The sequence below is a fragment of the Spirochaetota bacterium genome (assembly GCA_026415295.1).
In the GTDB taxonomy this organism is placed as follows: Bacteria; Spirochaetota; JAAYUW01; order JAAYUW01; family JAOAHJ01; genus JAOAHJ01.
The window spans coordinates 1-55,241 of record JAOAHJ010000006.1; the positions used below are offsets into that span (position 1 = coordinate 1).

Annotated in this window: 51 protein-coding genes, 2 tRNA genes and 1 riboswitch; of the genes, 25 read left to right on the plus strand and 28 right to left on the minus strand. The window is 22.7% G+C overall.

The window, feature by feature from the left end:
- The 4 genes from N3A58_01615 to deoC all read left to right on the plus strand — a co-directional run.
- Nucleotides 1-372 (plus strand): hypothetical protein (locus tag N3A58_01615; GenBank protein MCX8058096.1); only part of this gene is annotated, 372 nt, incomplete at its 5' end.
- Nucleotides 373-462: 90 nt separating this feature from the next.
- A complete protein-coding gene (locus tag N3A58_01620; GenBank protein ID MCX8058097.1) occupies nt 463-990 on the plus strand; it encodes a hypothetical protein in 528 nt (175 codons plus the stop codon).
- Between the two features lie 23 nt (nt 991-1,013).
- The gene (gene zapA, locus N3A58_01625; protein MCX8058098.1) at nt 1,014-1,310 is read left to right on the plus strand and encodes a cell division protein ZapA; all 297 of its coding nucleotides are present in this window, start codon (nt 1,014-1,016) and stop codon (nt 1,308-1,310) included.
- A complete protein-coding gene (deoC, locus tag N3A58_01630; GenBank protein MCX8058099.1) occupies nt 1,288-2,073 on the plus strand; it encodes a deoxyribose-phosphate aldolase in 786 nt (261 codons plus the stop codon). The genes zapA and deoC overlap by 23 nt, the downstream gene beginning before the upstream one ends.
- 110 nt (nt 2,074-2,183) lie before the next feature.
- Here deoC and lon read toward each other — a convergent pair whose 3' ends face one another.
- Nucleotides 2,184-4,517 (minus strand): endopeptidase La, encoded by a 2,334-nt coding sequence (gene lon / locus N3A58_01635; protein MCX8058100.1) that lies wholly within the window; start codon nt 4,515-4,517, stop codon nt 2,184-2,186.
- Nucleotides 4,518-4,707: 190 nt separating this feature from the next.
- On the opposite strand from lon, the gene cdd reads away from it, so the two are divergent.
- Nucleotides 4,708-5,142, plus strand: coding sequence for a cytidine deaminase (gene cdd / locus N3A58_01640; protein MCX8058101.1), 435 nt, complete (start codon nt 4,708-4,710; stop codon nt 5,140-5,142).
- Nucleotides 5,143-5,264: 122 nt separating this feature from the next.
- On the opposite strand, the gene N3A58_01645 is transcribed toward cdd, so the two are convergent.
- Nucleotides 5,265-6,197: a M23 family metallopeptidase gene (locus tag N3A58_01645; GenBank protein ID MCX8058102.1), complete on the minus strand. Its 933-nt coding sequence runs from the start codon at nt 6,195-6,197 to the stop codon at nt 5,265-5,267.
- A 357-nt stretch (nt 6,198-6,554) separates the two neighbouring features.
- Here N3A58_01645 and trpS point away from each other — a divergent pair, with 357 nt between their 5' ends.
- A complete protein-coding gene (gene trpS, locus N3A58_01650; protein MCX8058103.1) occupies nt 6,555-7,559 on the plus strand; it encodes a tryptophan--tRNA ligase in 1,005 nt (334 codons plus the stop codon).
- A 213-nt stretch (nt 7,560-7,772) separates the two neighbouring features.
- Here the strand turns inward: trpS and N3A58_01655 are convergent, their stop codons facing one another.
- From N3A58_01655 to N3A58_01670, 4 genes are all read right to left on the minus strand, one after another.
- Nucleotides 7,773-8,873 carry a serine hydrolase gene (locus N3A58_01655; protein MCX8058104.1) on the minus strand — a complete coding sequence of 367 codons (1,101 nt, stop codon included), beginning with the start codon at nt 8,871-8,873 and terminating at the stop codon, nt 7,773-7,775.
- Nucleotides 8,874-9,070: 197 nt separating this feature from the next.
- Nucleotides 9,071-10,324, minus strand: coding sequence for a bifunctional hydroxymethylpyrimidine kinase/phosphomethylpyrimidine kinase (locus N3A58_01660; protein ID MCX8058105.1), 1,254 nt, complete (start codon nt 10,322-10,324; stop codon nt 9,071-9,073).
- Between the two features lie 220 nt (nt 10,325-10,544).
- Nucleotides 10,545-11,849 carry a phosphomethylpyrimidine synthase ThiC gene (thiC, locus tag N3A58_01665; protein MCX8058106.1) on the minus strand — a complete coding sequence of 435 codons (1,305 nt, stop codon included), beginning with the start codon at nt 11,847-11,849 and terminating at the stop codon, nt 10,545-10,547.
- A 146-nt stretch (nt 11,850-11,995) separates the two neighbouring features.
- A complete protein-coding gene (locus N3A58_01670; protein MCX8058107.1) occupies nt 11,996-12,757 on the minus strand; it encodes a sulfide-dependent adenosine diphosphate thiazole synthase in 762 nt (253 codons plus the stop codon).
- Nucleotides 12,758-12,930: 173 nt separating this feature from the next.
- Nucleotides 12,931-13,042: riboswitch (TPP riboswitch) on the minus strand.
- A gap of 182 nt (nt 13,043-13,224) precedes the next feature.
- Between N3A58_01670 and N3A58_01675 the strand changes: the two genes are divergently transcribed.
- The gene (locus N3A58_01675) at nt 13,225-13,677 is read left to right on the plus strand and encodes a hypothetical protein (protein ID MCX8058108.1); all 453 of its coding nucleotides are present in this window, start codon (nt 13,225-13,227) and stop codon (nt 13,675-13,677) included.
- 168 nt (nt 13,678-13,845) lie between these two features.
- Here the strand turns inward: N3A58_01675 and N3A58_01680 are convergent, their stop codons facing one another.
- The 8 genes from N3A58_01680 to N3A58_01715 form a co-directional block, all read right to left on the minus strand.
- Complete coding sequence (locus N3A58_01680) at nt 13,846-14,154, minus strand: MGMT family protein (protein MCX8058109.1); 309 nt, start codon at nt 14,152-14,154, stop codon at nt 13,846-13,848.
- Nucleotides 14,155-14,193: 39 nt separating this feature from the next.
- The gene (locus tag N3A58_01685) at nt 14,194-15,366 is read right to left on the minus strand and encodes a cysteine desulfurase (protein MCX8058110.1); all 1,173 of its coding nucleotides are present in this window, start codon (nt 15,364-15,366) and stop codon (nt 14,194-14,196) included.
- 116 nt (nt 15,367-15,482) lie between these two features.
- Nucleotides 15,483-16,109: an iron-sulfur cluster assembly scaffold protein gene (locus N3A58_01690; protein ID MCX8058111.1), complete on the minus strand. Its 627-nt coding sequence runs from the start codon at nt 16,107-16,109 to the stop codon at nt 15,483-15,485.
- A gap of 32 nt (nt 16,110-16,141) precedes the next feature.
- A complete protein-coding gene (locus N3A58_01695; protein ID MCX8058112.1) occupies nt 16,142-16,546 on the minus strand; it encodes an Rrf2 family transcriptional regulator in 405 nt (134 codons plus the stop codon).
- 107 nt (nt 16,547-16,653) lie between these two features.
- Nucleotides 16,654-18,339: a glycoside hydrolase family 5 protein gene (locus tag N3A58_01700; GenBank protein ID MCX8058113.1), complete on the minus strand. Its 1,686-nt coding sequence runs from the start codon at nt 18,337-18,339 to the stop codon at nt 16,654-16,656.
- A 32-nt stretch (nt 18,340-18,371) separates the two neighbouring features.
- Nucleotides 18,372-19,559: an iron-containing alcohol dehydrogenase gene (locus N3A58_01705; protein MCX8058114.1), complete on the minus strand. Its 1,188-nt coding sequence runs from the start codon at nt 19,557-19,559 to the stop codon at nt 18,372-18,374.
- A gap of 252 nt (nt 19,560-19,811) precedes the next feature.
- Complete coding sequence (locus tag N3A58_01710) at nt 19,812-20,804, minus strand: hypothetical protein (protein ID MCX8058115.1); 993 nt, start codon at nt 20,802-20,804, stop codon at nt 19,812-19,814.
- A 226-nt stretch (nt 20,805-21,030) separates the two neighbouring features.
- On the minus strand, nt 21,031-22,056 hold the full coding sequence (locus N3A58_01715; GenBank protein ID MCX8058116.1) for a hypothetical protein: 1,026 nt from the start codon (nt 22,054-22,056) through the stop codon (nt 21,031-21,033).
- A gap of 136 nt (nt 22,057-22,192) precedes the next feature.
- On the opposite strand from N3A58_01715, the gene N3A58_01720 reads away from it, so the two are divergent.
- The 12 genes from N3A58_01720 to N3A58_01775 all read left to right on the plus strand — a co-directional run bounded on the left by N3A58_01720 (nt 22,193) and on the right by N3A58_01775 (nt 37,369).
- Nucleotides 22,193-24,430 (plus strand): DNA translocase FtsK, encoded by a 2,238-nt coding sequence (locus tag N3A58_01720; protein ID MCX8058117.1) that lies wholly within the window; start codon nt 22,193-22,195, stop codon nt 24,428-24,430.
- 136 nt (nt 24,431-24,566) lie between these two features.
- Entirely contained in the window at nt 24,567-25,274 is a 708-nt protein-coding gene (locus N3A58_01725) for an outer-membrane lipoprotein carrier protein LolA (protein ID MCX8058118.1), read from the plus strand.
- Nucleotides 25,275-25,366: 92 nt separating this feature from the next.
- Nucleotides 25,367-26,515: a helix-turn-helix domain-containing protein gene (locus tag N3A58_01730; protein MCX8058119.1), complete on the plus strand. Its 1,149-nt coding sequence runs from the start codon at nt 25,367-25,369 to the stop codon at nt 26,513-26,515.
- On the plus strand, nt 26,499-27,785 hold the full coding sequence (locus tag N3A58_01735) for a MiaB/RimO family radical SAM methylthiotransferase (protein ID MCX8058120.1): 1,287 nt from the start codon (nt 26,499-26,501) through the stop codon (nt 27,783-27,785). Before N3A58_01730 ends, N3A58_01735 begins: the two co-directional genes overlap by 17 nt.
- Nucleotides 27,786-27,845: 60 nt before the next feature.
- Nucleotides 27,846-29,117 (plus strand): phosphatidylglycerophosphatase A, encoded by a 1,272-nt coding sequence (locus N3A58_01740; protein MCX8058121.1) that lies wholly within the window; start codon nt 27,846-27,848, stop codon nt 29,115-29,117.
- A gap of 77 nt (nt 29,118-29,194) precedes the next feature.
- A complete protein-coding gene (locus N3A58_01745) occupies nt 29,195-29,851 on the plus strand; it encodes a sigma-70 family RNA polymerase sigma factor (GenBank protein MCX8058122.1) in 657 nt (218 codons plus the stop codon).
- 12 nt (nt 29,852-29,863) lie between these two features.
- The gene (locus N3A58_01750; GenBank protein MCX8058123.1) at nt 29,864-32,083 is read left to right on the plus strand and encodes an ATP-dependent helicase; all 2,220 of its coding nucleotides are present in this window, start codon (nt 29,864-29,866) and stop codon (nt 32,081-32,083) included.
- Between the two features lie 58 nt (nt 32,084-32,141).
- On the plus strand, nt 32,142-32,435 hold the full coding sequence (ortA, locus tag N3A58_01755; protein MCX8058124.1) for a 2-amino-4-oxopentanoate thiolase subunit OrtA: 294 nt from the start codon (nt 32,142-32,144) through the stop codon (nt 32,433-32,435).
- 94 nt (nt 32,436-32,529) lie between these two features.
- Complete coding sequence (gene ortB / locus N3A58_01760; GenBank protein MCX8058125.1) at nt 32,530-33,999, plus strand: 2-amino-4-oxopentanoate thiolase subunit OrtB; 1,470 nt, start codon at nt 32,530-32,532, stop codon at nt 33,997-33,999.
- Nucleotides 34,000-34,013: 14 nt separating this feature from the next.
- A complete protein-coding gene (locus N3A58_01765; protein ID MCX8058126.1) occupies nt 34,014-34,370 on the plus strand; it encodes an ornithine aminomutase subunit alpha in 357 nt (118 codons plus the stop codon).
- Nucleotides 34,371-34,486: 116 nt separating this feature from the next.
- Nucleotides 34,487-36,679 (plus strand): D-ornithine 4,5-aminomutase subunit OraE, encoded by a 2,193-nt coding sequence (gene oraE / locus N3A58_01770; protein MCX8058127.1) that lies wholly within the window; start codon nt 34,487-34,489, stop codon nt 36,677-36,679.
- Between the two features lie 96 nt (nt 36,680-36,775).
- Nucleotides 36,776-37,369 carry a hypothetical protein gene (locus tag N3A58_01775; protein ID MCX8058128.1) on the plus strand — a complete coding sequence of 198 codons (594 nt, stop codon included), beginning with the start codon at nt 36,776-36,778 and terminating at the stop codon, nt 37,367-37,369.
- Between the two features lie 158 nt (nt 37,370-37,527).
- Here N3A58_01775 and N3A58_01780 read toward each other — a convergent pair whose 3' ends face one another.
- A complete protein-coding gene (locus N3A58_01780; protein ID MCX8058129.1) occupies nt 37,528-38,586 on the minus strand; it encodes a M23 family metallopeptidase in 1,059 nt (352 codons plus the stop codon).
- Nucleotides 38,587-38,885: 299 nt separating this feature from the next.
- On the opposite strand from N3A58_01780, the gene N3A58_01785 reads away from it, so the two are divergent.
- Entirely contained in the window at nt 38,886-40,094 is a 1,209-nt protein-coding gene (locus N3A58_01785) for an RtcB family protein (protein ID MCX8058130.1), read from the plus strand.
- Nucleotides 40,095-40,102: 8 nt separating this feature from the next.
- Here the strand turns inward: N3A58_01785 and N3A58_01790 are convergent.
- Nucleotides 40,103-40,174: transfer RNA gene (locus N3A58_01790), tRNA-Glu, on the minus strand.
- Nucleotides 40,175-40,388: 214 nt separating this feature from the next.
- Between N3A58_01790 and N3A58_01795 the strand changes: the two genes are divergently transcribed.
- Nucleotides 40,389-41,765, plus strand: coding sequence for an SBBP repeat-containing protein (locus tag N3A58_01795; protein MCX8058131.1), 1,377 nt, complete (start codon nt 40,389-40,391; stop codon nt 41,763-41,765).
- Nucleotides 41,766-41,769: 4 nt separating this feature from the next.
- On the opposite strand, the gene N3A58_01800 is transcribed toward N3A58_01795, so the two are convergent.
- From N3A58_01800 to N3A58_01810, 3 genes are all read right to left on the minus strand, one after another.
- Nucleotides 41,770-41,840, minus strand: a tRNA-Gln gene (locus tag N3A58_01800).
- A 156-nt stretch (nt 41,841-41,996) separates the two neighbouring features.
- Nucleotides 41,997-42,119 (minus strand): hypothetical protein, encoded by a 123-nt coding sequence (locus tag N3A58_01805; protein MCX8058132.1) that lies wholly within the window; start codon nt 42,117-42,119, stop codon nt 41,997-41,999.
- Between the two features lie 54 nt (nt 42,120-42,173).
- Complete coding sequence (locus N3A58_01810; GenBank protein ID MCX8058133.1) at nt 42,174-42,644, minus strand: hypothetical protein; 471 nt, start codon at nt 42,642-42,644, stop codon at nt 42,174-42,176.
- 167 nt (nt 42,645-42,811) lie between these two features.
- Here N3A58_01810 and N3A58_01815 point away from each other — a divergent pair, with 167 nt between their 5' ends.
- The 3 genes from N3A58_01815 to N3A58_01825 all read left to right on the plus strand — a co-directional run bounded on the left by N3A58_01815 (nt 42,812) and on the right by N3A58_01825 (nt 44,798).
- A complete protein-coding gene (locus N3A58_01815) occupies nt 42,812-43,102 on the plus strand; it encodes a hypothetical protein (GenBank protein MCX8058134.1) in 291 nt (96 codons plus the stop codon).
- Between the two features lie 24 nt (nt 43,103-43,126).
- Nucleotides 43,127-44,170, plus strand: coding sequence for an N-acetylneuraminate synthase family protein (locus N3A58_01820; protein MCX8058135.1), 1,044 nt, complete (start codon nt 43,127-43,129; stop codon nt 44,168-44,170).
- A 145-nt stretch (nt 44,171-44,315) separates the two neighbouring features.
- The gene (locus N3A58_01825; GenBank protein ID MCX8058136.1) at nt 44,316-44,798 is read left to right on the plus strand and encodes a hypothetical protein; all 483 of its coding nucleotides are present in this window, start codon (nt 44,316-44,318) and stop codon (nt 44,796-44,798) included.
- A gap of 135 nt (nt 44,799-44,933) precedes the next feature.
- Here N3A58_01825 and N3A58_01830 read toward each other — a convergent pair whose 3' ends face one another.
- The 5 genes from N3A58_01830 to N3A58_01850 all read right to left on the minus strand — a co-directional run bounded on the left by N3A58_01830 (nt 44,934) and on the right by N3A58_01850 (nt 49,049).
- Complete coding sequence (locus tag N3A58_01830) at nt 44,934-45,650, minus strand: HEAT repeat domain-containing protein (protein ID MCX8058137.1); 717 nt, start codon at nt 45,648-45,650, stop codon at nt 44,934-44,936.
- Nucleotides 45,651-45,677: 27 nt separating this feature from the next.
- Nucleotides 45,678-46,268, minus strand: a complete 591-nt coding sequence (locus N3A58_01835; protein MCX8058138.1) for a hypothetical protein — start codon at nt 46,266-46,268, stop codon at nt 45,678-45,680.
- A gap of 158 nt (nt 46,269-46,426) precedes the next feature.
- Entirely contained in the window at nt 46,427-47,317 is an 891-nt protein-coding gene (locus N3A58_01840) for a bifunctional enoyl-CoA hydratase/phosphate acetyltransferase (protein MCX8058139.1), read from the minus strand.
- Nucleotides 47,318-47,361: 44 nt separating this feature from the next.
- Nucleotides 47,362-48,351, minus strand: a complete 990-nt coding sequence (locus N3A58_01845; GenBank protein ID MCX8058140.1) for a Gfo/Idh/MocA family oxidoreductase — start codon at nt 48,349-48,351, stop codon at nt 47,362-47,364.
- Nucleotides 48,351-49,049 (minus strand): hypothetical protein, encoded by a 699-nt coding sequence (locus N3A58_01850; protein MCX8058141.1) that lies wholly within the window; start codon nt 49,047-49,049, stop codon nt 48,351-48,353. Before N3A58_01850 ends, N3A58_01845 begins: the two co-directional genes overlap by 1 nt.
- A gap of 287 nt (nt 49,050-49,336) precedes the next feature.
- On the opposite strand from N3A58_01850, the gene N3A58_01855 reads away from it, so the two are divergent.
- A complete protein-coding gene (locus N3A58_01855; protein ID MCX8058142.1) occupies nt 49,337-49,861 on the plus strand; it encodes a hypothetical protein in 525 nt (174 codons plus the stop codon).
- 117 nt (nt 49,862-49,978) lie between these two features.
- Here the strand turns inward: N3A58_01855 and N3A58_01860 are convergent, their stop codons facing one another.
- The 4 genes from N3A58_01860 to priA all read right to left on the minus strand — a co-directional run bounded on the left by N3A58_01860 (nt 49,979) and on the right by priA (nt 55,093).
- Nucleotides 49,979-50,458 carry a YfcE family phosphodiesterase gene (locus N3A58_01860; protein ID MCX8058143.1) on the minus strand — a complete coding sequence of 160 codons (480 nt, stop codon included), beginning with the start codon at nt 50,456-50,458 and terminating at the stop codon, nt 49,979-49,981.
- A 59-nt stretch (nt 50,459-50,517) separates the two neighbouring features.
- Nucleotides 50,518-51,279 carry an SPOR domain-containing protein gene (locus N3A58_01865; GenBank protein MCX8058144.1) on the minus strand — a complete coding sequence of 254 codons (762 nt, stop codon included), beginning with the start codon at nt 51,277-51,279 and terminating at the stop codon, nt 50,518-50,520.
- A 437-nt stretch (nt 51,280-51,716) separates the two neighbouring features.
- On the minus strand, nt 51,717-53,009 hold the full coding sequence (locus N3A58_01870) for a hypothetical protein (protein MCX8058145.1): 1,293 nt from the start codon (nt 53,007-53,009) through the stop codon (nt 51,717-51,719).
- Nucleotides 53,006-55,093 (minus strand): primosomal protein N', encoded by a 2,088-nt coding sequence (gene priA, locus N3A58_01875; protein ID MCX8058146.1) that lies wholly within the window; start codon nt 55,091-55,093, stop codon nt 53,006-53,008. Before priA ends, N3A58_01870 begins: the two co-directional genes overlap by 4 nt.
- Between the last annotated feature and the right edge of the window lie 148 nt (nt 55,094-55,241).

A 55,241-nucleotide genomic window follows, 5' to 3' on the forward strand; every position in this document is an offset into this window, starting at 1 on the left:
TTTACAAATAATTTTTTTGAATTTAATATAGATTCTTTATATGAAATAATAAACGATGAAAAAAATATTATTAGTAAAGTTAAAAAAGATTTGAATATATTTGAAAATTTACAAATAGACAAAATATTAAAACTAAAAAAATTTAATTTTTTTGAAAAAGATGATTGTAAAAAATCTATAAGCTTTATTGTATTTAATGAATATAATTTTAACAATGAAAGTATACATTTTGAATCTAAAAATTATATAATTAGATTTATAACAGCAAATCCATATCATGAATTTGATAACTATAATAGATTTATTTTATTTCTAAAAAATAGAAATATTATACTAGAGCAAGATTGGGACAAATTATTTTTTTACATTTAATTTGAATTTATTATTTTATATATTAAAATACTTTATATAAAAAAATATTTTTGTATTAATAAATTATTTAGATCTTTTGTGAGGGGAGTTATGAGTTCAAATATGAAGTGGAAAGATAAATTTAATAAAATTGATGAGCTTATAGATATTGTTTATAAAAAATATTATAAACTTAAAGAAGAAAACAATGAATTAAAAAAAAAGCCATCAATACTTGAAGAAGAAAATTTTCACTTAAAGGATAGAATTGAACAATTAACTGAAGAAAATATTTCTTTAAGAACTCAAATTAAAATATTAGAAGAAGAAAACAAAGTTATAAAGAATGACTTTAATTTGCTTAAAGAAAAAACTTTAGAATTAATAGATAAACTTGAAAAATTTGATGAAATAGTTAAAGAAGAATCGGAATTTGAAACTTTTGAAAATGATCATCAAAAAATTCCAGAATCAGAAAATATTAATGAATATAATAATATATCTAATGATAATCAAATATCCAACTCTAAAAACGAAAAAGAACTATCCAATGGAAATAATAGTATTATAAATGAAGATTTAAAAATTTCTAAAAAAGATATTAAACTAGAAATTGATATGGATGACTCAGCATTATAACATAAAAAACAGAAGGAAATAATATGGCAAAGATTAATTTTGAACTATTCAGTAGAAACTTTGAAATATCTTCTGAAATAGAAACTGAGGAATATTTAAAAAATTTAATTCAACTTTTTAAAGAAAAAATTGAAAAACTTGAAAATTTAACAAAAATGGAAGATAAAATAAAACTTTTAGTTTATTTCGCAATAAATCTTCTCGATGAGAATATCAAAATTAAAGAACTTTCTTTAGAATATAACTTAAATCTTATCAATATAGAAAATATGATAAAAAAACTCGAAAGGATAGCAAATGATTCAACAAATTCAGAGTAATATAATTGAAAAAATAAATTATTGCTTTGAAATTTTAGAAAAAGATAAAATTAAAATAAATTTTGATCAAAAAGAAAAAATAAAAAAAAATATTGAAAATTATTCTATAGATAAATATTTTGACTATATAAAAAATGGAATAAATCCAATTATTGATCACACATATTTAAAAGTAGATATAAATTATGAATTAGTTGAGAAACTTATAAAAGAGGCAAACGAATATGGATTTGCTGCTGTTTGTATTCCTCCTTGCTTTGTACCATATGCAAGATCAATAGATAAAAATATAAAAATTGCAACAGTTATTGGGTTTCCACTCGGATATAATTTAGATAATATAAAATTCTTTGAAACTGAAGAAGCTATTAAAAATGGGGCAGATGAAATAGATATGGTGATTAATATTCCTTTTCTTAAAGAAAAAAGATTTTATTATACTTTTAATGAGATAAAAGAGATTAAAAAAATTTGTATAAACAAAGTTCTTAAAGTAATTATAGAAACATGCTATTTGACATTTGAAGAAAAAATAGTAGCTTCTATAATTTCTTATTTAGCTGGAGCAGAATTTATTAAAACTTCAACAGGTTTTGGAACAGCTGGTGCTACTCTTGAAGATATTGTACTAATGAAAATGATTTATGAAGATAGGGGGGTTAAAGCTTCAGGAGGTATAAAAACAAAAGAGTTTGCCTATGAACTTGCTAAACATGGAGCATCACGAATAGGAACATCTTCATCTATAAACATTATAAAATAATAAACATTATAAATTAATTACAATTTAATATATCTTTTATTAAACCACCACTAATTCAATAAAATAATTTCAAACAATAAAAATCTTGTAAAAATTTAAACTAAATACAATTAAAAAACTTTTTCAAAAACTTCTTCTACATGATCTACAAGATGAAACTTAATACCCTTTTTTAAATATTCAGGAATTTCCTCAAGATCAACATCATTACCTTTAGGTATTATTATCTCTTTAATTTTAGCTCTTCTTGCTGCAACTATTTTTTCTTTTAATCCACCAATAGGTAAAACTTGGCCCGTTAAAGTTAATTCACCAGTCATAGCAATATAAGGTCTAATTTTTATATTTCTCGCAAGAGATAGTAAAGAAGTCGCCATTGTAATTCCTGCTGATGGTCCATCTTTTGGTGTTGCCCCTTCTGGTACATGAAGGTGAATTTCTGAATCATCAAAAAATTTAGGATCTATATTGTATTTTTCACATACAGATCTTACATAAGAGTATGCAATATTTGCTGATTCTTTCATTACATCTCCAAGTTGACCAGTTAACTTAAATCCTTTCCCTCCTTTGATATTAATAGATTCTATAATTAAAGTTGCACCCCCCATTTGAGTCCAAGCAAGTCCAACTGCAACTCCTGGTTTTTTAACTTGAATTAAATCCTCTTCTCTTATTTTTGGAGGTCCCAAAAGTTCCCTGATATCTTTTGTCTTAAGATCTTTATTATACTTTTCTTTCATTACTTTTTTTGTCGCTATCTTTCTTGCAATTTTTTCTATCTCTTTTTCAAGGTCTCTTACTCCAGCTTGTCTAGCATAATTATTAATTAAATACATAAACACAGATTTTGACAATTTAATATCATCTTCTTTTAAACCATGTTTTTTTAACTGTTTTGGAAGTAAATATTTTCTACCAATTTCATATTTTTCTTCATCAATATAACCAGAAAGCCTTATAACTTCCATTCTATCAAGAAGTGGTCTTGGAATTGTATCTAAAGAATTTGCAGTTGTAATAAAAAATACATGAGATAAATCAAATGGAACCTCAAGGTAATTATCCCTAAATTCATAATTTTGTTCTGGATCTAAAACTTCAAGTAAAGCAGAAGCTGGGTCTCCTTGAAAAGAAACTCCAAGTTTATCAATCTCATCAAGCATTATAACTGGATTTTTAGTTTTAGTTATTTTAAGTGCAGATATAATTCTTCCAGGCATAGCCCCAACATATGTTTTTCTATGACCTTTTATTTCAGCTTCATCTCTCATGCCACCCAGAGAAAATCTAAAAAACTTTCTATTCATAGCTTCAGCAATAGATTTTCCTAAAGAAGTTTTTCCACATCCAGGAGGTCCTACAAGGCAGAGAATAGAACCTTTTATATCTTTATTAAGTTTTCTAACTGCTAAAAATTCTAAAATTCTCTCTTTTACATCCTTTAATCCATAATGATCTCTTTCTAAAATTTCTTTTGCTTTTTTAATATCAATTTTTTCTTCAGAAAAAGTATTCCATGGAAGAGTTAATACCAAATCAAGCCAGTTTCTTAAAACAGCATATTCAGAAGTATGAGGTTCCATAGAGCTAAATTTTTCAAGTTCTGATTCAACTTTTTCTTTTACCTCACCTTCAAGTTTAAGTTTAGATAGTAAATCTTTATATTTTTCAACTTCGATACTTTTTTCATCTGTTTCTATACCAAGCTCTTTTTTAATCGCTTTAAGCTGCTCTCTTAAAAAGAATTCCCTCTGTTGCTTTGATATTTTTTCATTTATCTGATTATAAATTCTTTTTTGAATTTCAGCAATCTGCATTTGCTTTTGTAAATATTCAACAACCTTTCTCATTCTAAGCTTTAAATCAAATGTTTCAAGAACAACCTGTTGTTCTTCTCGAGTTAAATCAAGCAAATATGCAGTAAAATCGGTAATTTTGGAAGGAGTATCTGCATTAAAAACAGTAGCTTTTACCCTTTCCATAAAGAATCTATTCTGTTCAGCAAGTGATTTAACTTCATCAATTATAGAAGCTTGATATGCACGAATCTCTGGGTCATCTGCATTATAGTTCTCTTCATAATACTCCACATCTGCAAAGATTATCTCTTTTTTCTTATAAAATTTTTTAACTTTGAATCTTTTAACTGAATAAATAAGTAAAGAAATTATTTCTTCAGAAATATTTATCTTTTTAGCAACCTTAATAACTGTTCCTACCTCATAATAATTATCAATCTGATTTAAATCTTTATTAGGATCTTTAACTAAAATTGCAGCAAGATAATTATTTGGTTCTAATTGTTTATTAAGCTCTTCAGGAATAAGATCAATATCAAGATCGATTGGCATTACAATCCCGGGAAATATAGGTTTTGGAAGAACTGGGAATACACATAAGGATTCAGGTAAAACTTTATCAACTTCAACTAAATTAGCCATATTTTCAATCCTTCTTATTAAATAATAATAAATTATAAATAATAATTGTTTTTCATAAAAAATATAATATATTTAACCTAAGAAGTCAATAAACTTGAACAAACAATTAGTTTTCTTTTATTTTAATTATCAATAAATTTATAAAATATATATATTAATATAAAATAATTGAAATAAGTCAGGATTATTTATGAATAAAGAAAATGGATTTAATGATTCCTATTTAAATAAAGATAAAATAAAAGAGATTGGAAATGAACTAAAAGAATTAGCAAAAAAAGCTTATTGTCCTTATTCAAAATTTCCAGTTTCAGCTATTCTAATTACACAAAATAATAAATATTATGGTATAAATATTGAAAATCGTTCATATGGTTTAACTATTTGTGCAGAAAGAGTAGCTATATCAAATGCTATACTAAATGGTGATTATAATTTAAAATATTTATTTATTTATGGTGAAAATGCTGAGTATCCTTTACCTCCTTGTGGAGCTTGTAGACAAGTTATATCTGAATTTGGTAATAAAGATTTAAAAATTGTAATTTTTTCAAAAAATTTAAATTATAAAATATTAACTTTAGAAGAAATATACCCTTTTGACTCATTACATGAATTAAAATAAAGATTAAAAAATAGATTGAAATATTAAATAATTTAATATAAGAATATAAATTCTATACTGATTTTAATTCAAATAAATTATTCAAATCAAATTAATTTATAAAAAAGAATAATTTATTTTTTTTATTTTTTATTCAAAATAAACATTAAAGTTAATGGATTTAACCTTTCTCCATTATATCTAATCTCAAAATGAAGATGAGGCCCGGTTGATTTTCCTGTTGAACCAGTATATCCTATTATATCATTAAAACCTACTTTGTTTCCTGTTTTAACATTTATTTTACTAAGATGCCCATAATATGTTTCATAACCTAAATCATGCACCAAAACAACAAGTAAACCATAATCGCCTTTTTCTCCAGCAAATAAAACTTTTCCCGGATAAGCTGGATAAACTTCCTTATTCTCAGGGCAAGCTAAATCTATACCTCCATGAAAGGCAAGATGACCATGAACTGGATCTATTCTTTTCCCAAAAAGTGATGAAATAGATCCCTCACCTCTTAATGGATCAAGAAAAATAGATCCTAAGAAAAACTGCTTTTGCAATTTTGTAAGTTTAAGTTTTGGAATAAATATTATATCTCCCTCATTTATACTATCTATTTTATTTATTTTTAATAAAATCTCTTTTTTTATTCCATATTCACTTTCTATTCTATTAGGATCTTTAACTTGAATAAAGCCTCCATCCATATTAGGAATAATTAATTTTTTTAACCCCTCAAAAAGAAACCTTGAATATAAATTATTAACAAAAACAATAGTATCTAAAGTTAAATTAAAATAGTAAGCAATAGAATATACATCATCATATCTTTTGTTAATATTGTAATAAGCAAGTTTTAATTCTGGAATATTTTCTAAATCTATGAAAGTTGCTGGATCATTCATTTTCTTTATATCATTTAAAAACTCTTTATAAACAGGATCTTTTTGCAATGGTTCTGTAAAAGTATATATCTCTACTTCCTGACTATTAATATTTGAATTAAAAAAAGGTAAAAATATAAAAGCAATTGACAAAAAAATATAAAAAATCTTTTTTCTCATAAAAACTCTTATGCTTTTTAAAAATAATGAAGTAAATTAAAATATATAAATATAATTAACTTTTTTAGATAATTTTTTAAATTTCAAATCTTAAAAATTCAATGTATTTTATTTAATTTTTTTAAACTCAATTTAATTTTTCAACTTAATATCTAATTCTTGAATTTATTTAATATTTAATCCATACTTTCTATTTTTTCACATTTTATTTTCGGAGTCATACTAAAAAGTTGACTAAAACAAAACTTCTTATAAATTTAGATAAAAAATAGGTTAAGTTAACTCAATTTATAAAATCAAAGAACAAATTTTTATTAATAAAATTTTTTAACTATTTCTATAAAAATTGGAGTTGATATGAAAAGAATATTAACAGGTGACAGACCAACAGGACCACTTCACATAGGCCATTATTTTGGATCATTAAAACAGAGAGTTGAACTTCAAGAAGAATATGATACATTTATTTTAATAGCAGATGTTCAGGCTTTAACTGATAATTTTGAGACACCAGAAAAAGTTAGAGATAATATTTTAGAAGTTACTCTTGACTATCTTGCTGCTGGTATTGACCCTCAAAAATCAAATATAGTTATTCAGTCCAAAATACCTGCAATTGCTGAATTAACTGTCTTTTTTTCAAACCTTGTAACGATCTCTAGACTTTCAAGAAATCCAACACTTAAAGAAGAGATAAAACAAAAACAAAATCTTTTTGGAAATGATAGATTAACATTTGGTTTTTTTGGCTATCCTGTATCACAAGCAGCAGATATATTATCCTTTAATGCAAATCTTGTTCCAGTCGGAGAAGATCAACTTCCAATGATAGAATTAACAAGAGAAATAGCTAGAAAATTTAATACAATTTATAAAGAAGTATTTGTTGAACCAGAACCAAAACTTGGAACTACTGGAAGGATTAAGGGGCTTGATGGAAACTCAAAAATGAGTAAATCACTTGGTAATGCTATATATCTGAAAGATGATAAAGATGAACTAAAGAAAAAAATTTTTAATGCATATACTGATCCTCTAAAAGCAAGAAAAAATGATCCAGGGCATCCTGAAGGTTGCATGGTTTATTATTATCACAAACTTTTCACAAAAAGCTTTGAAAATATTTATAATGAGTGTATAAAAGGAGAAAGGGGTTGTGTTCAATGCAAAGGTGAACTACTTGAAAATATCAATAATTTTCTTGAACCAATAAGAGAAAAAAGAAAATATTATGAATCTAATATAAATAAGGTTAAAGAAATATTATATCAAGGAACAAATAATGCTATTAAACTTACAAATGATATTTTGTTAAAAGCAAAAGAAGCTATGAAAATAGACTATAAAGAAATTTTTTATTAATTTTATTTCTTAATAAATAATAGTAAATCTATCAAAATTAAATTAAATTAAATTGAATTAGAATCAAAAAAATAAAATAGAAATATACTTTGGTTTTTTTAAATACAATAATTATATTTTCTTGATAATACTAATTATCAATTTAATATTTTATATTTAATTTTATACCAAATTTTATATTAATTTTTTAGACTTAATAAATTTCAAATTAGTCTACTTTTTTCCTGTTAATAAGATTTTTAAAAAAGTTATATCTGAAAATTTTGATCTATATTTGCCTTCAAGTGATTCTTTTATCTTTGATGCTTGTCTTACAATCACAATATTTAAAGAAGGAATTATATAGAGTCTTTGTTTTCCAGCTCCTGCTACCATGATAAGGTCTTTAGGTATTTCTTTAATATTGTAAAAATATTCAAGACCATTTTCATTTTTTTTAAGGATATCAAAATTTTCTGATGTTAATTCTCCATTTAACCAAAAAGTAATACCATAGAGTGGATTCACTTTTGTTCCTTTAAAACATTTTTCAAGAATTTCTCTTTTAATTATAACTTCACCATTAATATTTTCATTCCCTTTCAAAATATCGATTATAAACTTCCCAAATTTTGCCCAATTTCTTGCTGTTAAATAAGCTCCAGAAGGTAATTGAGGATTTCCATCTTTATCATATCTCCAGAAACTATATTTTAAATTTATCTTATCAAATAATTTTTCCTTAAGATAGATCAATGGATCTTTACCTTTTAATTTCCTTTTTACAAATTCCCCAAAAACTTGAAAAGGAACTGGTCCATATAGAAAATCTTCACCTTTTTCTTTTATTATTGGATAATTAATAGCTTCAAGATATGTAGGAACATTTCCTTTTTCACCCGGATCAATTCCTGATGTAAGTGTAAGCAGCTCATATACTGAAATATTTTTTTTTCTAGTATCATTTTCCCATTCATTAATTGTATCTGATATTTTTTCATCAAAAGAAGCCATTAAGCCATCCATAATTAATAAACATGCAAGAATACCAGAAAAACTTTTTGTACCTGAAGCAAGCTCATTTGGAGTTTCTGGTCCCCTTCCTGATAAATATTCCTCATATAAAATAGAATTATTATAGAAAACTAAAAAAGAGACTCCATCGTTTTCAAGACTATATTTAGAAGCTAACTTACAATTTTCTATACTGATATTTATGCTATCCCCAAATAAATAAAAATTATTTATAATAGTTTGGAAATAAAAACAAAAAAATTGAAAAATTAAAAAAAATAAAAAAAATATAAATTTAAAAACTAATAATTTTCTTTTCATAATTTTACTTTAATTATAAATAAAAAAAATAAGTAAAAAATTGAAATAAAATTATGCTAAAATGAACAAATAAAAAATAAATAATATAAGTAAATAAAACAATTAAATTAAAAATTAACTATAAATAAATATATATTAAAAAAGTTAAATAATTAAATTAAAATTTTAAATTTTGTTAATTTATATTTTTCTAATTCTTAATTAAATTTTATTATTCTTCTTTCTTTATTTATAACTTCTTCAAGGTTTTTGCCAAAAATCCTTATCATCGGTTCTTTACCAATACAACCATTATCATAAATAATATCGGGGGCTTCTTTTAATTCTTTGCAAACTAAATCTATAATCCACTTCAAAGACATTCCTTCCTGTTCTCTAATTTCCTCTGGTTCTTTTTCTCTGTCAACAAAATAAACTTTTAATCCAGAATTAATAGCATTTTCTATATATTTTTTATCATATTTAGTATTAGTACAACAATTAATGCTTGGAAAATACCTCTTTATTTCTAAAATCATCCTTCCTGTATGTGAAGTTCCATAAAATGATGGTTCCTCATATATTTTTACTTTATCATTTACAAGTCTTATTCTTCCAGGAAATTTACAGATATCATTTTCATTTGAAGCAAATGGTAATGAATATGAATAATTTTTACCAACCTCTGGAATTGTGTAAATACCACTATCAATTATATAATTTTGTATTTCTTTCATTTCTTCTATAATAGAGTATCTATACCAATCTTTTAATAAATTTACAGGAGATGTTATAAAAACATTGCTATGCTTTAGAATTTTATTCATCAATGAAACTGCTGTATCAATAGCATCATATATATTATATTTCATAGATAAAAAAATTAGAACAAGCATTGAAAAAGAGCAACCAGTTCCCCTAAAATCATCTACCTTACTTTTTATATAAACTTTCTCTTTTACTAATTTATAATCTTTATATATAACTTCAACTTTTTCATCAGATGATGTAATAACTATTTTATCTTTAAAATCAAAATTAATAAAAGAATGATTTTGATCAATTAATTTACATAATTTGGCTTCTTCCCTATTTAATATTACAAGATCACAAAAATTAATATTTTTTTTTATTTCCTTTTCATCTAAAAACTTTAACCCAGTAGATGAATAGATTACTGGATTCCATAAAATAAAAGCTTCTTTAAAAATATCTCTTATATATTTTAACAAATCTGGCTCACATAATCCTATTTTGATAAATTTTATATTGTCTTTAAATTTAATTATTTCATCAATAATATCTTCTTTTCTTCTAAACTTAAATCCAAAAGCTTTATCAAATGTTTGAATTGTAAAAGTAGAAATTGTTGATAAAGGTGTTATGCCCATCAAACTACAAATTTGAATATCTTTTATAAAACCAGCACAACCAGATGGATCAAGTCCTGATATTACTAAAATATTACACATAAATAATCACTCTAAAAAATTTTTTATATTTTAAAATCATTAATTAAATTTTAATTTTTAATTAATATCATTGATTATCTTTATTACTTAATATTTAATATTTATAATTTATTTTATTATCTATTATTTATTATTTATTATTTTTTATTTTTTTTAATTTTAATAATTTCATTTAATTCATTTTTTTAATTTACACTTTATTTTTTAACATTTTTTATATTTATTTATATTTTTCATTTTCACTATTTTTATTTTCCAAAAATCTTTGAAAAATTTTAATAGCACAAAATGGTCCACACATAGAACAACCTTCATCTTTTTCTATTTTGGATCTTTTAACATAACTTTCAAATTTATCTTTATCAATAACATAATTTTTCATAGATTCAAAATCCATATTTAATCTTAAATCATTAAATATTTTATTTTTTTCCTTATATTTACCTTTCATTATATCTACAGAAATAGCAGCAATTTTAGCTGCCAAAACTCCCATTTTAACATCATCTTCATCTGGAATTGAAACATGCTCAGATGGAGTTACATAACATATAAAATCTGCCCCATAATATCCTGCAAATGCTGCTCCAATTGAAGATAAAATATGATCATATGGAACTCCAAAATCAAATGGTAAAGGACCTAATAGGTAAATAGGTGAATTTTTTCCATACTTTTTCATAAGCTTAACTGTTGTTTCAATTTGGTCCAAAGGTACATGTCCTGGACCTTCCAAAATTACCTGTACATTTTTCCTTCTTGCTTTTTCAACTAATTCTTCAAATATAAACCATTCTTCAAGTTGTAGACTATCAAGAGAATCATAAATATTACCAGGTCTTAAAGAATCTCCAAGACTCAAAGTTACATCATATTCATTTGCTATATCTAGTATTTCATCAAAATATTTATAAAAAGGATTTTCTTTTTTATTTTTTATAATCCATCCACCTATAATTGAGCCACCTCTTGATACTATTTTCATCAATCTTTGACTTTTTTTTAACTTTTCAACCATATCTTTAGTAATGGAAACATGTAATGTCATAAAATCAACACCTTCTTTTGCATGTTCAAGGAATAGTTCTATAAATTCTTCTTCTTTAAAATCTACAACATTATTTTTTTCTAAATATGCTTTATGAGCTAAATCATAAATCGGAACAGTACCAAATGGAATTTCAAAATTATTAATAAAATACTCTCTCTGCTTTTTTAAATCACCCCAAGTTGATAAAAGCATTATGGTATCAGCTCCATTCTCGACAGCTTTAATAAATTTTCTTTTTTCAAATTCAAAATCATTCAAATTTTTAGAAGTCCCAATATTTGCATTTATCTTTATATGGGTACCTTCACCAATTGCTTTTGGAATCTTTATATTATGATTTTTATTTTTTGGTATAACAATTTTTCCCTCTTTTATTTTATCAATTAAAACATTGAGTTCTAAATTTTCATAGAATGCAATATCTTTAAAATACTCTGGCACTCTATTATTTTTTAATTCCTCTATTATTGTCATAATTATTCCTTAAAAATTTTTATTTAACTTTAATTTTTATTATCATAATGATAAATTTTTTACCCTTAATATAAAACCTATGTTTCTTATTATTTTTTTTAGTTAATTAGTTCTATTAGTTTAATATTATTATCAGTTTTTTATTATTATTTTTTTAATCTCATTAATATCTCATTTGCTGTTTTAATTCCTGATTTTATCATTCCTCCAAAAATTGGACCCATCCTAAATGAATTACTTGATGATGTAGCGGCCATACCCATTACAAATAAACCAGGGTAAATTTCTTTTGAATTTTCTACTACCATTTTTTCTCCATTTTCAGCATTCATTGGATACTCCTTTATTTTTAAATCTATCATGCCTCTATCTACAAGATAGTTTACAATATGAGCAGGATGACCTGTAGCATCTATACAATAATTTGCTTTAATTGAGATGGGATCAATATGTAACTTTAATTTACTAACAGAATTAAAATTAATAACAAATCCACACACTTTTCTTTCTACATTATCAAATAGTATATCTTCAACATTTATATTATTAAATATTTTAGCTCCTGCTTTTGTAGAATTATAGATTAAAGCCCCAGCAAAATGAACTGCATCAATAATTAGAAATTCACCATTTTCAGTATAGTTTATTCTATTTTCTTCAAGAAAATTTTTAATATCATTCTCAACAATAATCTCATTAAAAAACATACCCCCACCCCATATACCACCACCAGGCTCATTTTTAGCTTCGAATATACCAACATTAATTCCATTTTTAGCAAGAATGTAAGAACATGCTAATGCACTTGGTCCACAACCTGCTATTGCCACATCAAGCTCTATTGCTGAGCTAAACTTTTTAAAAAAAGAATCAACAATAAACCTTGTTATTTGTATATCTTTATTCATACAAAACTCCTTATTTTTTATCTATTTTTAATTTTTTATTTATTAAAAAATTTTTAATTTTAATTCTTTTTAATTAAATAAATTTATTTAATTAAAATTATTTAATAAACTTATTAAAAAATTTTAAAAATAAAAAATCCCTCTTAAAGCAGAGGGATTAAATTAAAATAAATTATTATTTTATATATGATCCCTCCGCTGGTATTAACCAGATCAGGTTCAAAGGGTCGAAAGCTTCCACTTTCCTCTCAGCCCCGGAACTCAGGAGCTCCCCCAAATTTAATTACATATAATCATATAAATAAATAATTTCAACTATTTTAGATAATAAAATTACTTTTCGACTTGTTGAAATTTTAATAAAATGAATTAATTATAATAATAGAATTAAATTGTTCTCCTAAATATTTTTTATTTTTTATTATAGTATCTATTTTTTTTATTAAAAAATTAAGGAGGAGGAATTTATGAAAAAAAAGATTTTTTTAATTTTTGTTTTAATTTCTTTTCTTTTTATTTCTACTTCATGTGGTTTATTTAATAAACTATTTTATCCTTATCTTGGAGAATGGGAAAACAGTGGTACAGGAAGCGATGGAAAACTTTACCTAATAAAATTAATAACATCTAATGACTTTTTCGAATATTATACATACAAAGACGGGCTACTCATCCATGCTATAAAAGCAAGAGTTAAATTTACAGCATCTGGAAAGGACACATGGTTATTTAATGGAAATGAAGAACAAAAATATGAAAATGGCAGTTGGCAAGCCTCTTCCAATTCATTTATCGGGAAACTTTACTTTACTGGAGAAGATAAAAATAAAATTTATATTGAAGTTATTATAAATGCTGCTTATCAAAATGTAGTATCTAATGGTTCTATGAATGCTTTTAACTATTTAAAAAGAAAATAAACAAATTGTAAAATTCATAATTACTATATTGTTTTTAGTTATCATTATTTCAGCAAAAGAGGCTATCTTGAATTTAATTATATGATAGCCTCTTTTTGTTTTTTGAACCTGTTGTTCATTTTTATATAAAATTATTTTATTTAATCATTAAAATGAATAATTAAGTTACTATTTATTTATTAAACCATATTTTTTTAAATCAATTTTTCCATCTTGATCTATTTCTATCCCCTCCTGTTGTAAAAGAATTTTTTGAAGAGCATTTCCATAAGGATTTTTAATAACTATAAAACCATCTTTACTAATTACTCTATGCCAAGGAAGATTTAGCTTTTCTGAGTATATATGAAGTATTCTTACAACCTGCCTTGCTCCATTTTTTAATCCAGCTAATTCAGCAACTTGTCCATAACTTATGACTTTTCCATATGGTACAGATTTTAAAATATCAATAATTCTCTGAGTAATTTTTTGCATAAATTTTTACTTAAGCTTTTGAAAATAATTAAAAATTTTTTAACTTTTTAGGGGACTTATTTTTCTTAATTCTGACACTATATTCTTTAATTTATCAATAGTATAATAAACATCATCCTCTACATTTTCTCTTCCAAAGGAAAACCTAATAGTTCCATGTGCCATTTCAGGGTTTTTGTGCATTGCAAGTAAAACATGAGAAGGCTCAAGACTACCACTTGAACATGCACTTCCTGTAGAAACAGATATTCCTTCCATATCAAGTCTCAAAAGTATTGCTTCCCCTTCTATAAATTTAAAATTAATATTTGAAGTCCCTGGTAACCTTAAAACATTTTTTGAATTTATATATATATCAGAGATCTCTTTTACAACTAACTCCTCAAATAAATCCCTTAAATTTTTAACTTTAATTATTTCTTCATCTATTTCTTTTTTCATAACTTCGCAAGCTTTTCCAAAAGCAATAATTCCTATAGTATTTTCTGTAGAAGCACGAAGCCCTTTTTCTTGATGTCCCCCATGGATTAAAGGAAATATTTTAAATTTTTTCTTATTAACGAAAGGATCTTTTAAATATATTATCCCTATACCTTTTGGTGCATATATTTTATGTGCTGAAAATGAAGCAGCATCTAATTTTATATCATTTAGTTTAAATTTTATTTTACCAGCAGCTTGAACCATATCAGAATGAAAAAATATTCCTCTTTCATTGCAAATTTTAGCTATTTCTTCAATAGGTTCAATAACTCCTACTTCATTATTTGCAAACATTATAGAAACAAGTTTTGTCTCCTCTCTTATTAAAGATTTAAATTCATCAACAGAAATTAAACCATTTTCATCAACAGATAAAAAAGAAACATCTACGCCATGATTTGATAAAAATTTTGCAGTATTTAAGACAGAAGGATGTTCTATTGAAGTTGTTATAAAATGAGGTTTAAATTTATAATCTTGAAAAAGAATCGATTTTAAAATAAGATTATTCGATTCTGAACCACCAGATGTAAAAAAAATATTATCAGTTTCAACTTCTAAAAAATCTGCTATTTTTTTTCTGGACTCCTCAACAAGTTCTCTTACAATTCTACCATCATAATGAACTGAACTTGGATTACCGTAATATTCTATAAAATTTAATATCTCCTGTTTTACTTCTGGATGAAGTGGAGTCGTAGCATTATTATCAAGATAAACTCTTCTCACTTTTTTATCCTTAATTTATAAATATTTTTTACTTTTATCTCTTTTTTTAATTTTATTATTTTATTTATATATTTAAGTTTAATTTTTTTTATAAACATAATAATAAAAAAACAATACTACTCCGGTTTATATATTTCTTCATTATAATATTTTTTAACATAAAAAGAAACTCTCTCTTTTGCTTTAGCTACACACTTGCCACAATTAGTTCCAATTTTTGTTCTTTCTTGCAATATCTCAAAAGTTTTTGCACCTTCCAAAACTTCCATTCTTATATCTTCATCAGTTATATTAAAACATTCACATACAACTTCAGATTTATTCTCAATAAAAGGATTTTCAAGACCATTTTTCTTGTAGTAATCATTAATAGCCGCTTTTAAAGCTTTGTCTCCTAAAACAGAGCAATGTATTTTATGAGAAGGTAGACCACCAAGATATTTTATGATATCTTCAGGGGTTATTTTATAAGCATCTTCAAGTCTCATACCTCCATTTTGAGTAACCATAATAGATAAAGCAGATGTTGAAGCTATAGCAGATGCACAACCAAAAGTTTTCCATTTAAAATCTATAATTTTGTCATCCTTTACTTTTATATAAACAGCCATCATATCTCCACATGCTGGAGACCCTACAATGCCAACCCCATCTGCTTTATACTCATCTTCCGGAATCTCTAAAATATTTTTTGGATTTGTAAAATGTTCTTTTACTTTTTCACTATATATCCATCTATCCAAAAGTTTCTCCTTTAAATTATTATTAAATATAATTAAATTTTATTTTTAATAAGATCATCAAAAGTCATATTTTTTAAAAATTCATTTATATGTTTATCAAGAGCTATCCATAGCTTCCTTGCTTTACAAAAATTAACTTTTTCACACTTTTTTCTATCTAATATACAATCAACAATAGATTTATTTTCAGCTAAAATAACATATAGATCATAAATGTTAATATCTTTAGGATCTTTAGCTAGAAAAAAACCTCCTTTTTTGCCTTTTTTACTTTTAATTATACCTTCTTTTGAAAGTTTATAAAATATATTTTCAAGATATCTTGCAGAAAGTTTTTCATTTTTTGAAATTTCTGAAATGGTTGCCATTTTATCTTCTTTTTCAAACAAATAAATTAAAGCTCTTAGTGCATACCTTAATTTAGTATTTATATTCATTATATCACCTTTTTAATAATATTAAGAATTTTATTTAAAAAAGTCAATCAAATATTTTAACTTTTATTTAAATTTAAACTTATGGTAATAATAAATTATCAATAAATTTATTTTTTAATAATTATTTTAATTTCATCAATTAAAATCTCATCTTTAATATCTCCAAATTCGGCAATAAAAGCCAAATACTCTATTTTACTAAAATCAAATTTACCATTTTGTGGTTCTATCCATATTCCTTTATTATTAATCCATGCCCCAGTTTCAAACATTTTATTTATTGGTATTAATACTTCTTCCCATTTCCCTATATTTTTATAATCATAATAATAGGATATCCTCCATGGAATAGAATCTTCACTTTCTTTATTAATGAATCTAACATCTATGCTAAATTTCTTTTTTGAAAATATAAAAAATTTCAAATAACAATTTTGTGGATTTTCTATAATTAAACTTTTCAAAAATTTAATAAATAGTCCTGAATACCGATTTATATTGTTTATTTTAATTGAAAAATTACCTTTATATTTTTCCTTATCATAATAAAGATTTAAATTATTTTTTTCTAACCAACTTTCATTTGCCAAATTATTACCAAAATAATCAGAATATATACTAAATTCTTCATTATTTAAACCTATAGAAAATTTATTTTTAATATCAACTTCATTACTATAATTAAGTCCAAGTGCTTTTATCAAATCTTTATCTAAGTTATTATTAAAATCAACGAATTGATAAGAATCATTAGGATTATTAAATATTCCCATTCCTCCTATATATTCCCACAAAATCCATGATATACTATATTTATCAAATAGTCCTCTAATATATTTATGCCAAAAAATTCTATCGCTTTTCAAACAATTATTCATATAGACACCAAACTCACCACAAAATATTTTTAATCCTCTTCTTTTTGATACCTCTTTAATATTTTTTATTTTTTCTTCAAGAAGGAACAAATCGGAATCTCTTTTATAATTCGAAAAAAGATCTTCAACCCAAGAACCTATTAAATTCTTTGGTACTTCTGGCATATTTATTTCATTATATGGGAAAGGTATCTTTCTAATTTCTTCCATTGATGGTTTTACCCAATCAGCCCCTTGATGTGTAAACAGAAAAGGTTCATAAAAATGAAAATCATATATGACATTTTTACCATAATTAGTTATATCTGATAATTCTTCAAAACCATTATAATTAGCAGGACTTGCAATTATGACTCTATCTGAATCTATTTTCTTTATCTCTTCAATAACTTCTTTTTGAATTTTTTCCCAAGTTTTTGAATTAATATTAAATGGTTCATTTAATATCTCAAAAAATAGCATATTTTCATACTTATTTTTGTAGTAAAAACTTATTTCTCTCCACCACTTTATAAGTTTATTTCTTATCCCTGGATCAGTTTTATTTTCATGATAAAAATGGTTATCTAGTATTATTTTAAGATCAAGATCAAAACACCATTTCAAAATAATATCAAAAAAGTAAAAAAATCTTTTATCTAAATTAAAATCATCTTTCCCATAATATAAAGTTATATTTTCAAAATCAACAGGAAACCTTATTAAGTTGAAACCTATTTTTTTTAAATTATAAAAATCTTCATAGGAAATTGAATTAAATGAAAAAGTATTTAAATTAAAAAACTGAAAATATCCAGCAATATTTATTCCCCTACAATTATCAAGGTTGATATCTTGTAAATTACTAGAAGAAATTAAAAAAATATTTACTAAAACTAATAATAAAAATATTAATAATTTGTTTTTATTTTTCATAAAATATTATTTATAAAATAATAAAAAAAATATTAATAAGAATTTTTATAAATATTTTTTATATCATTTTCAAAAAGAACCTTATAATTTCCAATAGATTTTCTTCTTGTAACTAAATTTTTTGTCCATATATCTATAAAATTTTCTGGAATATTTAAATCTCTTATTTTAGAAGGAAGTCCAATATTTTTAAAAAACTCAGATGTCTTTTCTATAGCTAAATTTGCTTTTTTAACATCATCTCCCTCTTTAATATTCCAAACATTTTCTGCATAATCTACAAATCTCCAAATTGTTTCTTCATTAAGAACATATTTCATCCATGAAGGGAATAAAATAGCAAGTCCCGCACCATGTGTAACATCATGAGTTGCAGAAATTTCATGTTCCATAGCATGGCATGCCCAATCAGTAACCCTCCCAGAAGATAACAAACCATTTAAAGCTAAAGTAGAACTATATAGAATTTGAGCCCTTGCTTCATAATTTTCAGGGTCTTTTAGAACTACCTCTGTGTACTTTATAACTGTTCTTAATATTCCTTCAGCAATTCTATCAATCAAATAAGTATCTTTAGTTGGAGAAAAATATTGTTCAAAAACATGTGCCATTATATCTGCAGAACCAGCAGCAGTATGGTACTTATTTACTGTAAAAGTATATTGAGGGTCAAGTATTGCAAATTTAGGTCTTATACAATCATTATGAATTGCAAGTTTTTGTTTTGTTTCTCTATTTGATATAACGGAATTTCCATTTGTTTCAGAACCAGTTGCAGCAAGTGTAAGTATTGCACCAATAGGCAAAGCTTTTTTAACTTTTTTTTCATCTAGAAAAAGATCCCATGGATCAACTTCTTTACCCTCTTTTTCATTTTCTGTTACATAATAATAAGAAGTTGCTATAGCTTTTGAAGCATCAATAACACTTCCTCCTCCAAATCCAATAATTAAATCTATTTTATTTTTCTTACAAATATTAACTCCTTCCCTAACTTTTTCTATGTCTGGATTTGGTTGAACTCCTTGCAATTCATAAATACTCACATTGCAATTTTTTATTTCATCAAATACCTTATAATAAAGGCCAGATTTGATCAAACTTCCTCCTCCAGATACTAAAAGAATTTTATTATAATTTGATAATTCTTTTCCTATCTTTTTTATAGCATCTTTACCAAAATAAATTTTAGTAGGCATTGTAAGTTGAAAATTTATCATAATAATCCCCCCACAAAAAATTTTTTATTTTAATATTAATATCCTTAACTTTAATAAAATATAAAACTATAATTTTTTTATTTATTTTTTATAATTTTAATATTTTAATATTCAATATATTTTATTTTTTGATTTTCCTAATTTAATAATTTTAATTATATTAATTTTTTAAATTATTACTTTTTATTTTTTCAAAATTATTAAAATTTAACTATACAGAAATTTCTCTTAAATATTAAATCAATTTTACTTTCATAATTTTTTTGTTCCAAAAACTACTCTTTTAACTCCGGAATAATCTTCTTTATAAAAAGAATTATAATTATATTTTCTAAATATATTTTCAACCCTCTCAGCCTGTTTATCATCTCCTACCTCAAAAAAAATATATCCATCATTTTTAAGTATTAGTTTCTTTTCAATATTATATATATAATTCTCATAATAGAAATCACCATCAACTTTTCCATAAAGTGCATTTTTTGGTTCAAAACATTTTATTTTTTTATCAAGATTATTATAATCTAATTTAGAAATATATGGAGGGTTAGCAAAAATAATATCAAAATTATTAATATTAATTTTATTAAATTCAAATTTCAATTTTAAAAAGTCTATTTTTTTTATTTGAAATTTAAATTTAATTAAAAAAATTTTATCAATATTTTCTTCATAATTTTTATTATTACTATTAATTTTATAAACTTCTATTAAATAACTTAATTTATCCTCTTTTTTTAAAGAAAGTATTATTCCTTTATTCCTAAATTCATTTTTATATTTTTCAAAAATATTTAAAAAATTTATATTAGTTATTTTAATTGGTTTTTCATATTTATCTATGCCAATAAAAGAAAAGATTAAATTTTTTAGAAATAAAAAGTTCAAATTTTTAGAAAAATAAATACTTTCAACACAGAAATTTAATATATCAAAAATCAATGAAATAATTAATGCCCCCGAACCAACCCCTACTTCTAAAATTTTATATTCTTCAATATCCAACTTATTATGACTTTTATCTGAATTTATAATTCTTTCATTAAAATTATTCATTTTACTATCATAATTAATTCCTATTTTATCTTTTAAACAATCACTTACTGAACTAACCAAAATTTCACTTTCATGTCTTGGAATCAATACTCCTTTTTCAATATAAAATGAATCTTTGTAAAATTCTCTACTTTTGATAATATAAGAGATAGGTTCTGAAAGATAAAGCCTAATGAAATAGAATATCAATCTTAAAAATTTTAATAAGCCTAATTCAAAAATATAATTATATAATATAATTTTTTCTTTTGAATAACCAGTTAAGTATGAAAAAATTAAAATAAGATTAGAAAAATTTTCTCTTTGATCTTTAAATTTTTTATCTAATTTATTTAATAAATAAAAAAAAAATCTTTTTTTAGTTTAATTAATATTTTATTTCTAAAAATTATTTGAATCATACATACAGAAATTTTTAATATTTATCTCTTGTAAATTCTTGCAAATAAGAAATACCTAAGCCTTTTAATGTGCCAGTTTTATCAAGAATAAAAACAAGAGACTCAAACCAATCTGATAGAAACCCTTCATTTATATTATTTTCAATAAAAGGGGATATTATAAATGGAATATTGTCAATATTGAAATCCCAATTGATCCCATATTTTCTATTTTTATTAGTTAAAACTTTCTCATAACTATAACTTATATTTATTTTTTCAATTTTGTCTGATATTTTATAGCTTTTCAGATATGGTTTTTTAGGTATATTTATCACATAGTAAAAGTGATTATCTATTTTAAAAAAGAAAAATTCAAATTTATCCATAAAAGTAAAATAAAAATTTCTATATAAAACAGAATAACCTTTAACCTCATATTTTTCTTTTACTTTCTTTTTATTTACTAATTTTGAAATTTCAATTTGACCTTCTGTTTCTAAATTTTTTGAAAAAAAAGATTTATTTTTAATATTTTCAGCATTTTCCTCTGTAAAGAAGTTATTTTCTGCTAAAAGTTTGAATTTTAACTTAAATAAAATATCATTTTTATTATAATTTATTTCTATAAATTTTGTGCTTTGATTCCATAAAATATAATTTTTCCCTAAAGAAATCTTATCCTTTTCAATAGAAAAAACATAAAACGGATGTATGGAACTATCCTCAAAAAAATAATTTTTTTTATTTTCATAATCATATAAACAAAAATCTAGAATATAAAAAATTTGTTTCTCAATTACAATTTTATTTAACTTAAAAGAATAACTAAAGATTCTATTTTTTTTATCAAAAACAAAACCTGTAAATAACCAGAATTCATAATCTTCATTAACATGAGGATAGAAATTTGAAAAAAATTCATTATCAGTCTTCTCTTTTATATCTAGAATATTATAATTATAGGTAGATTGACATGAAAGTAAAGCAAAAAAAATAAAACTTATTAATATTAGTGTTTTTATTTTAAGAAATATCAAAAATTTATTAATTTTAATCATAATACAACCTCAAGTAAATTTTAATCAAAATATACTTTTTTTAAACTAAATTTTGAAATTAATTATAACAAAAACAAACTAAAAGCTTGAGGATAAAATATCTTGACTAATAAAAATATTTATTTACAATAATTTTGTGAAATTATATTTAAAAGAAATATTTTTAACTATATTAGTTGTATTTTGTTCTTATATCATATACCTTCTATTTTTTACAGAATATTTAAATTTTTTAGTTTATATTTTTGGTATATCTTTTAAACTTCTCCCATTCTTTTTAATAATAAATTCAATAATAAATCTATTATATATCAAAAAAAAATATAAGCAATTTTTAAATATAATATTTTTTTCTCTTTTATTATTGCCTATTTTTATTAAATCAAATATTAAATACAATTTTTCAAATTATTCATTATTTGAAAACTTTCTTAAAAATAACTCAGTAGCTTTAATATTTTTCAATATATCATTCATTTTTAATTTTATTTATATGTCCATAATCTTAATAGATTTAATAGATTATATTAATGCATCAATATTAGAAAAAAAACTATTTCAAGAAAAAGATATAAAAAATGAAAAAGATTCAATTAACACAGAAAATAAAAATTATAATAAAGAGATACATAAATCTGAAATTATAAAAAATGAAATAAAAGAGGTAATATCTGATAATGAATCTTTAATAGATGAAGAATATAATGAAAATAATTTTAAGGAAGAGAAAATTAAAGATGAAAATTTATCAAAATTTCTAAAAAAAGAATCAATAGAAAATAATAAAGAAAATTTTAAAAATTACAGTAATAATATGGTAGATAAAGAAGAAATTTTTATTACAGAAAATGATATAGAAAAAGATCATTATTTTGAAAATGTTGTAGAAGAAAGGCTTAAAGAAAAAGAAAATGAATTAAATGAAAATATTGTAGAATTAAGTTTAGATAGTTTTGAAACAAATTTAGAAAAAGAAAATAAAAAGAATAGTATTATTGAACTATTAGAACAAAATAAAAATTTTGTTACTAAAATAAATGAAAATAAAGGTTCACTCAATAAAACAGGAGAAATTATAGTAAAAACTTTATCAGATTTTAACATAGAAGCAAAAATAATAAATTATATAAAAGGGCCTACTGTAACAAGGTTTGAACTTGAAATTAATGAGAAGGTAAATCTTGTAAAAGTTGAAAAATTAAAAAAAAATATAGCTTACAATTTATCAGCTAGCAAAATTAGAATTCTAGCTCCAATACCTGGGAAAAAGGCTGTTGGAATAGAAGTACCTAATGAGGAAAAAGAAACAGTTTATTTTGACGATATATTTCTAAGAAATTATGATAGACTTTTAAAAGAATACGAACTTCCTATTATTTTAGGAAAAGATATAGATGGAAAAGATTGGATAATAGATTTAACTGAAACTCCTCATTTATTAATTGCAGGAAGAACAGGTTCTGGAAAATCAGTCTGTATTAATTCTATAATTTGTTCTTTAATTGGACTAAAAACACCTTATGAATTAAATTTAATATTAATTGACCCAAAAAGAGTTGAATTATCTTTATATGAAAATCTACCACATAATTTATGTGAAGTTATTATAAATCCAGACTTAGCTTCAAAAGCATTAAAATGGCTTATAATTGAAATGGAAAAAAGATATGAACTATTAAAAAATAATAAATGCAGAGACATTAAATCATACAATAAAATAGCGGAAAATAAAATTCCTTATCTTGTTTTAATTATAGATGAGTTTTATTCTCTTATGCAAGTAGCACAAAAAAATATTGAAGAATCAATCATAAGATTATCATCTATGTCTAGAGCCGTAGGAATACATCTTATATTTGCAACTCAAAGACCCTCAACAGATGTTGTTACAGGAATTATTAAATCCAATCTGCCATCAAGAATTGCTTTTCAAACAACTTCAAAAATTGATTCTAGAATAATTCTTGATGAAAATGGAGCTGAAGAACTTCTAGGAAATGGAGATATGCTTTTTTCATTTACAGGTTATCCTCCTATTAGAATTCAAGGAGCTTTAATAAAAACTGAAGAAGTTAAAAATATAGTCGAAAAAGTTGCTAACGATTATATAAATTATAAAAATAAAAATATTATTGATGAGATAAATTCTATTGAGAAAAAATTTGATGAGGAGGATTATGATATTAATACAAGTGATCCTTTATTTGATGAAGCACTTGAAATAATTAAAAATGAAAAAAAAGTATCAGCCTCATATTTGCAAAGAAGATTAAAAATTGGTTTTAATAGAGCTGCTAGGCTTATTGAATTAATGGAAGAAAAAGGTTATATAAGCAAATTAAAAGGAGATAAAACCAGAGATATATATATTTGATAAAAATATAATAACTATTTTTATGTTCTTAAACATATTTTGTAATTCTTATATTTTTCAAATTAAAATTATATTTTTTTATTGATTTTTATTCGAGATTTTATATTTTAAAAAAAAGAAAATTAAAAGGTAAAAAATGAATAAAAATTTTAAAAATAGATTTAATATATTAATTTTAGTTATATTTATTATTTTTTTATTTGAACAAAACTTTTATATTCTGAATGCTACCCAAGTTTTTAATATTAATGAACTTATTGAAATAATGAAACAAAAATATTCATCTATTGAAGACTATGAAGGAACAATTGTTTATTTTTCTAAAACAAAATCAGATTCTATAGCTAATGAGAATGAAGGTAAAATATACTATAAATTTCCAAATAAATTAAGGGTATCTTTTGAGAAACCTTATCAATGGGAAATAGTTACAAATGGTAAATTTCTTTGGGTTTACATTTCATCAATTTTTGCTGTTATAAAACAGGATTTATCAAAAATTGGAACTCTTGATTTTGAAAACTCAAAAAAATCATTATCTTACTTACTTAATAATTATTCTTTTAAATTCTTGACTGATGGAAATTTATCTCAATTCAATCAATTTAAAGTATATAAAATTATTGGATATCCTATATCACCAAATGCTGGTTTTGCTAAACTTGAACTTTATGTAAGAGATGATGGATTTATTGTCTATCAAGCAGGGACAACTAAAAGTGGAAAAGTTGTAGTTTATTATTTTAAAAATGTATCTTTTAATGTTTCTCTTGCAGATAATTTTTTTGAATATGAAAATTTTATCCCTTCTAATGTTCAGATAATTGATGAATCAATGAATTAAAAAACATTTTATTTAATATTTAAATAATAAATTTAATAAATATTAAATTAATTATAGAAAAATACTTTGATTCTAAATTTAAAGGATTAAAAATGAATTCTGTTGGAAAAATACTCAAAAATAAAAGAGAGGAACTTCAAAAAACTTTAACCGAACTTGCTAATGAAACAAAAATTTCAAAAAGGTATCTTGAAGCTATTGAAAATGATAATTATGAAGAATTTCCAGGTGAAGCTTACTATCTTGGATTTTTAAAAACTTATTCTAAATCATTAGGTTTAAATCCTGATGAATTGATAGAGCTTTACAAAAGGCTTAAGCTTATTGAAGAGCCAATTCCAATGGAAGAACTCACAAAACCTCTAACAAACAATAAATTGCTAAACATAAAATATATTTCAATAATTGCTGGTATTCTAATAGTAATATTATTTTTTTCTCTTTTTATTTTTATTAACAATAAAACAAAAAAAATTGCATCAAATACAAACGAAGAAAAGATTTCAAAAACAGTCTCAAAAAAACCAACAAATCAAGAAGATGAGAAATTTAAAAACTTTTTTAAGTTTTCAGACAAAAAGATAATAAAAGAATTACTGCCACAAGAAGGAATAAGCATAATATATCCAAACCTTGTAAGTTTACATTTTTTATACAAAGATATTAATATAAATGAAAGAAAAATAACATTATATTTTTATGAAACAAATACAGAATACATAATTAGTGAAGGAGAAGAAATATATTTTAGTTTTTCAAACAATAATGATTCTAATGATCTTCTTATAAAACTTGAATCATTTTCAAGAAATAATCCACAAATTATTTATTTAACTATAGAAAAAATATCTGATAATTTACCAGATTTAAACAATATAGTAGCAAATCAAGTAACCTCTTCAAAAAACGAACAAAATTCATCAGAACAAAATCAATCTATCTTACCAAAATCTTCAGATACTAATATTAATGTTGAAATCAAATCAAGAAAATCTTGCTACATAAAATATATAGTTGATAATAATGAAACTAAGGAACAAATATTAACTCCAAATAATCCTTTAAGAATTTTTGGTAAAAATATAATTGAAATACATATAACACATCTTCCTTTTGTTTCTATAATTATTAATTCAAAAGAAATTCAATTACCTAAATCATTTAATGGGTTTTTAATTATTAAATATATCTATGATGAAACAAGCAAAGAGTACAAAATAACATATGAATTCAAAGAATAAAATTTTTCTCATATCTCTTGGTTGTCCCAAAAATGAAATAATTTCTGAAAAAATAGCTTATATAGCAACTAAAAATAATTTTGATCTAACAGAAAATATTTATGAAGCTAATTTTATATTAATAAATAGTTGCGGTTTTATAGAGGATGCTTTAAAAGAATCTATAAATGAAACTTTAAAAATTAAAAAATTTATTTTAGAAAATAATCTTGAATCAAAAATTATTTTAACAGGTTGCGCTACTATCCCTTTTGGAAAAGACTTAAAGGAATCACTTTATGAAGCAGATTTTATATTAAATTATGATGAATTACTTAATTTTTTTAACTCAAAAAACAATCTTTTATTTTCACCTAGATTTGATATTTCTAAAAATAGACACTATAATTATCTTGCCATATCAGAAGGTTGCTCAAAGAAATGTACCTATTGCATTATTCCAACTATTAAAGGTGAATTTATAAAATATCCAGAAGAAATAATTTTAGAAGAAGCAAAAAGATTAAAATATAGGAATACTAAAGAACTAATCATTGTTTCACAGGATACTCTATCCTATGGAAAAGAACTAATTAGTTTAATGTATAAATTATCAAATATGAATTTTCCATGGATAAGGATTATGTACTTAAACCCTGATTCATGGGATGATGATTTTTTACAAATATATAAAATAGAAAACATTCTAAAATATTTTGAAATTCCAGTACAACATTTATCTAATAATATACTAAAAAAAATGGGAAGAAAAAAAAGTTATGAAGAAATAGAAAAAATAATTTTCTCAATTAAAGAGAGATTTCCCGAAGCTTCTATAAGAACTACAATAATTGTTGGCTTTCCAGGTGAAACTAAAAATGATTTTGAATTTCTCTTAGATAAAATAGAAAAATTCCCTTTTGATATAGTAGGAACTTTTATTTACTCAGATATGTCAAATGCACCATCATATAAATTCAAAGACAAGATTCCTCTAAAAGAAAAGATTAGAAGATTGAATATATTAAATGAAAAGCTAAAAGATATGCATTCAAAAAATACTAAAAAATATATAAATAATGCTTATGATATGATAATTGATAATATATTGAACAATAACAATAAATTTATTATAAATGGAAGAATCTATTCTCAAGCACCGGAAATTGATGGAATTACTATATTAGAAAATCCTAAAAATGATATATTAAAATACAGAAAAGGAAACTTTCTAAAAATTTATATCAATGATTCAATTTTACAAGATTTAATTGCAACAGAAATTAATTAAAAAAGTTAATATTTTGAATAAATTTACTATAAAAAAATATTTATATTATAAGAAATTATTATGAAAAAAATAAAAAAATATATTAATATTCCGAATATTTTAACAATTTTAAGATTTATATTAATAATACCTTTCATAATCTTTTTTAGCAAAAAAGACTTAATTTCTACTATATTAAGTTTTCTTATTTTTATAATTGCTTCAATAACAGATTATATTGATGGAAAAATTGCAAGAAAGTATAATCTTATAACTAAAATCGGGGTTTTTTTAGATCCACTTGCTGATAAATTTCTGGTATTAACTGGTTTCTTTCTATTTTCTTTATATAAAATTATTTTTATTAATATAATTCTTATAATAATGCTTTTAATAAGAGAATTATTTATTACTTTTTTAAGAATAGAAACTGATTTTATTAATCTTAATAAAAATGAAAATAAGGAAGTAAAATTTAATGCTACTTTAAATCTTTTAAATAAAGAAAATGTTAAATTAAAAACTTCTTTTATAGCAAAAATCAAAACAACAATACAAATGTTTGCACTTTCGTATTATTTCATAATTTATATTTTAAATTTCAAATACAATCTGCCAAAGTTCTTATTTAAGGAATTTTCTTTGGTGTTATTTTTAATAATAATCTATTTTGCATATTCCTCAGCATACGATTATATAATAAAAAATAAAAGAGAATCAATTAATACATTATTTAGAATGTTAACATCCTTTTTTTATACTGGATATTTTCCATATTTTCCTGGAACATTTTCATCATTTTTATTTTATTTAATTTCATATTTTATTATTACTTTACCAAATAAATCTTTTGTAAAATTTTTAAGATTTATAAATTTTGATAAAAGTAATAATGTTATATCATATAATTCTTATTTTAATTTATTTTATTTAGGAATTATTTTTTTATCAAGCTTTTTAATAACTTTATTTGTTGGAAATAAAGCAAATGACTTATATAAAGAAAATGATCCTAAGAATTTTACACTTGATGAAATAGCTGGGGCCTCATTAAATCTTTTTTTAACCCAATTATTATTTTTAATTTTTTACAGAAAATCAACCTTTATTTCAGAAAAAATTAATATTTTGGTTACTTTTCTATCCACAAATATAAAACAAATTTTATTAATAATATATATAATAAACTTTCTCTTTTTTAGATTATTTGATATATTTAAACCATTAGGGATTAAAAGAATACAGAAACTAAAAGGTGGTTTAGGAATATTAATAGATGATTTAATTGCTGGATTTTATTCTTTTATTTGTTTTATAATTTTAGTTTTTATTATCTTTCTATTTTTCTTTTGATTTTATCTATATTTATAAAAATAAAATTCCGATTAATATTTAGGTTATAATACTTTTAAAAATAAAAAATTAACATGATGATAAAAAATTTTGATTTAATTAATTATATAAAACTGGCAAAAGATGGAAATAATGAAGCAAAAAATGCGCTTTATAGTAAATATTACTTCTTTATAGTAAAAATTGTTTCCAAATTTTACAATTTTATTAATGATTCAAATAACAACTTCAAAGATCTTCTCCAGGAAGCTTCATATGCTTTCTTTTTATCTATTCAAAATTTTAACACAACCTCTCAAACCAATTTTAATTCATATACATACAAAATTATTAAGAATTATTTAATCAATTATTTAAAGAAAAATGAAAAAATTAATCAATATCTAAAGTCAAATTTTAATTTTTTGGAAATAGAAAAAATTATTTCTGAAGAAATCAAAGAAGAAGATATAATATTTTCCGAAGAACTTTACAATAAAATAGAAAATATTTTTTCATTTGACTTCACAAATTTAGAAAGAAAAGTTTTTTTACACTATCTTAACTTTCAATCATATAATGAGATATCAAAGCTAATTAATGAAGAAAAGAAAACTATAGATAATGCTTTATATAGAGCAAAAAATAAACTAATTTCAAAATTATCTGAAACTGAAAAATCATTTTTATTAAATCAAAGAGGATTAATAGTTGCATTAAAAAATATTCTTGAAAAAATCGAACAAAAAAAGTAAATTTATCTCATAATGGAACAACTACTTACTAAAATTCAAGATTACGCAGTAAAACTAATTGGTAAACCAATACTTGTAATTGCCTCAGCTGGATCAGGTAAGACAAGAATTATAGTAGAAAAAATAAAATATTTATTAGATAATGGTTACAATAAAAACAAACTAGTAGCATTAACTTTTACTAACAAAGCTGCTGATGAGATTATTAAAAGGATAACAAAAGAAGAAAATCAAATCTTTCCATATTTCTCAACATTTCACTCATTTTGTTTAAAAATTATGAAAGAACATCCTGAATTATTTAATATTAACCCTGATTTTACAGTAATTGATGATGATGATCAAGAAGAAATTATAAAAGATTTAACTTCAAAAATTAAAATCAACAATAAAAACAATTACTTAAACGATGAAATTTATTCTATTAACTATTTAATTGACAAAATAAATTTTATTAAACTTGATAAAATTGATTTTAACAAAGAAAAAATTGTTTATAAAAAATTAAAATTTGAAAAAGATAATTATGTTAAAACTATTTTTTATGAATACGAAAATTTTTTAAGAAAAAACAATCTATTTGATTTTCAAGATCTATTAATATTTTCTTTAAAAGGACTTATAAATAATAATACTAGTAATTTTTTTAAACTTAAATTTGAATATATTTTGGTAGATGAATATCAGGATACTAATTGGATTCAAAAAGAAATATTAAAAAATATTTATAATGGTAATAACTTGCTTGCAGTTGGAGATGAAGATCAAGCTATCTATTCATTTAGAGGAGGTGATGTTAATAATATATTGAATTTTGAAGTTGATTTCCCCAATTCAGAAATTATATTTATGACTGAAAATTTTAGATCTGGGAAAAATATTATAAATTTTGCTAATTTCATAATCTCTCAAAACAAAAATAGAAGAAAAAAGGAACTTAAAAATGCTTTAAATAAAGAAGGAGAGGTAAATTTAGTTAATACAAATACAAATTATGATGATTCTTATGCTATAGTTTTTATAATAAAAAACTTAATTAATCAAAATTATAAACTTTCTGATATAGCAATTTTATACAGAGCAAATTTTCAATCTGGTTTAATCGAAAAAGCTCTATTAGAAGAAAATATTAGTTATATAATTTATGGAGCAATATCTTTTTTTAAAAGAAAAGAAGTTAAAATTGCTTTTGATTTCATTGCATTTATTCTAAATCAATCATCAATTTACCTCTTTTCAAAACTTATTAACATTAATAGAATAGGTATAGGGCCTAAGAAAATTGAAGATTTTATTCATTTTGCAAAAAAAGAAGGTTTTGTTCAAGATAACTCAATAGTAAACTATCTTATAAAATACAAAAAAAATAGTGAATTTGTAAACTTTGGAGAAAAAATAATTGATCTTATACAATATTATAACTCACCTGTAGAATTTTTAATAAAATTAAAAGATATTTTTAAATTAGATGAATATTTTATTAAAATATCAAAAGATGAAAAAGAAATAGAAGAAAGAAAAGAAAATTACGAAACTTTAATAAAAATAGCACTTGAATTCAAAAACAAATTAAAATCTTCAACCATTAAAGATTTTTATGAAAAATTTGTTTTATATAGTAGAGAAAAGAATTCTAATGATTTTAATGGCGTTAAATTAATGACTATACATTTGGCTAAAGGCCTTGAATTTCCTATAGTAATTATTTCTGGGGCTACTAATGGTTTACTCCCATTAATAAGATTAAAAGATATTGAAAATGCAGATATAGAAGAAGAAAGAAGGTTATTTTATGTAGCTTCTACAAGGGCAAAAGATATTCTTTATATTACCAGTTACTCTTTAACTAATTATTCATATGAATATATAATAAATAAAATACAGAATACAAAAAAAGAAAACTTAAAAATATTTTTGCAAAATTTTGGAAAACCTTCCTTATTTTTAAAAGGTATAGAAAATTTAAATTTTGTTAATTTTTATTTCTACAATTCAAAATTAAACCAACTAATAAAAATTAATAATCAATTAAATCTTAATAAAAATAATAAAATCGAAAATAATCTAAGCACAAAAGAAATATTAGATATAAACATTAATGAAGATTTAATTATTAACCATAAAAATTATGGCAAACTAAAAATTATCAATATTATAGAAATATCAAAAAATATAAAAATTTATGAATGTATCAATAATAAAGGTGAAAAAATAAAAATATTGATAAATTAATTTAATTTATTATAGTTTCTATGTAGAATTTTTTAATAAAGAAATTCTGGAGGTTTTAATGATAAAAAAAGATAGTTGGGTTAAAATAGAATGTATTATATTAAAACCTGAAGAAAGAACAGCAAATATCCCTGATGATACAAAAAAAGTTCCTTATATATTTCATGCTATAGGTTATCTTAAAAAAGATGCAAATATTGGAGATATTGTTGAGATAAAAACTAGAATTGGAAGAACACTTACAGGAAGACTTATTGAAGAAAATCCTACTTTTAGGCATAATTTCGGAAATCTTGTTAAAGAGCTTGTAGATATAAATAATGAATTAAAACAAGAATTAAAAAATTTATAATAAAAAATTAATATTAAAAAAATAATTAATTATTTTAATCATTAAATAAATAATTAAGAAAAATACTTATAAATTAAATTTATAGGGTAAAATTATGAATGAAAATATTAAATTGAATGATAAAAGTTATGAAGCAGTAATGAAAAGAAAAAATGAAATAATGAAAAAGTCTCTTGGAATAGATTACTCAAAGTATTATATTTCCAATATCGCTTTTGATTATGAAAAAATGATGGAAGATGTTGGTTATTCAGTCCCTGAAATATTAAAAATTCAAAATAGATTTAAGGTTGGAAATACTCCTTTATTTTACCTTGAAAACATTACAAAACTTGTAAGAAAATATGCAAAAAAAGGAAAAGGTGCTAAAATCTATATAAAGGATGAAGCAGCAAATGCTTCTGGATCATTTAAAGCAAGAAGAGCTGCTTTATCTGTATATTTAGCAAAAAAACTTGGATATAAAGGAGTTGTTGCTGCAACTTCTGGAAATTATGGTGCTGCTGTTGCTTCCCAATCTGCTATGCAAGGTTTAAATTGTATAATAATTCAGGAAGTTTTTGATTCAAGATTCGTTGGTCAACCAGAAATTGTTGAAAAATCAAGGCATTGCGATGCATATGGTGCTGAAGTTATTATGTCTTCTGTTGGTCCTGAATTATTTTATTCTCTTTTATTAACACTAGAAGAAACAGGTTACTTCAATGCTTCTTTATATACCCCATTTGCTATAGCAGGTGTAGAAACTTTAGGATGGGAATTGATTCATCAAATGAGAGAAATTGAAGGAAGAGATCCAGATGCAGTTATCATTACACATGCAGGTGGTGGAAATTTAACTGGTACAGCAAGAGGAATATTAAAAGCTAAAATAGAGCTTAAAGAAACTAATTATACTGAAATAATAGGGTGTTCAGTTGATTTAAGTGGTTTGCATATGGCATCAGATAATGATTTTAACAAAAAATCTTTTACAACAGGACATACAGGATTTGGAGTTCCTTTTGCTACTTGGCCAGATAGAGCAGATACACCAAAGAATGCTGCAAGACCATTAAGATATATGGATAGATACATTACTGTTACACAAGGTGAAGTTTTTTATGCAACTGAGATGCTTTCAGCTTTAGAAGGCCTTGAAAGAGGCCCAGCTGGAAATACTTCCCTTGCAGGTGCTATTAATCTTGCTATGGAAATGGATTCTAATCAAATAATTGTTGTTCAGGAAACTGAATATACGGGGGCAGGAAAACATCCTCAAGCTCAACTTTCCTTTGCTAAAGAAAATGGTATCGAAATAAAAAGAGGAGATCCAAGAGATTCTATTAATGGTAAAAATATTATTTTACCAAGAAATATTTCTGATTTTTATCTTAATGAACTTGATCTTAAAAATTTGAAAAAATCATATCTTAGAAATATAATTAAAAATTTCTATAATGAAATAATTACAGATGTTGATTTAGAATTTTTATCCTTTGATATTAATGAAAAAATTAGTTGGATTAAAGAAACAATTTTTGAATTATTAAATGAAATAAAAAAAGAAAAAAATAAAAATTAAAAAAGGAGTCAAATATGAAATCAGGACTTGAAAGAAAAGATGATTTTGAAAAAAGAAGAGAACATTTAAAAAATTTATCAGATGAAGAATTAAAGAAAAGATTTTGGGAATTAACAGAAAAAATAGTAGATCCCTTAGTTAAATTAGCTAAAACACATACATCTCCATCAATTGAAAGATCAGTACTATTAAGAATGGGATTCAATTCTATTCAATCTAAAGCTATTGTAGAAGAAATTATAAAAAAAGATCTTTTAGGACATGGAGCAGGAAATATTGTCCTTAAATTAGCAGAAAAAGAGAGGATAGATTATCTTAAAGCAGGACAAAAAATTATCGAAGGGTACCCAATAGAAAATTTATTCCAATAAAATTAGGATTTATATTAAATAGATTTTTTATTATAATTTTTGGATAAATTTATGATAAAAATAAATTTATATGAAATAATTTTTATGAAATTTTAGTATAAATTAAGGAGTATTATATGAAATTAGATCCAAAAAAGAAATTAGATTTTAAATATATACTTTCAGATTTAAAAAATTTTAGAGCAAAAAAAAGAGGTTGGGTGTGGAGAGAAAAACCAGAATCTATAAAGTATGGTGAACACACATATTATGATCACTCCACACCTTTAAAAAAATCCATACCTCTCCCTGCAGCTAAATATTTCGGGAATATTGATCCACAACCAAAACCAATAATAACTACAGAAATAGCTTCTGGAAGATTTGAAGATGACATAAGAAGAATGAGAATGGCAGCATGGCATGGGGCTGATCATATTATGGTTATCAGAACAACAGGACAATCACACATTGATGGATTAATTGAAGGAACACCTGAAGGTATTGGAGGTGTTCCAATTACAAGAAAACAAGTAAGAGCTACTAAAAAAGCTTTAGAATTAATTGAAGAAGAAGTTGGTAGACCCATAAATTTCCACTCTTATGTTTCAGGTGTTGCAGGACCAGAAATTGCAGTTATGTATGCTGAAGAAGGTATTGCAGGTGCTCACCAAGACCCACAATACAATGTTTTATATAGAAATATAAACATGTTTAGATCTTTTGTAGATGCTGCAGAAGCTAAAAAAATTATGGCAGATGCACATATTTTTCAAATTGATGGAGCACATAATGCAAATGCTACAGCAAAAAAAGCTTGGAATGTTAGACCTGAACTTATGGTTCAACATGCAATAAATTCTCTTTATTCTGTAAAGGTAGGGATGAATCCTTCAAACATTGGTCTATCAACTGTGCCACCAACAGCTGCACCAGCTCCAAAAATTTGGTACGATTTACCTTATGCTGTAGCTCTGAGAGATTTGTTTTCTGATTTTAAATTCAGAGCTCAACAAAATACAAGATATGTTGAATCTGATACTGATGAAGCTACTATTACACATGTTATTGATACTTTAATATCAGCTTTAACATCAGCAGATATTCAGTCTACTATTACTCCTGATGAAGGAAGAAATGTTCCATGGCATATTAATAATATAAGAGCTGTAGATGGAACAAAACAGGTTTTTAACTCTCTTGATGGTATAAAAAAATTAGTAAAACTCGATATGGATGGCCCTCTTGGGAAAATGGTTAGAGAACTAAAAGAAAGAGCTGTTTTATTTTTAGAAGAAATAATTGAGGTTGGTGGATATTTTGAAGCAGTATCAAAAGGATATTTTGTCGATTCTGGGTATTATCCAGAAAGGAATGGTGATGGAATTGTAAGAGAAAAAGATGGAGGTGTGGCTGCAAATTCTATAGTTGAAAGAAAACCTGATTATTTTGCTCCTGTATGTTCTCATTTTGGAAATAATAATATTCCCTCAAAATACAAAAAAGCTTGCGATGCTATAGATGGATGTACATTATGTAAACCCGAAAAAATTCAATTCATAGATGAATTGGATCCTGAAGATAATGTTGAAAAAAGAATTAAAAAATATTTAGAAGATGAAGAAAAAGGTATCATTAAGCCTGAAGCTGAATGGCATGGGGATGGTATAGTTACAGTAGAAATGGTTATTCCAACCTTTTATGAAGCAGCAGAGGTTGCTGCACTTGAGTTTGCAAAGAAAATGAATCTTGAAGATCCTCAAATAATTCACAAAAGAGTTCTTCATCCAGCTGAAGCTTCTGCTTTCTTAGTAAAAGGAAAACTTAATGCTTCAATTAATTTATCTGATATTAAGATTCCAGAAAAAGAAGAATATTTAAGCGATAGTGAAATAGAGGAATTTGTTAAAAAACATGATTTAAAAGTTGTTGGTGCAACTGTTGGGGAAGATGAGCATTCTGTAGGAATGCAAGAAATTTTAGACATTAAACATGGAGGAATTGAAAAGTGGGGATTTAAATGCTATTATCTTGGCACCTCTGTACCAGTTGAGAAACTCGTAGATGCAGCGATAGAGGTTGGTGCTTGTGCAATACTTGCTTCTACCATAATTACTCATGGTGATGTTCATAGAATAAATATGAAAAAGCTTGATTCAATTTGTAGAGAAAAAGGAATTAGAAATAAGATATTATTAATAGGAGGAGGAACTCAAGTTACAGATGAAATAGCAAAAGAGTGTGGATTGGATGCAGGATTTGGAAGAGGAACTCATGGAATAGATGTTGCTAATTTTATAGTTAAAAAACTTAAAGGAATAAAAAAATAATAATCATATATCTTTATTAATATTAATATTTTACCTACATTAATATTTAATTTTATATAAAACATTAATTTTAAAATTAAAAATAAGGATATAAAAATGGCAGAACTTAGTAGTAAAGATTTTTATTTTGTTCAAAAAATAAAATTAAACAAACTATTATTAATTTCTACAATTATTTTACTTACTGTTCTTTCCTACTTAATAACATCATTATTTCATCTTTTAAACTTACCTGTTTTTGCTATACTTCCTCTTCATTGGCTTATTTACTTTTTTACATTAATATTTGGGTGGGAAATTACTTTACCTGTTGCAATTTTTGCACCTCTATTCTCATTTTTTATTTCAGGTAGACCTATTTTCCCAATTTTAATTTTTATCTCTTTAGAACTTGCTACTTACTCTTTAATAGCTGATCTTCTTTTTAAAAAATATTTTTATAATTCAAAATTAAAAAATAAATTTTTATTTTCATTCATTTTTATTTTTATTTCTTCAATAGCTGGGAAAATTATTTATATAATTTCAAATTTTATTTTTTCAATAATTTATAACATTATTAGAAATTCATCAAATCAGTTTAATTTAATCCAAATTTTAAAATCTTTTTTAATAGGCTTATTTTCATCATCTATATTAATAATATTTTTTTCTATTTTGTTCTATTATAGATATAAATCTAAAAATTAAATAAAAAATAGGAGTAAAGGAAAACCTTTACTCCTGGAATTTTTTATAGAACTAAATTTTTACTTTTTTTTATATAATTGTTAAATTTACTAAAATCTACTTTTTATCTATTCGAAGTTAAAATATCTTGTTAAATTAGATATTTTAAAAATAATTTATTAATTATCATTGTTTTCTTCATTAATAATTTCTTCTTCTAAAATATTTTCTACCTCAGTATAACTTTTTAAATTCAATATCATTTTCTCTGTATCAAAATTTTTAATTATTTTAAGTATTTGATTATAAATTTTTATTATTTCTACTCCATCAACAAGAACATTGTTAATTCTTAGTTCGTAATGTAGATGAGGCCCAGTGGCAGAACCTGTAGCTCCAACTTCCCCAATATATGTGCCTTTTTTTACAAAACTTCCATCATTTACAACAATTTTACTTAAATGAAAATAGGTTGAATATATTCCATATCCATGATCTATTACTATACAGTTTCCCCTTATATCTTTAAAACCAGCAAATCTTATATAACCATTATTCGTAGCATATACTTTATCTCCTTCTTTACCTTTAAAATCTACTCCATAATGATAAGAAATTTTATAAATATTGCCATTTGAATCTTTATAAGCTCTTGCTAACCCAAATGGAGACGTAATAATGTTTTTTTCAAGAGGATAACTAAATGGTAAAATAAAATATTTCTCTTCTATAACTTTAGTATAAATTTTTTGAAAAAATTCTCTTTCTAGAATAGAAATATCTTTTTGTTGAGATAGATTTACCATATTTTGAGTAGCCTTTATTGTAGTGCTATATTTCTTTTCATCCTTTTTTTCTTTTTCAGGCAAAATATAGATATATTTAAATAAGATCTTTTTCGAACTCTTCTCTATAATTTTTAATTCTAAATTTAAATTTTTATAGGGGACATTTATAGAATAAAAACATAAATACCAGTTATTGTTTTCAAATAATTTCATAAAATAAAACTTTGCATAATCAACAATTATATTATTTAAAAATTCTTTATCTTTTGAATAAACAAGAAAAAAATGTGGTTTACCAGGTTGAAAATCTTTTGAAAAAAAATAAACAGTATTATTGCTTTTATCTTTATAGTTTAAAAGATCAATTGAATCAGAATAGGTAATATTAAAATTTAATATAATAATAATAACAAATATTAATAGTAATAAAACAGTTTTTATTTTATTCATAGCTATTTTTTTGATTTTTTAAAATAATATATTTTATATTTATCAAAAATTTTATTTTTTACATTTACTGTTTAATTCTACATCAATTATATAAAATTTATATAAATATATTATATCTTTTTTATATATTTTTCAATAAATATCGATAAATTTTGTTTTTATATTTAAAAATTAAAACTAATTTGTCCCAAATTAATTTCAATTTTTAAAATTTTAATTTGAATATTTTAATATGTTTAATTATAATTTATATAGAGTTATAAAATAAATTAGCAGAATAAATCCAAAATATTAAAACTATGAGTACAAACTACCTAAAAATAGAAGGTAAATATAATATTGCTATTGTTTATACTAAAAATATTGATAATTCAGCTATTGATCAAATTAAAGCTCTTGTCAACTTAGAGTTTTTTAAAGATTGCAAAATTGCTATAATGCCTGATGTTCATGCTGGTGCTGGATGTGTTATAGGACTTACTATGACACTAAATAAATATGTAATTCCTAATTTAGTTGGAGTTGATATTGGTTGTGGCATGTTAACATTAAATATAGGTAATAAAATAAATCTTGATTTTGAAAAGCTTGATAATTTTATAAAAAAAAATATTCCACATGGATTTGATAAAAATAAAACAATTGATACAAGAATTAAAAATGAAGATCCATATATTGAAAAAATATTAACCAATTCTTTTGAGAATACAAACATAAAAATTAACAAATTAGATGATTTTGTTAATCAGATAGAAAACATTTCAATTAAAATCGGAATTTCTCCTGAAGAACAACTAAGATCACTAGGTTCTTTAGGTGGTGGAAATCATTTTATAGAAGTTGATAAGGATGATAAAGAAAACTATTTTTTAGTAATTCACACAGGTTCAAGACATTTTGGATGGCAAATTGCAAATTATCATCAAGATATTGCAAAAAAATATTGTCAAAAAAAAGGCTATAAAGTTAGCAGTTCTCTTTCATTCCTAGAAGATGAAAAAAAAGAAAATTATCTATTTGATATGAAAATTGCTCAAGTTTTTGCTAAAGTAAATAGATTTATAATTGCTTCGAGAATATTAGAATTTTTAGATGTAGAATTTAAAAAGATTGACCATTTTGAAACAATTCACAATTACATTAATTTCAAAGATAATATTATTAGAAAAGGGGCTGTATCAGCATACAAAGGAGAAAAAATATTAATTCCAATAAATATGAGAGATGGGAGTTTAATATCAATAGGTAAAGGTAATTCTGATTGGAATTTTTCAGCTCCTCATGGTGCAGGTAGAATAATGTCCAGAAATGAAGCAAAGAAAAAGCTTTCTTTAGAAGAATTCAAAGAAACTATGAAAGGAATATATTCAACTACAATCAATAGAGATACTCTCGATGAAGCCCCTTTTGCTTATAAAGGAATAGACGAAATAATAAAAAATATTACTGAAACAGTAGAAATTGAAAAAATAATAAAACCAATCTATAATTTTAAAGCTCCAGAATAATAATAAATCAGCCTATAGGGGATTTGAACCCCTGTCTTAGCCGTGAGAGGGCTATGTCCTAACCCCTAGACGAATAGGCCTCAATATATATTATAATTTCTATACTTTTTTATCATTTTTTAAAAATAATTCAACTTTTAAAATAAGATTTTTTAAATATTCAATTTTTAATATTAAAATATTTTTAAACTATATAATATTCCTCTATATAACTTATTTTCATTTAATTTTTTTTAGATAAAAATTTGATTATATTTTATTTATATTCTATAATTAAATTAAAGGATTAAGTTTATGAAATTTAAAATAAATTTTTTTAAAATATTTAGATTAAGTTATTATAAAAAATATTTTATTTATATCTTACTTTTATTTTATCTTTTTTCTATTTTATCATGTCATCAACCATTACAAAATAGTTTTTCTATTGTAAATCCAAAAACTATTCTGGTAGGTAATTCTGCAAATTCTACAATTGCAAATAAATGCATCATTGATAAAAACAATGATATAATAGTTGTTGGAACTTCAGATGGTGTTTTATATGGTTATGGATTAATTGGAACTAAAGATGTTTTTGTATTAAAATATGACTCAAATTTAAATGAACCTCCTTTAGTAGTTAAACGATTCAATTGTGAATCTTCAAATATAAGTGTTTCATCAATTATTGCAGATAGTAAAGGTAACTACTTTATTTGCGGAATAACCCAAGGTAACTTTAATTTTCAAAATAAAATTGGATTTCAAGATATATTTATTCTAAAACTTGATGAATCTTTAAATCCAATATTTACTAAGATTATTGGTTCTCCAAATGGTTTTTTGCATGCTTCTGATATTAAAATAGAATCATATGACAATATTTATATTACAGGCTATACTTACAATTCTTTTAATGGCCAAATAATTAATGGTATTCAAGATGGTTTTCTAATAAAGTTAGATAATAATGGAAATCTTTTATGGACTAGAATTTTTGGAGTTAAAAATAGTGAAACTTATGGAAATGAAATGACAATTGATAATAATAATTATATTTATATTACTGGATCAACTAAAGGAAATTTAAATGATAAGATAAAAAATGGATATGAAGATTTATTCCTTATTAAATATGATCAAAACGGAAATCAAATTTTTACTATTTTAAATGGTGCACCAAATTCAAATACTTGGGGAATAAATATATTATCTGATAATAAAGGAAATATTTATGTTTTTGGAGGAACAACTGGAAATTTAAATGGAATTTCTAAAAAAGGACTTATTGACACTGTAATATTAAAATATACAGATAGTGGCACAAGAATATTTACTATATCATTGGGGGGAAATTCTTCTATACTTTTACCAAAAACAATTAGTAAATCAAAACTAGGGTTTTTGTTTTTAGGAGGAACATTTGAAGGAAATATTATTGAAACTCAGTTTGGAACTATTACATTAAAAGGCAATAGAGATCTTTTTATAATAATTTTTTCAAGTGAAGGTAATTTTAAAGATATTAAAGTTTTAGAACAACCAAATGCTATATTAGAATTAAATACTCTTCTTTTTGATAGATTCGATAATTTATTAATCCTGGGAAATTCAAACAATGGTTATCGTAATTTCCCAAAAATTGGAAATATTGACTTTTTTTTAACAAATGAAATAAATTTAAAATAAAAAACTGCGGGTGAAGGATTCGAACCCTCACAAACAGATCCAGAGTCTGTCGTGCTGCCATTACACTAACCCGCAATATATAATTTAATTACTAATTTATTATAAAATCTATTGTAGACTATTTTTTATATATCATTATAACTTTATTTATAAATTTAATTTTTATTGAGTATTTAATTCTAATAACCATTAGAAATTAACAAACCTTTTAAAATTGTCAAGATTCTTATTTTATGCTTCCTCTTTTATTGAATTTTTTAATCCAATGTTATTTTTTATAATTTTTATTTTAGGAAAAAATAAACCTGTTTCATTTTTATATTCTAAATATTCTCTTCCTAGATACTCACACAATATTTTTTCCTCTTTTGGTCTTCTATATATCAACAGTATAGTTAGACCAAATAACTATACAAAATAAACAATATAATTTGAAAGAATTATTGAGATTCCAAAATGAAAAAATATAAAACCAATATAAATGGGATGTCTAATATTGTAAGGACCTTTTTTTACTACTCTATGTTCTTTCTTTACTTCTATAACCGATGAATACTCTCCATTAAGTATAACACTTGAAATACAAATTAAAAACAAACCAAAAAGAGATAGTAAAACACCAATAATTCTAAATATAATAAAGGTAAAAAAATTAAAATAAATAATAAATTTAATTTTTAATAGAAGCAAAAATAGAATTATAATTTCTAAAACTGTCAAAACTTTTAAGATTATTTTATCTAATCTTACTACTTCCCCAAACCTTATTAAATAATCATCTAAAACTTTCTTCTTTTTACTTAATTGTTCAACCTTTATTCTTATTATTGCATAAATGATATAAAGGAAACAAACTAATATTATAAAATATCTTTCCAAAATAATCTTCTCTTTAATTTTAATAAAATTATAATAATAAATTATATAATAGACAACTTTATTAAAATATAAACAAATTTAAACTATTTTCAAAATAATTCAAAAAGTTATTTATTTAAAAAATTGATAAAATTATTTTTTTTGATAAAATAAATTAGGGAAAATGTATGGCTAAAATAAGTTATAAAAGTTGTTGTTTGAATAAACTTCATAAATTTATATATCAACAAAACACTAATAGTTATAATTTTGTTGAATGCTGCAATTTAACTTATTATGTATTGCCTTATAAAAACGAGAATTTGTCTATAGTTTTTATTAGAGAAAACTCAGAACAAGATTATTACTTTCTCTCAAAAGATTCTAAATTATATAAAGTTTTTAATATCATAGATAAAAAAGAGGAAAGAGAAATAAAAATAAAAGAGTTTTTGGAAAAAAACAAAAATATTTTTTAATTAAATCTTAATAGGATATTGATAATGATATCTACTAAACTAATAGCTGAAATTGGACTTAACCACTGTGGAGATATAAATAGAGCAATTAATTTAATAAACAAAGCTATAAATTCAGGGGCTGATTACATTAAATTTCAATATTTTAAAAGCGAAAACCTCTTCAATTTTAATGAATATAAAAAATTATTAAATTTGAATGATATTTTTAATAATAAAATAGATAAATTGCTCTTAAATGATCAAGACTTTATTAAAACAATCAATTATTGTATCACAAACAATATAAGATTTGGAATCTCATTTTTTTCAAAAATTGATATCATTAATATTTCAAATCTTTATTATAAAATATTTGAGAAAAACCTTTTCTCACATATATCATTTCTTAAAATTGCATCAGGAGAAGTCAATGATGTTCCTTTATTGGAAGAATATTTAAAAATATCATTAAAATTCAATATACCAATTCTTATCTCTGTTGGGGCTACTTCAGATAGTGAAATAAGTTTTTTATTAAAATTTTTTAAGAAAATAAAAAATAATATAGTACTCCTTCATTGCAGAATTAAATATCCTGCTGACTTTGACAACTTTAATCTTTGTAGGATAGAATATTTAAGAAAAAAATTTAAAGTTAAAACTGGTCTCTCAGACCACTCAATTGGAATTGAAATACCTCTTTTATCACTTAAATACAAACCAGAGTTTATTGAAAAACATTTTACAGATTCAAGAGAAATTAAACAAGCTGATAACCCAATATCATCAAATGAAGATGAATTTAGAATTATTAAAAATTTTATTTTAAAATATGATTCTATAAATGGAGATGGAAAATTCAATTTATTAGAAAATGAAAAAAATGAATTAAAATATGCAAGGAAAGGAATCTATTTAAATAAAAATAAACAATTAAATGAGAAAATAGATGATAATGATATTATAACTTTAAGACCTAATCTTTTTTTTAATGATGCTTTTAATTATAAAAGAGCAATAAATAAAAAATTAAAAAATAACAAAGATATATTATCTCCTTTAGATATAAAGAATGATATAAAATAATTTTTTTAAAATTTATTTAATATTTTATAAAAAAAAATTTTGTTGACTAACTAATTTATATTAATAAAATAATATAAGGAGAAAAAAAATAATTAGTCTTTATTTAACAATTTAAATAATAATAAATATAAATTAAGGATTTACTATGGAAAAAAAACCTAATAGAAGAAAAAAATTTTATATAGATAAAAAATTTCAAAATAGGTTTATTCTATCTTATTTTGAAATTATATCTTTTTCAGTATTATTAAGTATTACAATAACTATTTTATATACTTTTTTCACTACAGAATTTGGTGAAAACAAATATTCGGTTTTATTTCAAAAAATAGTTAAAGGTAAAGCTGAACTTATTTCACCTATTTCTTTAGTTTTACCTATTGTATTAATTTCATCAATAATAACCTTAGCTATCAGTTTTGTAAATGCTTTATTCTACTCTCACAAAATGGCAGGACCAATTTACAGATTAAAAAAGAGTTGCCAGGAATTACTTGAAGGGAAGAAAAATGTTTCTTTTAAGGTAAGAAAAGATGATGAATTTCAAGAATTATCAGAACTTCTTCAAAAAGTTTCAGAAAAATATTATCAATTAGAAGAAGAATTAGAAAAATATAGAAAAAAATAAAACTGTTAATCACAAATAAAAAAGCTATCATAAGAATTAACCTATGATAGCTTAATTAATTCAATTATCACTAAAAAATATATAAATAATATTTTAAATAATTATTTATTATTATTTAATTTTATTAATTATCTATTAACTTTTACCACCTGTTTGAATCTTTTTTATAGATTGAATTGCTATTTGTCTTATATACATAGGGAAATTCCCCTGTGAAACTTCAAGCAAAACACCATAGGCTTGAGGATCTCCTAAATCTCCTAAAGCTACTATTATTCCATATATTAAAGGCGCATTTGATGATTTATATTCATTTTTATAAATCTGCAATAAATTAATTAATACAGGGACAACAGTTTTATCTCCTATCTTACCTAAAGCCATAGCGATATAAGCTTTTACAATAGGATCATTGTCCTTTTGCAAAATTTCAATAAGTTTGGGCACAGCATCTTTCGCTTTTAACTCACCAAGAACATATGCAGCTTCTACTCTTACATCCCAAAAGTTATTTACAATAACACCATTTTCAACTTTTACATTATTTACCCCAATATCAAGTATTTTTATTAATAGATCAATAGCTTCTTTTGATTTATTTGCCGCTAACATTTGAACAACAATAAGCAGTAGATCATGATCATCACCTGCTTGAACAATAGGAACTAAAGAATCAAGAGGAACATTTTTTAAACCCAAAAATAATTCTTCCAACGTTAAATCTTCAGGTGCTACAGTAGAATATTTATCATTATTACTTCCGCTTTGTTGCTGTTGTTGGGCAAAAACTATATAGTTTAATGAAGAAATAATTAAAAAAATAATTATTATAAATTGAAAGCTTTTTTTCATTTTATCCTCCAACTGTTGTTAAATTTATTACTCTTCGTACTCTTCTTTCAACCCTATTTTCCATTTACCTTCTATTTTTATAAAGTAATAAGTTAATATTTTATCTTCATATCGGACAAATATCTTTGCTTTATTAATATTTTGTGGATGGAAAATTACTTTAAATATTCTTAATGGTTGACCATTATTTAGTTTAATTCTTGATTGGTAAACAACATTATAAAAATAAGACTTTATATCTGTAATACCATAAATTGTAAGTCCTTTCTCTTTATAAAAATTTGGATTGTTATAGGTTTCATAATATTTTGGAGATAAAACTTTAATCCATGAATCAAAATCTTTTGATAAAACAATTAATTCATAGTTTATAAAAAAATCTTCAATTTCTTGTTTTATTTTATTAACATCAATATTTGATGGAACATTTTCAAATGAAACATCACCAACTTCTACATTTGAAATTGAAACTTTTTCTTCTTTTTTCTCTTCTTTTTTTTCCTCTTTAACTACCTCTTTTTTCTGTGAGCAACTAAGAAAGTTAATAAAAATACTAAAAGTTAAAATAATAAAAATTAATATTATTAAATTCTTTTTTGTATAATTAATTACTTTCATAGATTTTTCTAATTTTTTTATTTATAAAAATAATAAAATATAAATTTTTTTTTTCAAATATTTTTATTAAATTTTTATCCACCTATTTTAAATATTAGATTTTATTATAAAATAATTATTTTTAAAAAATATATTTTATAAAATAAAAATTATCTGAATTATTGATAATAAGTAGCAAGAACAATAGAATATAGTTTAGATAAAGCACTATCAGACCTTGATGTAACAACAACTGGAATTTTCGCTCCACATATAATACCAGCTGTCTCTGCCTTTGCAAAATAAATAATAGATTTATAAAGGACATTTCCAGCATCTATATCTGGAACCACTAGAATATCTGCATCTCCATTTATAGGAGAACTAACCTTTTTAATCTTTAATGCTTCTAAAGAAATAGCTATATCTAATGCAAGTGGTCCGTCAATAATACAATTCTTTATTTCCCCTCTTTCCGCCATCTTAGTTATTATTGCAGCATCAGTTGTTGCTTTCATTTTTAATGATACTTTTTCATTTGCTCCTATTAAAGCTACTTTGGGATTCTCAATTCCTATAGAATTTGCAACTTTTACAGCATTTTTAACAATGTCAATTTTTTGTTCAAGTGTGGGATCAATATTTAATGCAGCATCAGTTATAAAGTATAATTTTTCAAAACCAGGAATTTCCATTATAGCAACATGACTTAAAGTATTACCTATATTTAATCCATATTGTTTATCTAAAACATATTTCAATATTATACCAGTATTAATTAAACCTTTAACAAGAATTGATTTTCCCTCCGCACAAACTTTTTTTATAGCTAACTCAGCAATCTTGTTTTCTTCACTTTCATCAATTAATTCATAACTTGAGATATCAAAATCAATCTGTTTTGCAATACTTATTGTCTCTTCTTTATTTCCAATAAAAACAGGAACAATATAGTTTTTTAATGTTGCTTGTTTTATAGCATCTAAAACATGCTCATCATTGGAACCAGCTATAACTGCTTTAACTTTTTTCTCTTGAGTTTTTTCTAATAAATCAGCTAACCTTTTCATCCTTAACCTCCATACTTTAATATAAAACCAATTAACTTAAAAAACTAAATATCTACTTCAAACTTAAACTTGCTTTTTTTAGAAGCTTTTTTTATTACAGAAAGTGTTAACATTAAGGTATTTAAATCATTTTCAATAGGAAACAATGGTTTTTCTTTACCTTCAACACAATTTATAAAATGAATAATTTCATCTTTCAACGCATTTTCTACATGTACAGATATTTTTTCTATAAAAGCTCCTCTATGATAAAGTATCTCTTTTTGATCTACTTCAAAGATAGTATTACTTTTTCTATATATTTCAATTTCTTGAGTATCATAGTTTAAAAAAATATAATTTGACTTTTGAGCAATATCAAGTGTTCTCTTCTTTATATAACTTGCCCTTGATGCAATTACAGAAGCAATACAATTATTTTTAAAATAGAAAATTGCATTTGCTATATCTTCAAATTCTGTATAAACACTTGTTGCAAAAGCATCAAAATCAACAATTTCTGAATTTGCAATATTTAATATTATATCAATATCATGAATCATTAGATCTAATATAACTCCAGTATCCTTTTTTTTCTCTGTAAAAAGGCCATATCTTCTAGCTTCAATTAAAATTGGTTCTTTTACATACTTTTTTCTTAATTCAACAATAGCTCCATTAAATCTCTCAACATGTCCAATTTGTATAATTAAATTCTTCTTTTTTGCTAAATTTGCTAATTCATAAGCTAAATTATAAAGGTGAGAAAATGGTTTTTCTATTAAAATGTTAACATCAAATTCTAATGCCTTTTTTGCAACTTTATAATGTTCAGTGCTCCAAACTGCACATATAATCGCATCTACCTCTTTATAAAGTTCTTCATCTGAATTAAAATATTTCACATTATATTTATTGCTTATCTCTTTCATTCTTTTTTTATTAATATCAAATATTCCTACAAACTTTATATCCCCAATTTTATCAAGATATTTTAATATATTAGTATGATATTCTCCCATATGGCCAACACCAATAACTCCAATCTTTACCATTAATAATCCCCTATAAAATTTTTTAGTTTTTCTTCTATAAAATTTTTATTCTTTAGGTACTTGTTATTAAAATAAATGACATAATTTTCTTGATAAATTATATCTAATATTTCAATATTTCTAAATTTATTTAAATCATAGTATCTTAAATCATATGAATCAACTACTGCATATTCTATCTTTTGATTATTCAAATTATTTAATAAATCTTCATAAAAAGAAAATTTCTTTATATTAATAATTTCTTCAAAAAAATAAAATGTCATTGAATAAAGCTTAACACCAAATTCTATTTTATTTTGAAGTATTTTATTAAATTTTAAATTCTTAGAATTCTTATTTTTAAGAAGTAATATTTTTTCAGAATAATAAGTTAAAGGAAAAAAATTTGTTGAAAAATAATCTTCAGATATCTTTGATTTAATAATCCCACCACAAATTAAATCATAGTTTTTTATATCTTCATCCTCTTTAATAAATTTTATTATTACTATTTTATTAGGAAATAAATTTTGAAGAATTTCTTTTTCTTTACCTAAAAAATCATCAATTAAATACTCTAAACTATTTTTATTTTCATTGCTAATACTTTTTAATTTATCAAGCTTTAAATAAATAAAAGGATACTTTTCAAAAACTAATCCTACTAATATTCTATTTTTTTTAAAAATATCATCACTTTCAATATTTCCGAACAAAAATTGTTTATCTTTAACCCTAAAATAAAAATAGCTAATAATAACAATTAAAAAAATAAAAATTAATATAAAAATTTTAATTTTTATAAAAATGAATTTTTTTTTTATCACAATTCTTAATCTATTTAATTAAATTATTTACAAATTAATTAGCACAATTAAATTTTTTTTAAATTTTTTTTTTTAATTTTACTTTTTTAAATTAATATAAATTGATTGACAAAAATAAATAATATAATATAATTATTTTAGAAAGTGGGGAATTTATAAAACAGGGAGGTAGATTTATGAAAATTAATAATAATATTTCATCAATTAATTCTAATTCAACAATTCAAAAATTAGACAATATAGACAAAAAGACTCCTATATTTGAACAATCTAGCCTAAATCAATTAAACAATTTTGAAGATCTAACTAATAATGTTATGAACAATGTTAATTCAATCAAAGGTTCTTTTCAATTGCAGGAAAATTATTCTATTATTCAACAAAAACAAAATTTATTAAATGAATTTCAAAATTCTAACTTATCATTAAATGATTTACAAAATGCTACATTCAACTCAAAGCCTTTATTTAACTTAGATGAATTATCCAGGATAAAGACAGATTTGAATTCTTTATTAAATGAATACGAAACTCAATCTCAACAAATAAGGAATAATTTGAATTCTTATATGGTGGCAAATGAAAATAGCAACGCTCTAAATGTTGAAAAGGATATAGAAAGAATTACACAATATATTCAAAATTCAACATCATATAATTTAAATTATAATGCTGCTAATGTAATTGATCTATTAAAATAGCACTTTTCTTAAATTTAAATTTTTTCAGCTTTGATTTATACTATATTAATAATTAATTTTAATTACTAATTAATTTTTAAATTAATTAACATTTATTTTAATAATATATTATTCTTTTTAAACTATATCTTTCCAGTTTAAAAAATCAAGATCTACTCTTCTAACATCGATATTTACTAGTAAAAAATCCCCGGAGCAAAAAGCTCCTGGGTTAATAAATCTAATTCCATCTTCAAAATAGTCACCTTTAATATGTGTATGTCCAAAAAATATAATATCTGGCTTTTCATCAAACGAAGCTAAAATTCTTCTTCTTATTCCAAAAGGAGACCCCCAACCATGAGTTAACCCTATTTTATAACCCATCAATCTTAATATTTTGCTTGTGGGAAATCTATTTCTTATATCATCTAAATCCATGTTTCCTGCAACAACATGTAAATTTGGGCAGGCAAGTGAAATTAAATCCAATACTCCAACATCAACTATATCACCAAGACAAAAAACCATATCAATTTTTTTTAATAAAACACTAAAATCAGGGAGCTCTTTCAATCTTGTTGGATAATGAATATCTGATAAAACTATGATTTTCATAATTAGATATAAAAAATAAATATACCATATTAAAAAAAAATCAATATCCCTTAATTTATTTAAAAGTTTTTTACAATAAATGCATCTTTAAAACCCATATTTTGAAGAATCTTTAATATCTCTTTTGCTTTATCATAATCATAGGGTCCAACTGCTACTTTAAAAACTTTTTTATTATTAATTATAGATTCCCTAACATGAACATTAAATCCATAAGATTCAAGATTTTTTTTAACATTTTTATAATTTTCCTCAACATAAAAAACTCCAACTTGAATAAAATATATTTTTTCTTTTTGTTCTACATTATTTTGATTTAAATTTTTGGATGTTTCATTTATATTTGAAGTAGTCGAATTTTTTGTTTCTTCAGCAATTGAAGGTTTTTTAATAAGATTTTCTATTTCATTTTTTGAAATTTTTTTTATTAAAGAAACTTTTACTGGAATTAAACTACCACTAATTTCACCCAATTCCACAAAAGCTCTTTTAGAAAGATATAATAAGATATCCTTTTCATTTGATAAGGGTAAATTATTATCTATAACTATTACAATTGTTTTTTTCCCATTATTAATATTTTCTACTGTAAGTAATGAGTATAAATCATAATATTTTGATGAAGCAACAAGTTCTTCAGGATTATAAAGATATCCTGAAGAGAATTTTTTACCTATATAACTAGAATCGTATAATTTGGATAAGCCATTTACTTCATTCGTTTGTGAAAATAATATATGTAGTAAAATAAATAATAATAAAAATAATAAAACACAATATTTAGCAAATTGATTATTAATTAAAATTTTGTTTTTTCTCATCTTTTTTATTTTTTATTTTTTTATTCTAAAAAATAAGAAATTTAATTAATATTTAATCTTTAATTTTTTATCGAACTTTTTATAAGAAGCTAAATATATAAATCTATTTTAATTTTTAAATCAAACCATATTTATAATTTTGCTAACATTTTTAAATTTCAAAAAAATTTATTTTATTTTAAAAATAAAAAAACATAAAAATAAAATAACTAATTAAAAATGAAATATAAAATTATTTCAAAAATTTAAATTTATATATAAATTTTTTATTAACAATTTATTCACAACAATTTTATAATAAATTTTTACATAAATTTTATAGTAATTTTTATTATAAAACAGTGTGAAACTATTGAATTCTAAGGTTATTTGGACACTTAAGATTATTTGAACATTGAAATTTAGAAAATATAGAATGAATATAATTTGTTCACAAATTATTCACAAATAATTTTTTTCAAATTTTTAAATCTTTCACTATAGTTTAATATTAAATTTTGTGATTCTATTAATTTTGTACTTATTTCATTTAAATTTAAATTCCTTAATTCATAAATAAAATTTATCAACTCCTTTTCATTCTCAACTTTGATTAATGTTTTATCTTTAAATATCTCAAAAACAGATTCAAAATTATAATATGAAGGGCCTATAATGCAATAATTAAAATAAGCAATAGGTTCAATAAAATTTTGTCCCCCTTTATTATTAAAACTACCTCCAATTATAGCTAAATAAGTAAATTTGTAAAACTCTCTTAAATATCCAATTTTATCAATAATAAGAATATTATTGTTCTCTAAATTTCTCAAAATGTGAATTAATTCATTTTCATTAATATTATTACATTTATTAAAAGTGTAACTTGATAAATAAATTAAATTTTTTTCTTCAAATAAAATATTTAATTTTCCAAGTTCATTAAAAAATCTAGGTGCTATTATAAATAAAAAATCACTTTTATATAAATTATATATATCCTTTATAATATTAAACTCATCATTATGAAAAGAGCTAAAAATAATTATAGGTTTCATAAATTTTGAAATTTTTTCTTTTTTTTCATCTAAACTAAATTTTAAATTATTAAAAAATAATTTTAAATTTCCTGTAATTTCTAATTTTTCTTTTTTAGTTCCAAGATTTAAAAACCTTTCAAAATCTTTTTCAGACTGTACAAATATTTTATCAGAAATATTAAAAAGTAATGAATACAAAAATTTAATTAATCTTTGTTGTTTATAACTTCTATTATATATAATACCATTAAAAATATATACTTTAATTTTTAATAAGTATGCGGAAATTAGTAGAGTAGGCCACACCTCTTGCTCAATTAAAACCAACTTTTTTATTTTTAATTTTTTTAAAAAAACTAATATAAATATAAAAAAATCAAAAGGCAATGGATATACAATACATTTTTTATTTTTTAAATAATCATAGCCTGCTTTATTAAAAACTGAATAAATAAAACCTTCTCCAAAAAATGAAAAACCTAAATTTGCTTCACCAGCAGATGAACAATGAATCAATATATTATTTAAATGTTTTTCACTTTTTTTTCTTTTAGAATTTTTTTCCTTTATTAAATTTAGAAAACCAAATCTTTGGAATATATTAAATCTTAAATTATTATTAAATAAATAAATCATTAAAATAAAAGGAAATAGTATTAAATAAATTAAGTTATAAATGGTATAAATAATAATATTAAAAACTAAGTTCATAGCATACTTATCGGATCCATATCAAGTTCAATAAAAACATCATCTTGATTTTTAAACATTTCATTTATTAAATTTCCAAAATTTTTTAAAATATCAACATTATTAGATTTAATAAATAAATGATATCTAAAATTTCTTTCGATCTTTTCAATAGGTGCTGGAGCTGGGCCAATTATATCTATGTAACTATTAATTTTAACTTTTTCTAATGAAAAATTATTTTTATTTAGAACATATTTATTATTTTCTTTAATTTGTAAGATAAATAGAGCAATTTTATCTATAAATTTCTTAGCTTTTTCTTTTATTGGAGAGCGAACTATTATTCTAAGAATTCTAGAAAAAGGAGGATATCTTAATGAATATCTTATTTTTATTTCTTGACAAAAAAATTCAAAAAAATTATGTTTTTTTACAAAATATATTGCATAATGCTCTGGTCTTAATGTTTGTATTATTACTTTACCAACTTTCGCCCCTCTTCCAGCTCTTCCTGAAACTTGAATTAATAATTGAAAAGTTTTCTCATTAGCCCTAAAATCAGGAAAATTCAAAAAAACATCTGCATTAATTATTCCAACTAATCCAACATTTGGAAAATGATGACCTTTAGAAATCATTTGAGTACCAATTAATATATCAATTTCTTTATTAGAAAACTTTTCTATTATTTTCTTAAAAGTTGTTCTACCTTTTATTGAATCTCTGTCAAATCTTTCTATCCTATAATTTGAAAATATATTTCTAATTATTTCTTCAACTTTTTCAGTTCCTATTCCTGAATAAGAAATATTTGGAGATTGACAATAGGGACAGTTTGTCACATTTTGCTTTTCAAAATTACAATAATGGCATAGCAATTTATTTTTATTTTTATGATATTTTAATGGAATTGAACAATTATCACACATTAACGTTTTACCACATTCTTTGCAAAAAATAATTGATGAAAAACCCCTTCTATTAATAAAAAGGATAATTTGCTCATTATTTTCAAGAGTATTTTTTATATTTTTAATAAGCTTTTCAGTTAAATAAAAATCTCCTATCTTATTTTCCTTTTTTAAATCTATAATTTCTACTTCAGGAAGAGGGGTATTATTATATCTTTTTTTAAGAGTTAAAAGTTTTAAATTATTTTTTTTTGCCTCATAATATGCTTCAAGAGAAGGAGTAGCTGAACCAAATATTAAAACACAATTATATTTTTTACTTATAAAATAGGCTAAATTTTTTGCATTATATCTAGGTTTTGAATTAGATTTATAAGAATCATCATGTTCCTCATCAATTATGATAGCCTTTAATTTAGAAAAAGGGGAAAATAAAACTGATCTTGGACCAATAATGACTTTAGCTTCATTATTTTTTATTTTTTCATAAAAGTAAAGTTTTTCACCAGGTTTCAATTTTGAATGAATTACTGCAACTATATTCCCAAGTCTTTTATAAAAAAAACTAATCATTTGGGGAGTAAGAGAAATTTCAGGGATTAATAAAACAGTTTGAAAATCTTTTTTTGCAAGATAATCTATTAGCTTAAAATAAACTTCCGTTTTTCCACTTCCTGTTACTCCATGAAGTAAATAAAAATCAAATTTATTTTTTTCAAAAGATTTTATTATTTCTCTATAAACATCCTCTTGTTCATCAGTTAATTTTATTTTTAATTGTTCAAATTCATTAATCTCATTTTTTTTATTACTAAAATTCTCTAAAATTAATGAATCTAGATTCACATTAATTTTTTTAATTGCTTTTGGAATAAATAAAAATAGTGCTTCTTCAATACTACAAAAATAACTCTCTTTAATCCATTTCGCAATTTCTAATTGATTATAACTTATTATACTATCCTTATCTAATATTTTTTTAATTTTTTTAATTTTAGTTAATATTTTTTCTTCAGGTATAATATTTTCTTCTACAATAATTCCTAAAGTTTTCTTATTATTAAAATCAACTATAACTCTCTTAAACAAAAGAGAAGAGTTATCACTCGACAAAGATTTTTCTACTAAATAGCATAATTTTTTATCAATAGGATAATTTACATAAACATTTACATATATAGGAATATCCATCTTATTAAATTTATTATTTATTTTATTTATTACTTATTATTTATTATTTATTTTTTATTTTCCATATAATTAATTAATTTTGTTTATTTAAAATATTTTTTCTTTAATTTTATTTTATAATTTTTAATTTTTTTTAAATATAAAATTT

Excerpts from the sequence above, each read along its gene's own strand:
- N3A58_01735 (MCX8058120.1), top strand. The coding sequence starts at position 26,499 with ATGAATTCAAAGAATAAAATTTTTCTCATATCTCTTGGTTGTCCCAAA.
- N3A58_01840 (MCX8058139.1), bottom strand. The coding sequence starts at position 47,317 with ATGAAAAGGTTAGCTGATTTATTAGAAAAAACTCAAGAGAAAAAAGTT.
- N3A58_01835 (MCX8058138.1), bottom strand. The coding sequence starts at position 46,268 with ATGAAAGTAATTAATTATACAAAAAAGAATTTAATAATATTAATTTTT.
- N3A58_01815 (MCX8058134.1), top strand. The coding sequence starts at position 42,812 with ATGGCTAAAATAAGTTATAAAAGTTGTTGTTTGAATAAACTTCATAAA.
- N3A58_01670 (MCX8058107.1), bottom strand. The coding sequence starts at position 12,757 with ATGAATAAAGATATACAAATAACAAGGTTTATTGTTGATTCTTTTTTT.
- N3A58_01675 (MCX8058108.1), top strand. The coding sequence starts at position 13,225 with ATGAAAAAAAAGATTTTTTTAATTTTTGTTTTAATTTCTTTTCTTTTT.
- N3A58_01750 (MCX8058123.1), top strand. The coding sequence starts at position 29,864 with ATGGAACAACTACTTACTAAAATTCAAGATTACGCAGTAAAACTAATT.
- N3A58_01660 (MCX8058105.1), bottom strand. The coding sequence starts at position 10,324 with ATGTGTAATATTTTAGTAATATCAGGACTTGATCCATCTGGTTGTGCT.
- thiC (MCX8058106.1), bottom strand. The coding sequence starts at position 11,849 with ATGACAATAATAGAGGAATTAAAAAATAATAGAGTGCCAGAGTATTTT.
- N3A58_01740 (MCX8058121.1), top strand. The coding sequence starts at position 27,846 with ATGAAAAAAATAAAAAAATATATTAATATTCCGAATATTTTAACAATT.
- N3A58_01745 (MCX8058122.1), top strand. The coding sequence starts at position 29,195 with ATGATAAAAAATTTTGATTTAATTAATTATATAAAACTGGCAAAAGAT.
- deoC (MCX8058099.1), top strand. The coding sequence starts at position 1,288 with ATGATTCAACAAATTCAGAGTAATATAATTGAAAAAATAAATTATTGC.
- N3A58_01780 (MCX8058129.1), bottom strand. The coding sequence starts at position 38,586 with ATGAATAAAATAAAAACTGTTTTATTACTATTAATATTTGTTATTATT.
- lon (MCX8058100.1), bottom strand. The coding sequence starts at position 4,517 with ATGGCTAATTTAGTTGAAGTTGATAAAGTTTTACCTGAATCCTTATGT.
- N3A58_01725 (MCX8058118.1), top strand. The coding sequence starts at position 24,567 with ATGAATAAAAATTTTAAAAATAGATTTAATATATTAATTTTAGTTATA.
- N3A58_01845 (MCX8058140.1), bottom strand. The coding sequence starts at position 48,351 with ATGGTAAAGATTGGAGTTATTGGTGTTGGCCATATGGGAGAATATCAT.
- priA (MCX8058146.1), bottom strand. The coding sequence starts at position 55,093 with ATGGATATTCCTATATATGTAAATGTTTATGTAAATTATCCTATTGAT.
- N3A58_01820 (MCX8058135.1), top strand. The coding sequence starts at position 43,127 with ATGATATCTACTAAACTAATAGCTGAAATTGGACTTAACCACTGTGGA.
- N3A58_01620 (MCX8058097.1), top strand. The coding sequence starts at position 463 with ATGAGTTCAAATATGAAGTGGAAAGATAAATTTAATAAAATTGATGAG.
- N3A58_01865 (MCX8058144.1), bottom strand. The coding sequence starts at position 51,279 with ATGAGAAAAAACAAAATTTTAATTAATAATCAATTTGCTAAATATTGT.
- N3A58_01765 (MCX8058126.1), top strand. The coding sequence starts at position 34,014 with ATGAAATCAGGACTTGAAAGAAAAGATGATTTTGAAAAAAGAAGAGAA.
- trpS (MCX8058103.1), top strand. The coding sequence starts at position 6,555 with ATGAAAAGAATATTAACAGGTGACAGACCAACAGGACCACTTCACATA.
- N3A58_01680 (MCX8058109.1), bottom strand. The coding sequence starts at position 14,154 with ATGCAAAAAATTACTCAGAGAATTATTGATATTTTAAAATCTGTACCA.
- N3A58_01700 (MCX8058113.1), bottom strand. The coding sequence starts at position 18,339 with ATGAAAAATAAAAACAAATTATTAATATTTTTATTATTAGTTTTAGTA.
- N3A58_01730 (MCX8058119.1), top strand. The coding sequence starts at position 25,367 with ATGAATTCTGTTGGAAAAATACTCAAAAATAAAAGAGAGGAACTTCAA.
- N3A58_01870 (MCX8058145.1), bottom strand. The coding sequence starts at position 53,009 with ATGAACTTAGTTTTTAATATTATTATTTATACCATTTATAACTTAATT.
- cdd (MCX8058101.1), top strand. The coding sequence starts at position 4,708 with ATGAATAAAGAAAATGGATTTAATGATTCCTATTTAAATAAAGATAAA.
- N3A58_01825 (MCX8058136.1), top strand. The coding sequence starts at position 44,316 with ATGGAAAAAAAACCTAATAGAAGAAAAAAATTTTATATAGATAAAAAA.
- N3A58_01830 (MCX8058137.1), bottom strand. The coding sequence starts at position 45,650 with ATGAAAAAAAGCTTTCAATTTATAATAATTATTTTTTTAATTATTTCT.
- N3A58_01855 (MCX8058142.1), top strand. The coding sequence starts at position 49,337 with ATGAAAATTAATAATAATATTTCATCAATTAATTCTAATTCAACAATT.
- zapA (MCX8058098.1), top strand. The coding sequence starts at position 1,014 with ATGGCAAAGATTAATTTTGAACTATTCAGTAGAAACTTTGAAATATCT.
- oraE (MCX8058127.1), top strand. The coding sequence starts at position 34,487 with ATGAAATTAGATCCAAAAAAGAAATTAGATTTTAAATATATACTTTCA.
- N3A58_01775 (MCX8058128.1), top strand. The coding sequence starts at position 36,776 with ATGGCAGAACTTAGTAGTAAAGATTTTTATTTTGTTCAAAAAATAAAA.
- N3A58_01715 (MCX8058116.1), bottom strand. The coding sequence starts at position 22,056 with ATGATTAAAATTAATAAATTTTTGATATTTCTTAAAATAAAAACACTA.
- N3A58_01655 (MCX8058104.1), bottom strand. The coding sequence starts at position 8,873 with ATGAAAAGAAAATTATTAGTTTTTAAATTTATATTTTTTTTATTTTTT.
- N3A58_01785 (MCX8058130.1), top strand. The coding sequence starts at position 38,886 with ATGAGTACAAACTACCTAAAAATAGAAGGTAAATATAATATTGCTATT.
- N3A58_01860 (MCX8058143.1), bottom strand. The coding sequence starts at position 50,458 with ATGAAAATCATAGTTTTATCAGATATTCATTATCCAACAAGATTGAAA.
- ortA (MCX8058124.1), top strand. The coding sequence starts at position 32,142 with ATGATAAAAAAAGATAGTTGGGTTAAAATAGAATGTATTATATTAAAA.
- N3A58_01705 (MCX8058114.1), bottom strand. The coding sequence starts at position 19,559 with ATGATAAATTTTCAACTTACAATGCCTACTAAAATTTATTTTGGTAAA.
- ortB (MCX8058125.1), top strand. The coding sequence starts at position 32,530 with ATGAATGAAAATATTAAATTGAATGATAAAAGTTATGAAGCAGTAATG.
- N3A58_01795 (MCX8058131.1), top strand. The coding sequence starts at position 40,389 with ATGAAATTTAAAATAAATTTTTTTAAAATATTTAGATTAAGTTATTAT.
- N3A58_01695 (MCX8058112.1), bottom strand. The coding sequence starts at position 16,546 with ATGAATATAAATACTAAATTAAGGTATGCACTAAGAGCTTTAATTTAT.
- N3A58_01645 (MCX8058102.1), bottom strand. The coding sequence starts at position 6,197 with ATGAGAAAAAAGATTTTTTATATTTTTTTGTCAATTGCTTTTATATTT.